Annotated in this window: 57 protein-coding genes and 2 tRNA genes (1 of these 59 running past the window's edge); 33 read left to right on the forward strand and 26 right to left on the reverse strand. The window is 68.3% G+C overall.

Features of this window, described 5'->3' with window-relative positions; translation table 11 throughout:
• The 3 genes from ACWJI3_RS05795 to ACWJI3_RS05805 form a co-directional block, all read right to left on the reverse strand.
• Positions 1 to 1,762: hypothetical protein (locus ACWJI3_RS05795; protein ID WP_480203165.1), on the reverse strand; the 1,762-nt coding region annotated here is incomplete at its 3' end.
• A gap of 799 nt (positions 1,763 to 2,561) precedes the next feature.
• Positions 2,562 to 4,049 carry a DUF4347 domain-containing protein gene (locus ACWJI3_RS05800; protein ID WP_480203368.1) on the reverse strand — a complete coding sequence of 496 codons (1,488 nt, stop codon included), beginning with the start codon at positions 4,047 to 4,049 and terminating at the stop codon, positions 2,562 to 2,564.
• A gap of 527 nt (positions 4,050 to 4,576) precedes the next feature.
• Positions 4,577 to 4,648 (reverse strand) — tRNA-Val (locus tag ACWJI3_RS05805).
• A 61-nt stretch (positions 4,649 to 4,709) separates the two neighbouring features.
• Here ACWJI3_RS05805 and ACWJI3_RS05810 point away from each other — a divergent pair.
• Together ACWJI3_RS05810 and mazG are read left to right on the forward strand one after the other, a co-directional pair.
• The gene (locus ACWJI3_RS05810; protein WP_255140902.1) at positions 4,710 to 5,243 is read left to right on the forward strand and encodes a metal-binding protein; all 534 of its coding nucleotides are present in this window, start codon (positions 4,710 to 4,712) and stop codon (positions 5,241 to 5,243) included.
• Between the two features lie 35 nt (positions 5,244 to 5,278).
• On the forward strand, positions 5,279 to 6,193 hold the full coding sequence (mazG, locus tag ACWJI3_RS05815) for a nucleoside triphosphate pyrophosphohydrolase (protein ID WP_480203166.1): 915 nt from the start codon (positions 5,279 to 5,281) through the stop codon (positions 6,191 to 6,193).
• 13 nt (positions 6,194 to 6,206) lie between these two features.
• On the opposite strand, the gene arfB is transcribed toward mazG, so the two are convergent.
• A complete protein-coding gene (gene arfB / locus ACWJI3_RS05820) occupies positions 6,207 to 6,644 on the reverse strand; it encodes an alternative ribosome rescue aminoacyl-tRNA hydrolase ArfB (RefSeq protein ID WP_255100325.1) in 438 nt (145 codons plus the stop codon).
• Between the two features lie 100 nt (positions 6,645 to 6,744).
• Between arfB and speE the strand changes: the two genes are divergently transcribed.
• A complete protein-coding gene (gene speE / locus ACWJI3_RS05825; protein WP_480203167.1) occupies positions 6,745 to 7,629 on the forward strand; it encodes a polyamine aminopropyltransferase in 885 nt (294 codons plus the stop codon).
• A 92-nt stretch (positions 7,630 to 7,721) separates the two neighbouring features.
• Positions 7,722 to 8,597: an agmatinase gene (gene speB, locus ACWJI3_RS05830; RefSeq protein WP_480203369.1), complete on the forward strand. Its 876-nt coding sequence runs from the start codon at positions 7,722 to 7,724 to the stop codon at positions 8,595 to 8,597.
• Here speB and ACWJI3_RS05835 read toward each other — a convergent pair.
• Positions 8,591 to 8,950, reverse strand: a complete 360-nt coding sequence (locus ACWJI3_RS05835) for a Crp/Fnr family transcriptional regulator (RefSeq protein WP_094514594.1) — start codon at positions 8,948 to 8,950, stop codon at positions 8,591 to 8,593. The two genes, speB and ACWJI3_RS05835, sit on opposite strands and share 7 nt — an antisense overlap.
• Positions 8,951 to 9,122: 172 nt before the next feature.
• On the reverse strand, positions 9,123 to 9,314 hold the full coding sequence (locus ACWJI3_RS05840) for a hypothetical protein (protein WP_233133118.1): 192 nt from the start codon (positions 9,312 to 9,314) through the stop codon (positions 9,123 to 9,125).
• A 203-nt stretch (positions 9,315 to 9,517) separates the two neighbouring features.
• Here ACWJI3_RS05840 and gcvT point away from each other — a divergent pair, with 203 nt between their 5' ends.
• The 10 genes from gcvT (at position 9,518) to ACWJI3_RS05890 (ending at position 21,627) form a co-directional block, all read left to right on the forward strand.
• Positions 9,518 to 10,672 (forward strand): glycine cleavage system aminomethyltransferase GcvT, encoded by a 1,155-nt coding sequence (gene gcvT / locus ACWJI3_RS05845; RefSeq protein WP_480203168.1) that lies wholly within the window; start codon positions 9,518 to 9,520, stop codon positions 10,670 to 10,672.
• 85 nt (positions 10,673 to 10,757) lie between these two features.
• On the forward strand, positions 10,758 to 12,581 hold the full coding sequence (gene aspS, locus ACWJI3_RS05850; RefSeq protein ID WP_255140906.1) for an aspartate--tRNA ligase: 1,824 nt from the start codon (positions 10,758 to 10,760) through the stop codon (positions 12,579 to 12,581).
• 103 nt (positions 12,582 to 12,684) lie between these two features.
• The gene (locus ACWJI3_RS05855) at positions 12,685 to 13,170 is read left to right on the forward strand and encodes a Dps family protein (protein ID WP_255100321.1); all 486 of its coding nucleotides are present in this window, start codon (positions 12,685 to 12,687) and stop codon (positions 13,168 to 13,170) included.
• Between the two features lie 118 nt (positions 13,171 to 13,288).
• Positions 13,289 to 14,986, forward strand: a complete 1,698-nt coding sequence (locus tag ACWJI3_RS05860; protein ID WP_255100319.1) for a CTP synthase — start codon at positions 13,289 to 13,291, stop codon at positions 14,984 to 14,986.
• Positions 14,987 to 15,034: 48 nt separating this feature from the next.
• A complete protein-coding gene (locus ACWJI3_RS05865) occupies positions 15,035 to 15,679 on the forward strand; it encodes a 7-carboxy-7-deazaguanine synthase QueE (RefSeq protein WP_480203370.1) in 645 nt (214 codons plus the stop codon).
• Positions 15,680 to 15,719: 40 nt separating this feature from the next.
• The gene (hisS, locus tag ACWJI3_RS05870; RefSeq protein WP_094514602.1) at positions 15,720 to 16,985 is read left to right on the forward strand and encodes a histidine--tRNA ligase; all 1,266 of its coding nucleotides are present in this window, start codon (positions 15,720 to 15,722) and stop codon (positions 16,983 to 16,985) included.
• Positions 16,986 to 17,212: 227 nt separating this feature from the next.
• On the forward strand, positions 17,213 to 18,589 hold the full coding sequence (locus ACWJI3_RS05875; RefSeq protein ID WP_399220124.1) for a nucleotide sugar dehydrogenase: 1,377 nt from the start codon (positions 17,213 to 17,215) through the stop codon (positions 18,587 to 18,589).
• A 3-nt stretch (positions 18,590 to 18,592) separates the two neighbouring features.
• Positions 18,593 to 19,549, forward strand: a complete 957-nt coding sequence (locus tag ACWJI3_RS05880; RefSeq protein WP_255100317.1) for a UDP-glucuronic acid decarboxylase family protein — start codon at positions 18,593 to 18,595, stop codon at positions 19,547 to 19,549.
• Positions 19,546 to 20,589, forward strand: a complete 1,044-nt coding sequence (gene galE, locus ACWJI3_RS05885; protein WP_094514458.1) for a UDP-glucose 4-epimerase GalE — start codon at positions 19,546 to 19,548, stop codon at positions 20,587 to 20,589. The genes ACWJI3_RS05880 and galE overlap by 4 nt, the downstream gene beginning before the upstream one ends.
• Before the next feature lie 3 nt (positions 20,590 to 20,592).
• Entirely contained in the window at positions 20,593 to 21,627 is a 1,035-nt protein-coding gene (locus tag ACWJI3_RS05890; RefSeq protein WP_480203169.1) for an NAD-dependent epimerase, read from the forward strand.
• Positions 21,628 to 21,684: 57 nt separating this feature from the next.
• On the opposite strand, the gene ACWJI3_RS05895 is transcribed toward ACWJI3_RS05890, so the two are convergent.
• The 6 genes from ACWJI3_RS05895 to ACWJI3_RS05920 all read right to left on the reverse strand — a co-directional run bounded on the left by ACWJI3_RS05895 (position 21,685) and on the right by ACWJI3_RS05920 (position 23,969).
• Positions 21,685 to 21,885, reverse strand: coding sequence for a photosystem II reaction center protein J (locus ACWJI3_RS05895; RefSeq protein WP_094514462.1), 201 nt, complete (start codon positions 21,883 to 21,885; stop codon positions 21,685 to 21,687).
• Positions 21,886 to 21,900: 15 nt separating this feature from the next.
• Positions 21,901 to 22,020, reverse strand: coding sequence for a photosystem II reaction center protein PsbL (psbL, locus tag ACWJI3_RS05900; protein ID WP_006173008.1), 120 nt, complete (start codon positions 22,018 to 22,020; stop codon positions 21,901 to 21,903).
• An 8-nt stretch (positions 22,021 to 22,028) separates the two neighbouring features.
• Complete coding sequence (gene psbF / locus ACWJI3_RS05905) at positions 22,029 to 22,166, reverse strand: cytochrome b559 subunit beta (protein WP_094514464.1); 138 nt, start codon at positions 22,164 to 22,166, stop codon at positions 22,029 to 22,031.
• A gap of 4 nt (positions 22,167 to 22,170) precedes the next feature.
• Positions 22,171 to 22,419, reverse strand: a complete 249-nt coding sequence (gene psbE, locus ACWJI3_RS05910) for a cytochrome b559 subunit alpha (RefSeq protein WP_094514466.1) — start codon at positions 22,417 to 22,419, stop codon at positions 22,171 to 22,173.
• A gap of 102 nt (positions 22,420 to 22,521) precedes the next feature.
• Positions 22,522 to 23,517, reverse strand: coding sequence for a photosynthesis system II assembly factor Ycf48 (locus tag ACWJI3_RS05915; protein ID WP_480203371.1), 996 nt, complete (start codon positions 23,515 to 23,517; stop codon positions 22,522 to 22,524).
• 5 nt (positions 23,518 to 23,522) lie between these two features.
• A complete protein-coding gene (locus tag ACWJI3_RS05920) occupies positions 23,523 to 23,969 on the reverse strand; it encodes a rubredoxin (RefSeq protein ID WP_480203170.1) in 447 nt (148 codons plus the stop codon).
• Between the two features lie 123 nt (positions 23,970 to 24,092).
• Here ACWJI3_RS05920 and ACWJI3_RS05925 point away from each other — a divergent pair, with 123 nt between their 5' ends.
• Genes ACWJI3_RS05925 through ACWJI3_RS05935 form a run of 3 tightly spaced genes read left to right on the forward strand, consistent with a single transcriptional unit; the run spans position 24,093 to position 25,810 of the window.
• Positions 24,093 to 24,455, forward strand: a complete 363-nt coding sequence (locus tag ACWJI3_RS05925) for an NAD(P)H-quinone oxidoreductase subunit 3 (protein ID WP_094514471.1) — start codon at positions 24,093 to 24,095, stop codon at positions 24,453 to 24,455.
• Positions 24,456 to 24,468: 13 nt separating this feature from the next.
• Positions 24,469 to 25,242: an NADH-quinone oxidoreductase subunit NuoB gene (gene nuoB / locus ACWJI3_RS05930; RefSeq protein ID WP_255140909.1), complete on the forward strand. Its 774-nt coding sequence runs from the start codon at positions 24,469 to 24,471 to the stop codon at positions 25,240 to 25,242.
• Positions 25,235 to 25,810, forward strand: coding sequence for an NAD(P)H-quinone oxidoreductase subunit J (locus ACWJI3_RS05935; RefSeq protein ID WP_480203171.1), 576 nt, complete (start codon positions 25,235 to 25,237; stop codon positions 25,808 to 25,810). The genes nuoB and ACWJI3_RS05935 overlap by 8 nt, the downstream gene beginning before the upstream one ends.
• A 17-nt stretch (positions 25,811 to 25,827) precedes the next feature.
• On the opposite strand, the gene ACWJI3_RS05940 is transcribed toward ACWJI3_RS05935, so the two are convergent.
• On the reverse strand, positions 25,828 to 27,198 hold the full coding sequence (locus ACWJI3_RS05940; protein WP_094514478.1) for a gluconeogenesis factor YvcK family protein: 1,371 nt from the start codon (positions 27,196 to 27,198) through the stop codon (positions 25,828 to 25,830).
• Positions 27,199 to 27,461: 263 nt separating this feature from the next.
• On the opposite strand from ACWJI3_RS05940, the gene ACWJI3_RS05945 reads away from it, so the two are divergent.
• Positions 27,462 to 28,205, forward strand: coding sequence for an ABC transporter ATP-binding protein (locus tag ACWJI3_RS05945; protein ID WP_233133129.1), 744 nt, complete (start codon positions 27,462 to 27,464; stop codon positions 28,203 to 28,205).
• A 6-nt stretch (positions 28,206 to 28,211) separates the two neighbouring features.
• On the forward strand, positions 28,212 to 29,273 hold the full coding sequence (locus tag ACWJI3_RS05950; RefSeq protein WP_480203172.1) for an MlaD family protein: 1,062 nt from the start codon (positions 28,212 to 28,214) through the stop codon (positions 29,271 to 29,273).
• A 48-nt stretch (positions 29,274 to 29,321) separates the two neighbouring features.
• Here ACWJI3_RS05950 and bchD read toward each other — a convergent pair whose 3' ends face one another.
• Positions 29,322 to 31,436 carry a magnesium chelatase ATPase subunit D gene (gene bchD / locus ACWJI3_RS05955; RefSeq protein WP_255140912.1) on the reverse strand — a complete coding sequence of 705 codons (2,115 nt, stop codon included), beginning with the start codon at positions 31,434 to 31,436 and terminating at the stop codon, positions 29,322 to 29,324.
• Positions 31,437 to 31,614: 178 nt separating this feature from the next.
• Here bchD and ACWJI3_RS05960 point away from each other — a divergent pair, with 178 nt between their 5' ends.
• From ACWJI3_RS05960 to ACWJI3_RS05975, 4 genes are read left to right on the forward strand one after another with little or no spacing between them, the layout of a single operon-like run.
• Entirely contained in the window at positions 31,615 to 32,055 is a 441-nt protein-coding gene (locus ACWJI3_RS05960) for a hypothetical protein (RefSeq protein ID WP_480203173.1), read from the forward strand.
• An 8-nt stretch (positions 32,056 to 32,063) separates the two neighbouring features.
• Positions 32,064 to 32,750 (forward strand): 2-amino-4-hydroxy-6-hydroxymethyldihydropteridine diphosphokinase, encoded by a 687-nt coding sequence (gene folK, locus ACWJI3_RS05965; protein ID WP_480203174.1) that lies wholly within the window; start codon positions 32,064 to 32,066, stop codon positions 32,748 to 32,750.
• Positions 32,728 to 33,288, forward strand: coding sequence for an NUDIX domain-containing protein (locus tag ACWJI3_RS05970; RefSeq protein WP_255100307.1), 561 nt, complete (start codon positions 32,728 to 32,730; stop codon positions 33,286 to 33,288). The genes folK and ACWJI3_RS05970 overlap by 23 nt, the downstream gene beginning before the upstream one ends.
• A 21-nt stretch (positions 33,289 to 33,309) precedes the next feature.
• Positions 33,310 to 34,809 carry an FAD-binding domain-containing protein gene (locus tag ACWJI3_RS05975; protein ID WP_480203175.1) on the forward strand — a complete coding sequence of 500 codons (1,500 nt, stop codon included), beginning with the start codon at positions 33,310 to 33,312 and terminating at the stop codon, positions 34,807 to 34,809.
• Between the two features lie 49 nt (positions 34,810 to 34,858).
• On the opposite strand, the gene ACWJI3_RS05980 is transcribed toward ACWJI3_RS05975, so the two are convergent.
• Together ACWJI3_RS05980 and ACWJI3_RS05985 are read right to left on the reverse strand one after the other, a co-directional pair.
• Positions 34,859 to 36,103 carry a DegT/DnrJ/EryC1/StrS family aminotransferase gene (locus ACWJI3_RS05980; RefSeq protein ID WP_480203176.1) on the reverse strand — a complete coding sequence of 415 codons (1,245 nt, stop codon included), beginning with the start codon at positions 36,101 to 36,103 and terminating at the stop codon, positions 34,859 to 34,861.
• 19 nt (positions 36,104 to 36,122) lie between these two features.
• Positions 36,123 to 36,968, reverse strand: a complete 846-nt coding sequence (locus tag ACWJI3_RS05985; RefSeq protein ID WP_480203177.1) for a thioredoxin family protein — start codon at positions 36,966 to 36,968, stop codon at positions 36,123 to 36,125.
• Here ACWJI3_RS05985 and ACWJI3_RS05990 point away from each other — a divergent pair.
• Positions 36,931 to 37,458, forward strand: a complete 528-nt coding sequence (locus ACWJI3_RS05990) for a hypothetical protein (RefSeq protein WP_233133121.1) — start codon at positions 36,931 to 36,933, stop codon at positions 37,456 to 37,458. The genes ACWJI3_RS05985 and ACWJI3_RS05990 overlap by 38 nt on opposite strands.
• A gap of 102 nt (positions 37,459 to 37,560) precedes the next feature.
• Here ACWJI3_RS05990 and ACWJI3_RS05995 read toward each other — a convergent pair whose 3' ends face one another.
• On the reverse strand, positions 37,561 to 39,018 hold the full coding sequence (locus ACWJI3_RS05995; RefSeq protein WP_480203178.1) for an FAD-binding domain-containing protein: 1,458 nt from the start codon (positions 39,016 to 39,018) through the stop codon (positions 37,561 to 37,563).
• Positions 39,019 to 39,086: 68 nt separating this feature from the next.
• On the opposite strand from ACWJI3_RS05995, the gene fabI reads away from it, so the two are divergent.
• Positions 39,087 to 39,869, forward strand: coding sequence for an enoyl-ACP reductase FabI (gene fabI / locus ACWJI3_RS06000; protein ID WP_259728705.1), 783 nt, complete (start codon positions 39,087 to 39,089; stop codon positions 39,867 to 39,869).
• A 13-nt stretch (positions 39,870 to 39,882) separates the two neighbouring features.
• Here fabI and ACWJI3_RS06005 read toward each other — a convergent pair whose 3' ends face one another.
• On the reverse strand, positions 39,883 to 40,503 hold the full coding sequence (locus ACWJI3_RS06005; RefSeq protein WP_094514519.1) for a carbonic anhydrase: 621 nt from the start codon (positions 40,501 to 40,503) through the stop codon (positions 39,883 to 39,885).
• Positions 40,504 to 40,588: 85 nt separating this feature from the next.
• On the opposite strand from ACWJI3_RS06005, the gene hisB reads away from it, so the two are divergent.
• Genes hisB through ACWJI3_RS06020 form a run of 3 tightly spaced genes read left to right on the forward strand, consistent with a single transcriptional unit; the run spans position 40,589 to position 43,460 of the window.
• On the forward strand, positions 40,589 to 41,233 hold the full coding sequence (gene hisB, locus ACWJI3_RS06010; RefSeq protein WP_480203179.1) for an imidazoleglycerol-phosphate dehydratase HisB: 645 nt from the start codon (positions 40,589 to 40,591) through the stop codon (positions 41,231 to 41,233).
• A 47-nt stretch (positions 41,234 to 41,280) separates the two neighbouring features.
• Positions 41,281 to 42,903, forward strand: coding sequence for a carotenoid oxygenase family protein (locus tag ACWJI3_RS06015; protein WP_480203180.1), 1,623 nt, complete (start codon positions 41,281 to 41,283; stop codon positions 42,901 to 42,903).
• A complete protein-coding gene (locus ACWJI3_RS06020; protein ID WP_480203181.1) occupies positions 42,900 to 43,460 on the forward strand; it encodes a DUF1499 domain-containing protein in 561 nt (186 codons plus the stop codon). The genes ACWJI3_RS06015 and ACWJI3_RS06020 overlap by 4 nt, the downstream gene beginning before the upstream one ends.
• Here the strand turns inward: ACWJI3_RS06020 and ACWJI3_RS06025 are convergent.
• The 6 genes from ACWJI3_RS06025 to ACWJI3_RS06050 all read right to left on the reverse strand — a co-directional run bounded on the left by ACWJI3_RS06025 (position 43,438) and on the right by ACWJI3_RS06050 (position 48,218).
• The gene (locus ACWJI3_RS06025; protein ID WP_094514532.1) at positions 43,438 to 43,602 is read right to left on the reverse strand and encodes a Nif11-like leader peptide family natural product precursor; all 165 of its coding nucleotides are present in this window, start codon (positions 43,600 to 43,602) and stop codon (positions 43,438 to 43,440) included. The genes ACWJI3_RS06020 and ACWJI3_RS06025 overlap by 23 nt on opposite strands.
• A 59-nt stretch (positions 43,603 to 43,661) precedes the next feature.
• Positions 43,662 to 44,288 carry a hypothetical protein gene (locus ACWJI3_RS06030; protein WP_480203182.1) on the reverse strand — a complete coding sequence of 209 codons (627 nt, stop codon included), beginning with the start codon at positions 44,286 to 44,288 and terminating at the stop codon, positions 43,662 to 43,664.
• A 296-nt stretch (positions 44,289 to 44,584) separates the two neighbouring features.
• Positions 44,585 to 45,070 carry a hypothetical protein gene (locus ACWJI3_RS06035; RefSeq protein ID WP_094514539.1) on the reverse strand — a complete coding sequence of 162 codons (486 nt, stop codon included), beginning with the start codon at positions 45,068 to 45,070 and terminating at the stop codon, positions 44,585 to 44,587.
• Between the two features lie 621 nt (positions 45,071 to 45,691).
• Positions 45,692 to 46,081: a YidH family protein gene (locus tag ACWJI3_RS06040; protein ID WP_255100300.1), complete on the reverse strand. Its 390-nt coding sequence runs from the start codon at positions 46,079 to 46,081 to the stop codon at positions 45,692 to 45,694.
• On the reverse strand, positions 46,081 to 46,734 hold the full coding sequence (gene rdgB / locus ACWJI3_RS06045) for an RdgB/HAM1 family non-canonical purine NTP pyrophosphatase (protein WP_480203183.1): 654 nt from the start codon (positions 46,732 to 46,734) through the stop codon (positions 46,081 to 46,083). Before rdgB ends, ACWJI3_RS06040 begins: the two co-directional genes overlap by 1 nt.
• Positions 46,731 to 48,218 carry a phosphoglucomutase/phosphomannomutase family protein gene (locus tag ACWJI3_RS06050; protein ID WP_480203184.1) on the reverse strand — a complete coding sequence of 496 codons (1,488 nt, stop codon included), beginning with the start codon at positions 48,216 to 48,218 and terminating at the stop codon, positions 46,731 to 46,733. Before ACWJI3_RS06050 ends, rdgB begins: the two co-directional genes overlap by 4 nt.
• Positions 48,219 to 48,321: 103 nt before the next feature.
• On the opposite strand from ACWJI3_RS06050, the gene ACWJI3_RS06055 reads away from it, so the two are divergent.
• On the forward strand, positions 48,322 to 49,839 hold the full coding sequence (locus ACWJI3_RS06055; RefSeq protein WP_480203185.1) for a TM0106 family RecB-like putative nuclease: 1,518 nt from the start codon (positions 48,322 to 48,324) through the stop codon (positions 49,837 to 49,839).
• Here the strand turns inward: ACWJI3_RS06055 and ygfZ are convergent.
• Both ygfZ and pyrE read right to left on the reverse strand, forming a co-directional pair.
• Positions 49,836 to 50,810, reverse strand: a complete 975-nt coding sequence (gene ygfZ / locus ACWJI3_RS06060) for a CAF17-like 4Fe-4S cluster assembly/insertion protein YgfZ (RefSeq protein WP_480203186.1) — start codon at positions 50,808 to 50,810, stop codon at positions 49,836 to 49,838. The genes ACWJI3_RS06055 and ygfZ overlap by 4 nt on opposite strands.
• A gap of 58 nt (positions 50,811 to 50,868) precedes the next feature.
• Positions 50,869 to 51,480, reverse strand: a complete 612-nt coding sequence (pyrE, locus tag ACWJI3_RS06065; RefSeq protein WP_480203372.1) for an orotate phosphoribosyltransferase — start codon at positions 51,478 to 51,480, stop codon at positions 50,869 to 50,871.
• Positions 51,481 to 51,731: 251 nt separating this feature from the next.
• Between pyrE and ACWJI3_RS06070 the strand changes: the two genes are divergently transcribed.
• From ACWJI3_RS06070 to ACWJI3_RS06085, 4 genes are all read left to right on the forward strand, one after another.
• Complete coding sequence (locus ACWJI3_RS06070; protein ID WP_233133122.1) at positions 51,732 to 52,217, forward strand: occludin/ELL family protein; 486 nt, start codon at positions 51,732 to 51,734, stop codon at positions 52,215 to 52,217.
• Positions 52,218 to 52,227: 10 nt separating this feature from the next.
• Positions 52,228 to 52,300, forward strand: a tRNA-Ile gene (locus ACWJI3_RS06075).
• Between the two features lie 164 nt (positions 52,301 to 52,464).
• Entirely contained in the window at positions 52,465 to 53,547 is a 1,083-nt protein-coding gene (locus ACWJI3_RS06080) for a class I fructose-bisphosphate aldolase (protein ID WP_480203187.1), read from the forward strand.
• Positions 53,548 to 53,879: 332 nt separating this feature from the next.
• Positions 53,880 to 53,910, forward strand: the beginning of a protein-coding gene (locus ACWJI3_RS06085) for a class I SAM-dependent methyltransferase (RefSeq protein WP_480203188.1). The gene runs 635 nt beyond the window's last position; only the first 31 of its 666 coding nucleotides appear in the window; the start codon lies at positions 53,880 to 53,882; its stop codon lies off the right edge, out of view.

Below are 53,910 nucleotides of genomic sequence, written 5' to 3' on the forward strand. Positions count from 1 at the left end.
CGGTAAAGACCGCGAAGGGCGAGTTTTCGTTGACGGAGATGTTGTCAACAGAGATAGCGCGATCGTCGTCTTTGAGAGCGTTTGGATCGATGTTACCGGTGTTGTTATCCGGGTAGATATTGCCGGTGCCGTCATCAAGGATGGTGGCGGTGCCAGTGGAGAGTGAGCCGCCGGTGGGTGTGACGGCGAGCTGGAAGGTTTCCGGACCCTCAAAGGTGTTGTCATCGTTGATGGCAACACGAACGAGAAGGGAGCCGTCGATCAGGTTAACGGTGCCGGAGGTGTAGTCGATCCATTCGGAGCCGTTGAAGTATTGGATCTGGGTATCGGTGTCGGTGCCAAGAGCGGCGTCATTGGTGGCACCGTTGGCATCATTTTGCAGAGCAAGGGTAACGGGCTGCTCGCCAGTGCCCGAGACGGTAAAGACCGCGAAGGGCGAGTTTTCGTTGACGGAGATGTTGTCAACAGAGATAGCGCGATCGTCGTCTTTGAGAGCGTTTGGATCGATGTTACCGGTGTTGTTATCCGGGTAGATATTGCCGGTGCCGTCATCAAGGATGGTGGCGGTGCCAGTGGAGAGTGAGCCGCCGGTGGGTGTGACGGCGAGCTGGAAGGTTTCCGGACCCTCAAAGGTGTTGTCATCGTTGATGGCAACACGAACGAGAAGGGAGCCGTCGATCAGGTTAACGGTGCCGGAGGTGTAGTCGATCCATTCGGAGCCGTTGAAGTATTGGATCTGGGTATCGGTGTCGGTGCCAAGAGCGGCGTCATTGGTGGCACCGTTGGCATCATTTTGCAGAGCAAGGGTAACGGGCTGCTCGCCAGTGCCCGAGACGGTAAAGACCGCGAAGGGCGAGTTTTCGTTGACGGAGATGTTGTCAACAGAGATGGCGCCGTCATTGTCTATGTTGGTGATGTCAATAACGGCCTTGCGGCCATTAAAGGCAACATCGGACGAGCTACTTGTAGCTGTGATCGTATACGTGATATTGCCGTCAAGGATGACGTCGTTGACGCCTGTGACGGTTACAACCTGGGGTGAGTTCCAGTTGGCTGTTGTAAAGGTCAGTGACGTGGTGCTCAGGCTGCCTTCGGTGGCGTCCAGGCCTGTGAGCGTGACGGTGACGGTTGCAGATGGTTGAGCTGAGAGCTGCAGACTAAACGTTGCTGATGTGCCGGATTCATTGGTTGTGAGCGGACCTCCCGTGAGCACGAGGTCTTTGCTCACCACGTTGGTGAATGCTGGACCTTGGCTGAAATCGAGCGCGTAGAACGCAGTGCCTGAGCCATTGCCGGCGCCTACGGTATAGGTGAGTTGCGACACCTCATCAAAACTGACACGCACGCGATAGTTGTCGCCAGTTGTTGTTCCTGGGAGCGCAGTGATATTGCCAGGGCTGCTGCTTGGGTTTGGTGCAAAGCTTGTGGTCGCGCCATTCACTGAAACGGCCAATGCCGTCGAGCTGCTGAGCTCGATGCCGCCGACATCGGTAAACGAAGTGAACTGATTGCCGCCGTTACCGCTGGAGCTGCTGCTTGTACTGTCAAGGTCATACGAATTAGTAAAGACATTTCTAAGGGTGACGGCCGTGCCACTCGGATTTGTGCCGGCGCTATAACTCCCGCCTTCAATGAATCCCACCGTGAACGAGGCTGAACCCCCGCTGGAGTTCCAGTTGAAGTTTGGCTGAAGGAATCTGGCTGGCGTTCCGCCGAGAGCAGATGTGCTGTAGGGGTTCGAGGTGCTGTCGAACGCAGTCATCGTGCCCGACGTAATCGAGTTGAATGTGACGATTGCGTCGACGACCTGCCCGTCGATCGTGATTACATTTCTGTACAACCATGTTTCACCGGCTGTGTTGGCGGATCCTGCGATACGTCGATCGCCGGTGGCGCTTGTATCGTTGACGCTGAAATCAAGAGGTTGCCCTGCAACGTCGATGAACGAGGCGGCGAGGGAAATAGACTGACTCTCAGTCGCAGAGACGGAGAAGGCGGCAAAGGGTGCGTCTTCGTCGACCGAGATAGAATTAACAGAAACAACGCGATCAACATCTTTGGCCGCGTTGTTTCTGGTTGTGCCGTCTGGATTAAAGATGGTACCGGCCCCGTCGCCGACAATGGTGGCGGTGCCTGAGGTGGCACTGCCGCCAGTGGGAGTGGCGGAGAGCGTGAAGGTTGCAGAACCCTCAAAGGTGGCGTCGTTGAGGATGGGAACGCGGACTAGGAGAGTGCCTTCGTTGCCATTGAGAGCGACAGAGCCAGTGGAGTAGGCCGTCCAGGTGTTGCCGTTATCAGCGGAGACTTCCAGTGTGTTGGTGACATTGCTGTCAGCGCCGGAGGCCGCGGAGCCGCCGTTGGCAAGGGAGAGGGAAACGTCCTGCCCGAATGCGCCATCAACGGTGAAGACGACGAAGGGAGAGGCCTCGTTGACGGTGGGGCTGGTGACGGTGACGACGTTGTCATCGTCCGTGTTGGTGATGTCAATGAGAGCCTTGCGGCCATTGAAGGCAAGATCGGACGAGCTGCTCTTTGCTGTGATCGTATAGGTGATGTTGCCGTCATGGATGATGTCGTCGACGCCAGTGACGGTTACAATACTGGGGTGAGTTCCAGTTGGCAGTTGTAAATTTCAGGGTAGTGGTGCTCAGGCTGCCTTCGGTGGCGTCTAGGCCTGTGAGCGTGACGGTGACGGTTGCAGATGGTTGAGCTGAAAGCTGCAGACTCAACGTTGCCGATGTGCCGGATTCATTGGTTGTGAGAGGGCCTCCCGTGAGCACGAGATCTTTGCTCACCACGTTGGTGAACCTTGGGCCTTGGCTGAAATCGAGCGCGTAGAACGCAGCGCCTGAACCATTGCCGGCACCTACGGTGTAGGTTAATTCCGACACCTCATCAAAATTGACACGTACACGATAGTTGTCGCCAGCCGTTGTTCCTGGGAGCGCAGTGATAATCCCAGGGATGTTGGCTGGTTTTGGGGCAAAGCTTGTGGTCGCGCCATTCACTGAAGCGACCAATTCCGTTGAGCTGCTGAGCTCGAGGCCGTCGACATCGGCAAATGATATGAAGCGATTGCCGCTGCTGCCTGTTGGGCTGTTGCTTGAGCTGCCAAGGCCATATGAATTGACAATGACATTCCTAAGGGTGACGGCTGTGCCTTTCGGACTTGTGCCGTCGCTGTAGCTACCGCCTTGAATGAATCTCACCCTGAACGTAGCTGAACCCCCGCTAGAGTTCCAGTTGAAGTTTGGCTGAAGGAATCTGGCTGGCGTTCCGCCGAGGACGGATGTGCTGTATGGGTTCGATTTGCTGTCGAACGCAGTCATGGTGCCCGATGTAATCGAGTTGAATGTGACGATTGCGTCGACGACCTGCCCGTCCACCGTGATTACATTTCTGTACAACCATGTTTCGCCGGCTGTGTTGGCGGATCCTGCGATGCGGTGATCACCGGTGGCGCTTGGATCGTTGACGCTGAAGTCAAGAGGCTGCCCTGCTACGTCGATGAACCCGCCGAGGCTCCATGGCCACGTCCCTAACCGACTTGGATTGAAGATGGGTGGCAGCGAGTCTGTCCCGTCGTTTGCTGCGCTGACCGACCAGGACTCAAGGTTCATGCCTTTAATTCGCCGCGAGGTTGCTGCGACCTTGGCTCCTGTGAGTTCCTGCACCAGCGCCACGAAGCCACGGTCAGCGCCCACCTCGCAGCTCCACAAGGCGATGGTGCCTATCTGCCACTGGTTCAACAGATCAGCATTGGCCATCAGGCTGGCCGCATCAATCCAATGGCCGCCGATCTGGATGGCGCCGGGCCGGCCGTGGCCCACCACGTGCAGGGTGCCCACCGGCTGAGACTTAAGCCGGCGATGGCGAAGCTCTTCGCTGATGGTTCGCAGCGGGTTGTGGCAATGTCCCAGCGCCACCAGATCGTGCAGGGCGCTCGGAAGCAGCTCGCCGATTCGGGGGCATAGACCATCCGCCACGATCAGGGATTTGGTGGCGACGGCTGACTGCACCAACGAACGGGTCTGCATCTGGATGGGCACTGCCAAAACAGCCTCACCATACATGCAGTCAATTCTCACCAAGCTGTCAGATCTAAGCCATCTTCCGTTAAGCGAGGAAATGGCGAGACAACGTGATCCCGATGCGATTGGGATGATGCAGAGCGGATGTGCGGCCAACACCGCAGGCAGGCGCTCAGAAAGGCCTCATTGTTCGGCCAGCGGCGCACGATCGCGGTGGTCTCCAGCTGGGCGAGACCGGATCACTAGGTCCTGCGCTGCATCTGCTCCCCTGCCAGCCGTTCGTGCAGCTGCTCGATCAGTCGCTGCAGGCGCTCGGGCTGCAGATGGCCAAGGTTTTCACCCTCGGGAGTGGCCTTCGAAGCTGCCAGGTCCAGCTGGCAGCTCTTTCGGCATCGATCAGCAGGCAGGCCTCAGGCACCACTGACAGCGCCCGGCAGTGTGGCCAGGTTGACAGCTCGCCGGGTTGCCACCGACCTGCCAGGGGGCGCCCACGACCGGCCATGTCTTCGCTGGCTCTCTCCTCTCTGGGATTGGCTTTTCTGGGATGGGCGATGCCGGTTTCGAACCAGCGACATCCTGCTTGTAAGGCAGGCGCTCTACCGCTGAGCTAATCGCCCCAGGTGTGCATTCTGGCCGTGTCACCCCCCATGCTGGCAACCATCCGGCGCCCGCACCTCGATGGCCAGTGGCCGCAGCCACGACCGCGCCATCTGTTGGCTATGCGTGCCCTTCGGGCTGCTGTGGTGGCCGTGGCTCGGTCTGGCCGGGGTGGTGAGCGGCTGCAGCAGCTTCCTGGTGGGGGGCTTGTGGCTGTCCCCCGACCTCGACACCGTCTCGCGGCCGCTGCGCCGCTGGGGGCCGCTGGCGGTGCTCTGGTATCCCTATCGCCGCTGCCTGCGGCACCGCTCGATCGCCTCCCACGGTCCGCTGCTGGGCACCGCCCTGCGCCTGGCCTACCTGGCGGTGTGGCTGCTGGTGCTCAGCCTGCTGCTGCAGCCCTTTGGCGCCCCCTCCCCGCGCACACTCGCCGCTGGACTGCAGACGTTGTGGAGCGTCCACGGCCCGCTGGTGCTGGTGGGCCTGGCCGGGCTGGAAGCCAGCAGCTGGCTGCATCTGCTCCAGGACGGCGACCCCGATGTGCGGCTGCCGCGCCGCTGGCGCCCCCGGCGCCGGCGCCCGCGCGGCGTCAGCGCCCGGTCCGTGAGACGGTGAGGGGCAAGGGCGCTGCGCCCCCCTCATGCCTCGCCATGCCAGCTGAATCCGATCCCAGCGCATCGCGTGAAGTCGCGGCTCTGATCGCCGTGGTGGAGCGCCTGCGCGATCCCGTGCAGGGCTGCCCCTGGGACCTGGAGCAGACCCACAGCTCCTTGATCCCCTACGTGCTGGAGGAGGCCCACGAGGTGGCCGACGCCATCCGCCACGGCGACGACGCCCACCTGCAGGAGGAACTGGGCGACCTGCTGCTGCAGGTGCTGCTGCATGCGCAGATCGCCAGCGAGACCGGGCGCTTCGATCTGGCCGCGATCGCTCGCGGCCTGCGCCACAAGCTGGTGCGCCGCCACCCCCATGTGTTCGCCGCCGCGGCTGAGGCCAACCGGGGCCTGGCCGGCGACAGTGCCGCCGTGCGCCGCAGCTGGGAGGCGATCAAGGGCGAGGAGCAGGAGCTCGAGCACCACCGGCAACAGGAGCAGGTCGCTGCCGCCAGCAGTGAGCCCAACACTGGTGAGCCGTTCACCGGCCAGCCCGGCTCGGCGCCGCTCAGTGCCCGCCTGGCCCGCAAGCTGCGTGGTCAGCCGGCGCTGGCCGGCGCCATGACCCTCTCGCGCAAGGCCGCCGCCGCCGGCTTCGAGTGGGAAAGCATGGCGGGCGTGTGGGCCAAGGTGGAAGAGGAACTGGCCGAGTTGCGCGAGGCGGTGGCCAGCGGCGATCGCGCCCATGCCGAATCGGAGCTGGGCGATGTGATCTTCACGCTGGTGAATGTGGCCCGCTGGTGCGGGCTCGATCCCGACGAGGGCCTGGCGGGCACCAACCGCCGCTTCCTCGACCGTTTCTCCCGCGTGGAAGCGGCCCTGGGCGGGGACCTCAGTGGCCAGAGCATCGAACGGCTGGAGGGGCTGTGGCAGCAGGCCAAGGCGCAGATCCGCGCCGCCCAGGACAGCTGAAGCCGCTGGCGTCTCAGTCGTCGCTGAGCCCCTGGCGGGAACGGCGCTGGCCCTTGATGGCGCTGCGCAGCCGCTTGGCCGTGAGCCGTCGCTCCACGGCCCCGCGGCCCGGCCGGGTGGGGCGACGGGGCGGCGGCGGTGGGGCGATCGCCTCCGCCAGCAGCCTCACCAGCCGGCGTTCGGCGGCCTGGCGGTTCAGCCACTGCGAGCGGTGTTCGGAGGCGGCAATCACCAGCACCCCATCCACCAGGCGCCCCTCCAGCCGGCGCAGGGCCCGCTGGCGCAGCACGGGCGTCAGCGCGCTCGACGCGGCCAGGGCGAACACCAGCTCCACCCGCGAATCGGTGGTGTTCACGCTCTGCCCCCCGGGGCCGCCCGAGCGCGAGAAGCGCCAGCTCAGTTCAGCGGCCGGAATCCGCACCGACGCTGTCACGGTCAGATCAGAAGCCATGGCCCCAGGCTGCCAGAACCCGGCAGGGGGCGCCGGGCGGGCAGGTGCGCCGCGACACCGCCACGGAACGCTTAGCTGGGAAGCAATGCTCCGCTGTGCGATGCCCGATCCCGTCGTCTTCGATCCCACGCCCAGTTCCGCCGGCCCCGGCTGGGTGGATGAGATCCACCAGGGCGTCCGCTACGGCCTGGAGGCCGAGGTGCTGGTGGAGCGCTCCAGTGCGTTTCAGCGCATCACCGTGATCGACAGCCGCACCTACGGCAAGGCCCTGCTGCTCGACGGCTGCTGGATGACGGCCGAGCGGCAGGAACGGCACTACCACGAACCGCTTGTGCACCCCGCCCTCTGCGCCGCTGAGCGGATCGAGCGGGTGCTGGTGATCGGTGGCGGCGATGGCGGCACGGCCCGCGAATGCCTGCGCCACCCGGGCGTGGTGCAGCTCGACATGGTCGAGATCGACGGGGAGGTGGTGGAGCTCTGCCGGCAGCATCTGCCTGGGTTGGGGGGCGGCGCCTGGAGCGACCCCCGCTTCCGGCTCACCATCGGCGACGGCATCGCCTGGGTGGCTGCTGCCGCCACTGCCAGCTACGACGTGGTGATCGTGGATGGCTCCGACCCGGCCGGCCCTGCCGAGGGTCTGTTCAACCGCGCCTTCTTCGAGCACTGCCGCCGCCTGCTGCGGCCCGGTGGCGTGTTCGCCACCCAGAGCGAATCGCCCGAGGCCTTCCGCGCCGTGCACGTGGCCACGGTGCGGCTGCTGCGGGAGGTGTTCGGCCATGCCGATCCTCTCTATGGCTGGGTGCCCATGTACCCCAGCGGCTGGTGGAGCTGGACCTTCGCTGCCACCGACGGGCCCCGCTACCGCCGGGCCCTGCCGGAGCGCGCCGCGTCCGTGGCCGAGGGCTGCTCGATCTGGAGCCCCCGCTGGCAGGCCGGTGCCTTCGAGGCGGTACCCGCCGCGATCGAACGGGAGCTGCAGGCATGAGCAACGCCTCTCCCATCGAGCTGTCCGCCGCCGACCCTTCCAGCGGCGAGCCTTCCGCTGCCGAGCTCTTCGCCACCGAGGGGGCGATCTTCATGGCGGCCCGGCGGGATCCGGCCGGCTGCCGCGTCGGCCTGTTCGGCGTGCCCTACGACGGCACCACCTCCTTCCGCCCCGGCACCCGCTTCGGGCCGGCGGCGATCCGGGAGGTGAGCAGCGGGCTGGAAGCCTATGACCCGCAGCTGGATCTGGATCTGGAGGATCTGGCCTTCGCCGATCTCGGCGCCGTGGACATTCCCTTCGGAGCGCCCGAGCCGGTGGTGGCGGCCGTGCGCCAGGCCACCGAGGCGGTGCTGGCGCACGGACTGCGCCCGCTGATGCTGGGCGGCGAGCATTCGATCAGCAGCGGCGCGGTGGCGGCGGTGGCCAGCCGCCATCCGGATCTGGTGATGGTGCAGCTCGATGCCCACGCCGATCTGCGTGACAGCTGGCTGGGCACGCGCCACAGCCATGCCTGCGCCATGCGCCGCTGTCTGGAGGTGCTTCCCAGCGGCGTGCTGCGCCAGATCGCCATCCGCAGCGGCACACGCGAGGAGTTCAGCGAGCTGCGCCGCACCGGCCGCCTGGTGGGCCGCGCCGGCGGTTGCGGCCTGGCACCGGAGCTGTTGCAAGCGGATCTGGCCGCGGCGCTGCAGCCGCTGCGCGGCCGGCCGCTTTATCTCACCGTCGACCTTGACTGGTTCGATCCGGCCGTGATGGCGGGCACCGGCACACCGGAACCGGGCGGCTTCCTCTGGGGCCACTTCGCCGCCCTGCTGGAGGAGCTGCGCCACCACGATCTGGTGGCGGCCGATGTGGTGGAACTGGCGCCGATGCTTGACCCCAGCGGCTGCAGCGCCGTGCTGGCCGCAAAGGTGACCCGCAGCCTGCTGCTGCTGCTGGGGCGCGAACGCCCCAGTGCGGGTCAGTAGCAATAGGAGCCGCTGGTGCGTTGCTCGCGCAATCGCTCGTGCTGCTGACCGATCAACACCACCGCCAGGGTGGGGTGGTTGTGGAGCAGGTTGAGGAAGCGCAGGCGACCGAGCCGCACCAGCTCCACCGGGGTGCGTGCCAGGGCCTCGTTGCGGAAGAAGCCACCCCGCCAGACGATGTCCTGGTAACTGAACAGTTCGCCGGGGCGGTAACAGAGCCGCTCGCCGCTGGGATCGATCAACTCAACGATCCCTTTGCGGACGGCGTAGATGGCACTGGCGGTGTCACCGCGTTTGAAAATCGAAGATCCGGTGGGGAGCGTGAGGATGTCTCCGTCCACCTGTCGGGCCATCAGGTCAACCGGGGTCGTGCTGGCAAGAGTGAGCAATCATCTACCTCCTGAAATCGGGGGAAAGAGCCACCCTGCCAGCAGCGGCGCAGGCCGTTGCTGGCAGGAGTGACAGCCCAAGATCGTAACGTCAACTCACACGCAATCAAGCTTGAAGCGGCCGGAATGTGCTCGGCTACACCGAAGCGGGGAGCAGGTCGGTGAGGGCCAGTTGGCGGATGGTCGGTGCCGCCCCGGGGTGTGGATGGCTGTAGGGAAGAATTTCTGACACGGGCAGCCGCGGGCTGCGTGCCGTCCAGTGGTGGCACCAGAGATCAGAGGCCAGCTCCTGATGGATCTCCAGGCGGCGCAGATGGCACCAGCCCATGGCCTCAGCGCTGGGGGGGCTGCAGTGACGACAGCTGCGGCAGGAGGAACGCTGGCCCATTGCTGGCCGATTTTTGGTTCCTCAAGGTAATGACTGCTGCAGCGCATTAACAGAGAAAGAACCGAACCAGCGGGAAGTCTTCGGATTTGCAGACGCGTCTCCATAGGATCGCGCCACTTCTTTCCCTGGCGAGGCGACAGCCCATGGCCGATCCCTCCGTGCCCGCCGCTCCCCTCAGGCACACGCCCCTGGCCGACGCCTGCCGCGGGGCCGGTGGGCGCATGGTGCCCTTCGCCGGCTGGGAGATGGCGGTGCAGTTCTCGGGGCTGGTGGCGGAGCACCAGGCCGTGCGCCAGCACTGTGGTGTCTTCGACATCTCCCACATGGGGGTGCTGACCCTGCGGGGGGACGGCGTCAAGGACGCCCTCCAGGCGCTGGTGCCCAGCGACCTGCACCGCATCGGCCCTGGCGAGGCCTGCTACACGGTGCTGCTCAATGCGGCCGGCGGCATCCGCGACGACCTGATCGTCTACGACTGCGGGCGCCAGCCCGGGCCGGAGGGCGACGCCGATGTGCTGGTGCTGGTGATCAACGCCGCCTGCGCCGAGGCAGACACCGCCTGGCTGCGTTCCCAGCTGGAACCACACGGGATCGTCGTGGCCGACCGCAAGGGGGAGGGGGTGCTGCTGGCCCTGCAGGGCCCGGAGGCCGAGGCCCGGCTGGCCGCCCTCAGCGGCGCCGATCTGACCGGCCTGCCCCGTTTCGGTCACCGCACGTTGCCGTTGGCGGGCAGTGCGGTGGGGGCAGCACATGGCGCCATGGCGTTCGTGGGCCGCACCGGCTACACCGGCGAAGACGGTTTCGAGCTGCTGCTGGCGGCCGGCCCCGGCCAGGCCCTGTGGCAGCAACTGCTGGCCGAAGGGGTGACCCCCTGCGGGCTCGGTGCCCGTGACACCCTGCGCCTGGAGGCGGCCATGCACCTCTACGGCAACGACATGGACGCCACCACCTCCCCCCTGGAGGCCTCGCTGGGCTGGCTGGTGCACCTGGAGATGCCGGCGACGTTCATCGGCCGCGATGTGCTCGAACGCCAGACCGCCACAGGGGTGAGCCGCCGCCTGGTGGGCCTGAAGCTGCAGGGCCGGGCGATCGCCCGCCATGGCTACCCGGTGCTGCGCGACGGCCAGGTGGTGGGCGAGGTCACCAGCGGCACCTGGTCGCCCACGCTTGCCGAAGCGATCGCCCTGGCCTATGTACCCGCCGACGCGGCCCGGCCCGGCACGGCGCTGACGGTGGAGATCCGCGGCCGCCAGGAGCCGGCGGTGGTGGTGCGACGTCCGTTCTACCGGCGTCCCTGAGCCGCCCGGGCCCTGGCGCGCGAGCCGCTGGGGGCCTGGCGCCTGAGGCCCTGTGGGAAACTCGCCCTTCCCCTCGATTTCCCCCATGCGCAGCCACGGATGCGGCGACCTGCGCAGCGATGCCACGGGCCAGGCCGTGTCGCTGTGCGGCTGGGTGGACCGGCGGCGTGATCACGGCGGTGTGATCTTCATCGATCTGCGCGACCGCAGCGGCACCGTGCAGATCACGGTGGATCCCGATCTTTCCCCCGCCGCGTTCGCCGTGGCCGAGCGGCTGCGCAACGAAACCGTGCTGAAGGTGTCGGGCACAGTGCGCGATCGTCCCGCCGACTCCCGCAACGAGCGGCTCGCCACCGGCGCCGTCGAGGTGCTGGCCAGCGCGATCGAGGTGCTCAACGAGGTGCGGGGCAATCTGCCCTTCCCGGTGTCGGTGCACGACGACACGCCGGTGCGGGAGGAACTGCGCCTGCGCCACCGCTATCTGGATCTGCGCCGCGAGCGCATGAACGGCAACCTGCGGCTGCGCGCCCAGACCATCCAGGCGGCCCGCCGCTTCCTCGAGGCCGAGGGCTTCATCGAGGTGGAAACGCCCGTGCTCACCCGCTCCACCCCCGAGGGTGCCCGTGACTACCTGGTGCCGAGCCGGGTGTGCGGCGGGGAGTGGTTCGCCCTGCCCCAGTCGCCCCAGCTGTTCAAGCAGCTGCTGATGGTGGGTGGCATCGAGCGCTACTACCAGGTGGCCCGCTGCTTCCGCGACGAAGACCTGCGCGCCGACCGCCAGCCGGAGTTCACCCAGCTGGACATGGAGATGAGCTTCATGGAGCAGGAGCAGATCCTGCAGCTCAACGAACGGCTGATCGCCACGATCTGGCGCGCCGTCAAGGGCATCGAGCTGCCCAGCCCCTTCCCCCGGCTCACCTGGCAGGAGGCGATGGACCGCTACGGCACCGACCGGCCCGACACCCGCTATGGCCTGGAGCTCACCAACGTGAGCGACATCGTGGCCACCAGCGGCTTCAAGGTGTTCTCCGGCGCCGTGGCCGCCGGTGGAGCGGTGAAATGCATCGCGATCCCCGGCGGCAACGACGCGATCAGCAACGTCCGCATCAAGCCCGGCGGCGACGTGTTCTCTGAAGCCACCACCGCCGGCGCCGGGGGCCTGGCCTTCATCCGCGTGCGGGAGGGGGGCGAGATCGACAGCATCGGCGCCATCAAGGACAACCTGAGTGCCGAGGGCAAGGCCGAGCTGCTGCGCCGCACCGGCGCCGAGCCTGGCACCCTGCTGCTGTTCGGTGCCGGCGACACCGCCACGGTGAACAAAGCGCTCGATCGGGTGCGCCAGTTCCTGGCCCGTGAGCTGGGTCTGGTGCCCGCCAGCGGCGCCGGCGGCGCCTGGAACTTCCTCTGGGTGGTGGATTTCCCGATGTTCGAGTTCAACGCCGAGGAGAACCGGCTTGAGGCTCTGCACCATCCCTTCTGCGCGCCCAATGCCACCGATCTCGGCGCCGATCCGGCCGGCTGGCCCACGGCCCTGCCCACCGCCCGCGCCCAGGCCTACGACCTGGTGCTCAACGGCCTGGAACTGGGGGGTGGTTCGCTGCGCATCCACGACGCCGCCCTGCAGAAACAGGTGCTGCAGACGATCGGCCTGCCGCTGGAAGAGGCCGAGCGGCAGTTCGGCTTCCTGATCGAAGCGCTCGACATGGGCGCCCCGCCCCACGGCGGCATCGCCTTCGGTCTCGATCGCATGGTGATGCTGCTGGCGGGTGAGGAGTCGATCCGCGACACGATCGCCTTCCCCAAGACGCAGCAGGCCCGTTGCCTGCTCACCCAGGCCCCGGCCGATGTGTCCATGAAGCAGCTGGACGAGCTGCATGTGGCCAGCACCTGGGTGGCGGAGGAGGGCTGAGCCCGCAGCGGCCGCCAATGTTTCCCACGGGCTGTGGCGTTGTTGCCGCAGGCCGTATCCCCACGGCTAGAACGAGGTTCCCACCTCTCCCCCGAACGCCCCCATGGCCGTCACCGCTCCTCCGATCGACATCGGCATTCCTGAGAGCCAGCGGCTGCAGATCGCCGCTGGCCTCGGCAACGTGCTGGCCGATTCCTACGTGCTCTACGCCAAGACCCACGGCTTCCACTGGAACGTCACCGGGCCGATGTTCAACACGCTCCATCTGATGTTCATGGACCAGTACACGGAGTTGTGGACGGCCCTCGACCTGATCGCCGAGCGGATCCGTGCCCTCGGTTGCCCGGCCCCCTACGGCGGCACTACCTATGCGGGCCTCTCCTCGATCCCCGAAACCGAAGGTGTGCCCGCCGCCCTCGCCATGGTGCGCGAGCTGGTGGAGGGCCACGAAGCGGTGGCTCGCACGATCCGCTCGGTGTTCACCGTGGCTGATGAGGCCAACGACCAACCCACCGCCGACCTGCTGACCCAGCGCCTGCAGATCCACGAGAAAACCGCGTGGATGCTGCGCAGCCTGCTGGAGGGCTGAGTCTCGCGGTGGTGGCGCAGGCCGTGTTGCCCGCGCAGCGGGCCTGGTGGCGGCGGCTTCAGTGCGGGCGGAGGACGCTCGATAGATTGATGTGTCCGCCAGTGCCTGCTCCACCCCCATGGCGAAGTTCGTGTTCGTGACCGGCGGGGTGGTGTCGAGCATCGGCAAGGGCATCGTGGCGGCCAGCCTCGGGCGACTGCTCAAATCCCGTGGCTACAGCGTTTCGATCCTCAAGCTCGACCCCTACCTGAACGTGGATCCGGGCACGATGAGCCCGTACCAGCACGGCGAAGTGTTCGTCACCCAGGACGGCGCTGAGACCGACCTTGACCTGGGCCACTACGAGCGCTTCACCGACACCGCCATGTCACGCCTCAACAGCGTGACCACCGGCTCCATCTACCAGGCGGTGATCAACAAGGAGCGCCGCGGCGACTACGAAGGCGGCACCGTCCAGGTGATTCCGCACATCACCCGGGAGATCCGCGAACGCATCCACCGGCTGGCCGCCGACAGCGGCGTGGATGTGGTGATCACAGAGATCGGCGGCACCGTGGGCGACATCGAATCGCTGCCCTTCCTGGAGGCCATCCGTGAGTTCCGCGGGGATGTGGGCCGCCACGACCTGGCCTACGTGCACGTCACCCTGCTGCCCTACATCGGCACCTCCGGCGAACTCAAGACCAAGCCCACCCAGCACTCGGTCAAGGAGTTGCGCTCGATCGGCATCCAGCCCGATCTGCTGGTGTGCCGCAGCGACCGGCCGATCACCGAGGAGCTCAAGGCCAAGATCGGCGGCTTCTGCGGTGTGTCCACCCACGCGGTGATCGAAGCCCTTGATGCCGACAGCATCTACGCGGTGCCGCTGGCGATGGAGCGCGAGGGGCTCTGCCGCGAAGTGCTCGATGTGCTCGGCCTCGACGACCACAGCAGCGACATGGCCCGCTGGGAGGAGCTGGTGCGCAAGCTGCGCAACCCCGGCCCGCCGGTGAAGGTGGCCCTGGTGGGCAAGTATGTGCAGCTCAACGATGCCTACCTCTCGGTGGTGGAGGCGCTGCGTCACGCCTGCCTGGAGCAGGACGCCTCCCTCGATCTGCACTGGGTGAGCGCCGAGCAGATCGAAACCGAAGGGGCCGATGCGCTGCTGCAGGGCATGGATGCGGTGGTGGTGCCCGGCGGCTTCGGTAACCGCGGCGTCGATGGCAAGGTGGCGGCGATCCGCTGGGCGCGGGAGCAGCGCGTGCCGTTCCTCGGGCTGTGCCTGGGCATGCAGTGCGCCGTGATCGAGTGGGCGCGCCACCTGGCGGGCCTGGAAGGGGCCACCAGCGCCGAGATCGATGCCGATGCAGCCCATCCCGTCATCCACCTGCTGCCCGAACAGCAGGACGTGGTCGACCTGGGCGGCACCATGCGCCTCGGCGTCTATCCATGCCGCCTGCAGCCCGGCACCATGGCCGAACGGCTCTATGGCGAAGCGGTGGTGTACGAGCGGCACCGCCACCGCTACGAGTTCAACAACGCCTACCGCAACCTGTTCCTCGACTCCAACTTCCGCATCAGCGGCACCTCGCCTGATGGCCGCCTCGTGGAGCTGATCGAGCTGGAAGGCCACCCGTTCTTCACCGCCTGCCAGTTCCACCCCGAGTTCCTCTCCCGGCCCGGCCGCCCCCATCCGCTCTTCCGTGGCCTCGTGGAAGCGGCCCAGTTGCGCCATGCCGCCGGCAGCGCCAGTGAGGCCGCGGCCAGCGAGGCGGCTCTTGCCGCCCTGGAGCGTTCCCAGCCCGACCCAGTTGCCGGTCTGCCCGTTTCCCCTTGAGTCTTTTCTCCTGAGCCTTTCCCGTTGAGCCTTGCCCTGCCCGTGGCCATGACTCCGCCGGCGTCCGCTGCCCTGCCGGTGGTGGAAACCTTCCACTCGATCCAGGGGGAAGGAAGCCACGCTGGTCGCAGTGCGTTCTTCCTGCGGCTGGCGGGCTGCACGGTGGGTTGTCCCTGGTGTGACACCAAGGGCTCCTGGCCGCAGCAGGCCCATCCGCTGCAGCCCCTGGCGGCGCTGGCGGCGGAGCTGACGGCGGCGGCGGCGGCCGGAGCGGCCTTTGTGGTGATCACCGGCGGAGAACCGCTGCACCACGACCTCACGGCCCTGTGCGCCCAGCTGCGCGGCGCCGTGGATCCGCCGCTGCCCCTGCACCTGGAAACCAGCGGTGTCGATCGCCTCAGCGGCCGTTTCGACTGGATCACCCTCTCGCCCAAACGCCACCGGCCGCCGCTGCAGGAGCTGCTCAGCTGCTGCGACGAGCTCAAGGTGGTGGTGCACGAGCCCGCCGACCTCGCCTTCGCCACCGCCATGGCCGCGGCGGCCCGGCAGGAGCGGCACACGGCTCCGCCCCAGCTGCTGCTGCAACCCGGTTGGCAGAGCAGCCAGGGGCGGGCGCTGGCCTTGGAGTTCGTGCGCGCCAGTCCCGACTGGCGGCTCAGCCTGCAGAGCCACAAGTGGCTGGGGGTGCGCTGAGCGGCGATCCCGCAAACTGTCCCCAGACCTGGACATGGGCGTGGAGAAACTGCAGAGCCTGCGCGGCATGGTGGATCTGCTGCCGGCGCAGCTGCCGGTCTGGCAGCACGTGGAGGCGGTGGCCCGCGATCACTTCCGCCGTGCCGGGCTGAGTGAGATCCGCACGCCGCTGCTGGAGGTCACCGAGCTGTTTGCCCGGGGCATCGGCGAGGCCACCGATGTGGTGGGCAAGGAGATGTACAGCTTCGAAGACCGGGGTCAGCGCCGCTGCACGCTGCGGCCGGAAGGCACCGCTTCGGTGGTGCGGGCGGTGCTGGAGCACGGCCTGCTCAGCCAGGGCCCGCAGCGGCTCTGGTACGGCGGCCCGATGTTCCGCTACGAACGGCCCCAGGCCGGGCGTCAGCGCCAGTTCCACCAGATCGGCCTGGAGTTTCTCGGTGCTACCGATCCCCGCAGCGATGCCGAAGCGATCGCGATCGCCTGGGATTTGCTCACCGCCCTGGGCGTCAGCGGCCTGGCGCTGGAGCTCAACTCCCTGGGCGATGCCAGCGACCGGGCGGCGTACCGGCAGGCGCTGGTGGGCTGGCTGGAGCAGCGGCGCGAGCAGCTCGACCCGGAGGCGTGCGAGCGCATCGCCACCAACCCGCTGCGCATCCTCGACAGCAAGAACCCGGCCACCCAGGCCGTCCTGGCGGACGCGCCGCTGCTGATCGACCACCTCAGCGCGGCGAGCCGCCAGCGCTTCGAGCAGGTGCGCGAGCTGCTCGATCGCCTCGCGATTCCTTACCAGCTCAACCCCCGCCTGGTGCGCGGGCTCGACTACTACGCCCACACGGCGTTCGAGATCACCAGCGATCAGCTGGGTGCCCAGGCCACCGTCTGTGGCGGCGGCCGCTACGACGGGCTGGTGGAGCAGCTGGGCGGGCCGGCCACAGCGGCGATCGGCTGGGCGATCGGCATGGAGCGGCTGGTCGTGCTGCTGGAGCGTGCCGGTGCGACCGGCGCCGCGGCGCCGGTGCCGGCGGTGTACGTGGTGAGCCGCGGGCCCCTGGCGGAAGCGATGGCGCTCGATCTCGCCACGCAGCTGCGGCGCCGGGGCCAGGCGGCGGAGCTGGATCTCTCCGGTGCCGCCTTCGCGCGGCAGCTCAAGCGCGCCGACCGCTCCGGCGCCCCCTGGGCGGTGGTGATCGGCGAAAGCGAAGCGGAACAGGGCCTGGTGCTGCTCAAGAATCTGCTGGGCGGCGGTGCCGAGCAGCGGCTCAGCCCGTCGGCCGTTCTTGCCCAGCTCGCCGGATCCGCCGGCTGACTGGATCAGCCGGTTCACCAGTGCCCGCCGGCCCGGATCACCCCGTCGACCTGAACACCAGAGCGACCGGATCAGCAAGTTGACTCCGCAACGGCAAGAGGCCCGGCCAGCGGGGATAATTTCCGGAACAGGATGAATGGATTCAGGGTGAGCCGTTGGACGTAGTGCATCCGCCCGAGGTTCGCTCCATCTGCTGCATCGGTGCCGGCTATGTCGGCGGGCCGACGATGGCGGTGATTGCCGATCGCTGCCCGCACCTCCAGGTCACCCTGGTGGACCTCAACGCCGCCAGGATCGCCGCCTGGAACGACCCGGATCTCGCCAACCTGCCGGTCTATGAGCCGGGACTGGCGGAGGTGGTGGGCCGCTGCCGCGGTCGCAATCTGCACTTCACCACCGAGGTGGATGACGCCATCGCCAGCGCCGACATGGTGTTCCTCTCGGTGAACACCCCCACCAAGACCCGCGGTCTGGGAGCGGGGCAGGCCTCCGACCTGCGCTGGATCGAAGCTTCGGCCCGCCAGGTGGCGGCGCAGGCCACGGGCCACACGATCGTGGTGGAGAAAAGCACCCTGCCGGTGCGCACGGCCGAAACGATCAAGCAGATCCTGATGGGATCCCAGAGCCTGGCCGGCGGTGCCAGTCCGGGCGGCGAGTCCGGCGTGGAGGCGAAAACCTTCTCGGTGCTCTCCAATCCGGAATTCCTGGCAGAGGGCACCGCCATTCGCGATCTTGAGCATCCCGACCGGGTGCTGATCGGTGGCGAAGACCCTGCGGCGATCGCCGCGCTGTCGGCCATCTATGGCCATTGGGTGGACCCGGAGCGCATCCTGCACACCAACCTGTGGAGCAGCGAGCTCTCCAAGCTCACCGCCAACGCCTTCCTGGCCCAGCGCATCTCTTCGATCAACGCCGTGGGTGCGCTGTGCGAGGCCACTGGCGCTGACATCACCGAAGTGGCGCGGGCAATCGGCAGCGACTCGCGCATCGGCATGAAGTTTCTCGCCGCGGGCCCCGGCTTCGGCGGCAGTTGCTTCCAGAAGGACATTCTCAACCTCGTCTACCTCTGCCGCCATTACGGCCTCGACGACGCTGCCAGCTACTGGGAGCAGGTGGTGGTTTTCAACAGCTGGCAGCAGCAGCGCATTGCCCGACTTGTGGTGAGCCGGCTGTTCGGCACCGTGAGCGGCAAGCGCCTGGCGGTGCTGGGTTTCGCCTTCAAGGCCGACACCAACGACACCCGCGAGTCACCGGCCATTGCGATCTGCCGTGGTCTGCTTGAGGAAGGGGCTCACCTGGTGATTCACGACCCCAAGGTGGCCACCACCCAGATCAGCGCCGATCTGGGCCGCCCACCCGATACCTGTGAGCGTGACTTTGTCGATGACGGCAAGTGGCAGCGGGCGGAAACCCCGCTGGAGGCCGTGACGGGCGCCGATGCGGTGATCGTGCTCACCGAATGGGGCGCTTACCGCACGCTTGACTGGCAGGCGATCGCCGCCGCAATGCGACGGCCGGCCTGGCTGTTCGACGTGCGTGACATCACCGACACCGCAGCGGCACGTCAGGCTGGTCTGCAAGTGTGGTCCGTGGGCAAGGGCTGAGTAGTGACGGCACCTGTGGCTTCAAGGCGCAACCTGGTGACCGGTGGCGCCGGCTTTCTCGGTTCCACCCTGGTGGACCGGTTGATGGAGGCTGGCGAGGAGGTGATCTGCCTCGACAACTACTTCACTGGCACCAAGGTCAACGTCGCCCGCTGGATCGGGCATCCCAGCTTCGAGCTGATTCGCCATGACGTGACCGAGCCGATCCTGCTGGAGGTTGACCGGATCTGGCACCTGGCTTGCCCCGCTTCGCCGCGGTACTACCAGGCCAACCCGATCAAGACCGCCAAGACGAGTTTTCTCGGCACCTACAACATGCTGGGTCTGGCCCGCCGGGTCGGAGCCCGCTTGCTGATGGCCAGCACCAGCGAGGTGTATGGCGATCCGGAAGTGCATCCACAGCCCGAGAGTTATCGCGGTTGCGTGAACACCACCGGCATCCGTTCCTGTTACGACGAAGGCAAGCGCATTGCCGAGGCGCTCTGCTTCGATTACCACCGAATGCATGGCACGGAGATTCGCGTGGCGCGCATCTTCAACACCTACGGACCGCGCATGTTTTCTGATGATGGCCGTGTGGTGAGTAACTTCGTGGTCCAGGCCTTGCGCGGTCAACCCCTTACCCTGTACGGCGACGGAAGCCAGACCCGCAGCTTCTGCTATGTCGATGATCTTGTGGAAGGATTGATTCGCTTAATGAACGCGAACCATAATGGACCGATCAACATCGGCAATCCAGGTGAATTCACCATCCGCCAGCTGGCTGATCTGGTGCGCGCTCGCATCAACCCATCGCTGCCCTTTGTCTATCTGCCGCTGCCGCAGGATGACCCGCTCCAACGCCAGCCGGTGATCGACCTGGCCCGTCGCGAACTGGGCTGGGAACCCAAGGTGTCCTTGGAAGAGGGGTTGGACCCCACGATCGCCTACTTTCGCCGCAGCCTGGGGCTCGATTCATGACCCTGCTTGTGACTGGAGGGGCTGGCTACATCGGCAGCCATACGGTGCGTGCCCTGCAGCAGGCGGGCCACCGGCCTGTGGTGCTCGACAACCTCGTGTATGGGCACCGTTCCATCGTGGAAGAAGTGCTGCGAGTGCCGCTGGTGCAGGGCCAGGTAGGTGATCGTGCCTTGATTGAGGCCTTGCTCAGCGGCCGCCATCCCGCCTGCGGCGGTGTGCCAGTGCGTGCTGTGCTGCATTTCGCCGCCTATGCCTATGTGGGCGAATCGGTTCTGGATCCTGCCAAGTATTACCGCAACAATCTCGGCGACACCCTCACCTTGCTCGAAGCGCTCGTGGAGCCGGTGCGCACCGGCCAAGGGCCCGCCATCCCGATCGTGTTCTCCTCCACCTGCGCAACGTATGGCAGCCCGGAGACGGTGCCGATCACGGAGGACACCCCCCAGCGGCCGATCAATTCCTATGGACGCAGCAAGTGGATGGTGGAGCAGATGCTGGCAGATTTCGCGGCCGCCTATGGGCTGCCCAGCGTGATCTTCCGCTATTTCAATGCGGCCGGCGCTGATCCGCACGGTGACCTCGGCGAAGACCACGACCCCGAAACCCACCTGATCCCGCTGGTGCTCGATGCGATTTCCGGCCGGCGCGAGAGCATCAAGATCTTCGGCACCGATTACCCCACCCCCGATGGCACCTGCCTGCGGGATTACATCCACGTCAGTGATCTGGCCGACGCCCATGTGCTGGGCCTTGAGCATCTTCTGGCCGGCGGGGCGCACCAGCCGGTTGAGCCGTTGATCTTCAACCTCGGCACGGGCACGGCCTTTTCGGTCCAGGAGGTGCTCACCGCGGCCCAGGAGGTCACGCAACGCCCGCTCACCGCCGTGGTGGCGCCGCGCCGGCCTGGAGATCCGCCGACCCTGGTGGCCAGCGCGCAGAAGGCCCGGCAGGTGCTCGGCTGGGAGCCCCGTTACCCGGATCTGCGCGAGATCATCGCCCACGCCTGGGCGTGGCACCAGCGCACCGGACCCACCCCCTGAACCATGGCGTCACCCGTGTTGCCTCCAGCTGGACCCATCCTCGTGACTGGCGCTGCCGGGTTCATTGGCGCGGCGCTCTGCGAGCGCCTGCTGGCCCGTGGCGAACGGGTGATCGGCCTCGACAACCTCAACAGCTACTACGACCCGGCCCTCAAGCAGGCACGGCTGGCCCGGCTTGAGCGCAGCGATGGCTTCCGTTTTCACCGCCTGGATCTGGAGAATGGGGAGGCCATGGCGGCGCTGTTCGCGGCCGAGCGCCCCGCACGGGTGGTGCATCTGGCCGCCCAGGCGGGGGTGCGCTACTCGCTGGAGAACCCCGCCGCCTACATCCAGAGCAACCTGGTGGGGTTCGGCCACATCCTGGAGGGGTGCCGCCATCACGGCGCCGGCCACCTTGTGTATGCCTCCAGCAGCTCCGTGTATGGCGGCAACCGCCGCATGCCCTTCTGCGAGCAGGACGCGGTCAACCATCCGGTGAGCCTGTACGCGGCCACCAAGAAGGCCAACGAGCTCATGGCGCACACCTACAGCCACCTCTATGGGCTGCCCGCCACCGGTCTGCGCTTTTTCACCGTCTATGGCCCCTGGGGCCGGCCGGACATGGCCCCGATGCTGTTCGCCCGCGCCATCCTGGCCGGCGAGCCGATCCGGGTGTTCAACCACGGCCGCATGCAGCGGGATTTCACCTACATCGACGACATCGTTGAGGGGGTGGTGCGCTGCCTCGATAAACCGGCCACCGCCGATCCGCTCTTCGACCCACTGGCCCCCAATCCCGCCACCGCGGCGGTGCCCCACCGGGTGTTCAACATCGGCAACAGCCAGCCCACGCCTCTGCTCGAGTTCATCGGGGTGATGGAGGCGGCACTCGGCACCCCGGCGATCCAGAGCCTGGAGCCGATGCAGCCTGGAGACGTGGAGGCCACCGCTGCCGACACCGCCGCCCTCGAGGCTTGGGTGGGCTTTGCGCCCCACACCCCGATCACAGAGGGTGTGGCCCGCTTCGCCCACTGGTACCGCAGCTACTACCAGGCCTGAGCAGAACAAAAAAAGCGGGCCCTCGGGCCCGCGAAGCTTGAAGCCGAGCAGGGGGAATCAGGCCGAACCCACACCCACATAGGAGCCGTAGAAGAACAGGCCGACCACGAAGATCACGGCGATACCGCCGGCGGTGGCCACCAACCAGAGGGGAAGAACCCCTTCGGTCCAGCGGCTCTTCCAGGCCACGGCCGGTCGGCCGTCAGGCAGGCGATCGGGAATGCGACCGTCAGGTAGTGCGGATTTCTTGCCGCTCATGGCTGAATCTCCCGATCAGTTGAAGAAGTAGCTGGTGAACAGAACGCCGATGACGAACACAAACAGCAGGCCCAGATAAAGGCTGGTGCGGTTGAGTTCGACCGGCAGATTGTTCGGGTTGGGATTGCGCTGCATGGCGGAAATCAGCGGCGGACGAATTGCATGGCCGCCAGGGCTCCCAGGAAGAAAACCGTGGGGATGCCCAGCGCATGAACCGACAACCACCGCACCGTGAAGATGGGGTAGTTGCGTGGCGTGGTGGAGACAGAAGACTGGGTCATGGCGTTACTTGAGGCGCAGGTCAAGCTGGCTCTTGCCCTCGTAACGCTGGCTCACCACCGGTGCCTTGGCTTCCTGGGGTTGGAAGTAGGCATCGGGGCGAGGCGTTCCGAAGGCGTCGTACGCCAAGCCAGTGGAGACGAAGAGGAATCCGGCCAGGAAGATCGCCGGCAAGGTGACGGCGTGGATGACCCAGTAGCGGATGCTCGTAATGATCTCGAAGAACGGGCGTTCCCCGGTGGAGCCGGCAGCCATAGCAGCGGGCAAATCAGCTACGGAATCTTAAGGGTCGGGCTGTGACCGGCGAGAGGCGGAGCGGCGGTTGGTTACACAGGGATGCAGTTGGGCCGGCTGGCCCTAGCCCACCCAGCGCAGCAGGTTGCCCCGTTCGCCCAGCACGAAGCCCTTGCCGTCGCTGGTGAAGCTGATCCGGGTGAAGTTCGTGGGCTGGACGGCGCCCACCGGATCGCGCTCCCAGTGGCTGCCGCCGTCGTGGCTTACCAGCAGGGTGCCGCTGCCGCCGCCGGTCCACACGTCACCATTCGGCCTCCAGGCCATGTCGAGGTAGCCGAAGCCGTTGGTGATCGGGATCACCGGCTTGCTCCAGGCCTCCGGATCGGTGGCATCGTCGTTGAAGCGCAGCTGGGCGCCCCGGGTGACCATCCAGAGGTGGCCGTCGGGTTGGAAGCCCATGCTCTGAAGGCGCTGGCTGCTCACCCGCTGGTGGGGCTGCCAGACCGCCTGGCCCGGCTCCCAGGTGGCGAAGAAGTTGCCGAGGCTGGACACGCTCACGTAGCGGCCGTCGGAGGAGCGGCGCAGGTCGCGCACGGCGCCGGCCGCATCGCTCACTTCCGCCTGCCAGGTGACGCCCGCATCGCCGGTGCTGTAGATCGCCCCCACGGTGGTGGCCAGCTCCGCACTGCCCCGACCGGTGGCGGTGACGGTATAGGGATCGCCAGGCAGCTTGGTGTCGAGCAGCAGGCGTTCCCAGCTCCTGCCGGCATCAGCGGTATGCAACAGCAGGCCCGGTTGGCCCACGATCCAGCCCTCTGCTCCGCTGAAGTCGATGCTGATCAGACGGAAGTTCTCCCCATCGGGCAGATCAAGGGAGCGCTCCTCCCAGCTGGCCCCGCCGTTGTCGGTTTCGAGGATCAGCCGGTTGCTGCCCACCAGGAAGCCGTGCTTGGCATCGGTGAAGGCCACATCGAGAGGGTTGGCGCTGGTGGACAGCGCCACGGGCTGCCAGGGGCTGGTGGCGGCCACGGGCAGGCCGGTGGTGACGCAGCCGCCGAGGCCGAAGCTGAGGCCGAGCGTGATCAGCACGGCCAGCAGGGGAGAGAACAGGCGCTTCACGGGGGTCAACGCAGGGAATAGAGGGACAGGAAGAAGGCGAAGGCCAGGGCGAAGCCGCCGAAGATGAGCACGTTTTTCTGGCCGGGGGTGAGGGTGTTCACCCCGAAGCCGTAGCTGAGGTTCTCCTCGAAGCCGCTCGGCTTGTTGCGGGGGCCGATGTCCTTGAAGGCCCCCACCCGGCTGCGGCAGACCGGACAGCGGAAGCCCACCGGATCAAGGCTGCTGAAGGGCGTGCCGGCGGGAATCGCCAGCTTGCGCACCCCCTCGCCCGGGTCGTAGACGAAGCCGCAGCTGCGGCACTCGAACCGGTGGGTGTCGGGATCGGTGCCGGCGCTCTCGGGCGCCGCCTCGCCCACCGGCTGGTCGCCGGCTGGCGGCGTGTCCTGCGCAGCTGCTGGTCCAACGTCCTGATCTGGTCGAACGTCCTGATCAGTGTCCTGGCCATTGACCATGGCGTTGGGCCCCGCTGCCGTGAAAGGAAACTCTATCCAGGCCCTTGTCGCAGCAGCACCTTTGGCGGCAGCGACCGTTTGACGGGCGCGGATGCCAGACTCTGCGCCGGGTTCAGCCTCGCGATGTTCGTCTTACCTGGCTACGACGCCTTCCTGGGCTTTCTGCTGATCTCAGCAGCGGTTCCGGTCCTGGCCCTGGTCACCAACAAACTGGTGTCGCCGAAATCGCGTGACGGCGAACGCCGACTCACCTATGAATCCGGCATGGAGCCGATCGGCGGTGCCTGGATTCAGTTCAACATCCGTTATTACATGTTCGCGTTGGTCTTCGTGATCTTCGACGTGGAAACGGTGTTTCTGTACCCCTGGGCCGTGGCGTTCAGCCGGCTCGGCCTGCTCGCCTTCATCGAGGCCCTGATCTTCATCACCATCCTGGTGGTTGCCCTCGCCTACGCCTGGCGCAAGGGCGCCCTCGAGTGGAGCTGACGCCCTTTCCACCATGACCCTCACTCCCACCTCCGCCTCCAGCACCCCTTCGATCGACGCCCTGCGCGATCTGCGGGCGTCCAGTTGCAACCCGGTCGGTGCTCCGCAGATCACCTCGGATCTTTCCGAGAACGTGATCCTCACCAGCCTCGACGACCTGCACAACTGGGCACGGCTCAGCAGCCTCTGGCCCCTGCTCTACGGCACGGCCTGCTGCTTCATCGAGTTCGCGGCACTGCTCGGCTCCCGCTTCGACTTCGACCGCTTCGGTCTGGTGCCCCGCTCCAGCCCCCGCCAGGCTGATCTGCTGATCACGGCCGGCACCGTGACCATGAAGATGGCCCCGGCCTTGGTGCGGCTCTATGAGCAGATGCCCGAGCCCAAGTACGTGATCGCCATGGGCGCCTGCACGATCACCGGCGGCATGTTCAGCGCCGACTCCACCACGGCAGTGCGCGGCGTCGACAAGCTGATTCCGGTGGACCTCTACATCCCCGGCTGCCCGCCCCGGCCCGAGGCGATCTTCGATGCCGTGATCAAGCTGCGCAAGAAGGTGGGCAACGAAGCTCTGGCCGAGCGGGGCAACAACCTCCCCACCCACCGCTACCTCACCATCGGCCACGCCATGAAAGCGGTGGCCCCGATCGTCACCGGGGCCTATCTCAAGGCCGAAACCCAGGTGGCCGCTCTCGCCGATCCCACCGCTCTCCCCCTCGACACCTCCACTCCATCCGAGGCTGTTGCGGCCGAACCGATCCCCACAGCCAGCGCCTCCAGCGATGCCTGATCCCACCCCCGCCCTCGAGGGCGCCCCATCCGGCGCCAGCGACTCCGCCACCACCCTCGCCGCACCGGTGATCGGCCCGGTGAGCCAGTGGCTCAGCCAGCAGGGCTTCGACCACCAGCCGCTGGAGTCTGATCACTGCGGCATTGAAATGCTGGCCGTGGAGCCCCTGTTCCTGCCGGCGGTGGCCGCGGCGCTCAAGGCCTATGGCTTCGATTACCTCCAGTGCCAGGGCGGCTATGACGAAGGTCCGGGCGCCCGGCTGGTGAGCTTCTATCACCTGGTGAAACTCGGCGCTGGCGCCGATCCCTGCCCCGCCCCTGACAGCAAGCCGCAGGAAGTGCGGGTCAAGGTGTTCCTCGCCCGCGACGGCGACCTCACCATTCCCAGCCTCTACCGCCTCTTCCGCGGTGCCGACTGGCAGGAGCGCGAAACCTACGACATGTACGGCATCGTGTTCGAAGGCCATCCCCATCCCAAGCGGCTGCTGATGCCCGAAGACTGGAAGGGCTTCCCGCTGCGCAAGGACTACGTGCAGCCGGACTTCTACGAGATGCAGGACGCTTACTGAATCCGGCAGGCCCGCTTTCAGACTGTTTCCAGCACCGGTCGGCCGCCTTTGTGCCGGCGGTAGAAGCGCATCACCGCCAGGGCGAGGCTGCGTGGGTCATGGCGCAGGGTGCCGGTGGGACGGGCCCCCTGCAGCGCCGTGACCATCACCTCGTAACCCTTGGCGCGCAGGCTGCGCACATCACACTGCACGGGCTCGGCGCCGCGGGCGCGGTAGTGATCCACTAGGGCCACATCGTGGATCGGTTCCTGGGCCAGCACGGCGGTGAACAGGCGCCGGGTCACCCCCAGGCTGGCCAGCTGGGCCTCGATCGCCCGCACGTGGCCCTCCACATCCAGCCGGTCGGTTTCGCCGGGCTGGGTCATCAGGTTGCAGATGTAGAGGCGTGGCGCCTTGCTGCGGCTGATCGCCTGCACCAGCTCCGGCACCAGCAGATTCGGCAGCAGCGAGGTGTAGAGGCTGCCGGGCCCAAGCACGATCAGCTCAGCGTTGGCGATCGCCTCCAGGGCGCGCGGCAGCGCAGGTGGCCGCTCGGGGGTGCAGCCCAGCCGCACGATCGGGCTGGGGGAATGGCCGATGCGGGATTCTCCCTCGATGCGGTCGCCGTTCTCGAGCTCCGCCCAGAGGCGCACATCGGCGTTGGTGGCCGGCACCACCTGGCCCTGCACCGCCAGCACGCGGCTGCTGGCGGTGATCGCCGATTCGAGGCTGCCGGTGATGGCCGTGAGCGCCGTGAGGAAGAGGTTGCCGAAGCTGTGCCCCTCCAGCCCACTGCCCGATCGGAAGCGGTACTGGAACAGACGGGTCAGCAGTGGTTCCTCGCGGGCCAGGGCCGCCAGGCAGTTGCGGATGTCGCCGGGGGGTTGCACTCCGAACTCACGGCGCAGCACCCCGCTGCTGCCGCCGTCATCGGCCACCGTGACGATCGCGGTGATGTTGCTGCTGTAGCGCTTCAGGCCGCTCAGCAGGGTGGCCAGGCCCGTGCCACCGCCGATCGCCACCACGTTGGGGCCGCGGTTCAGCCGGCGCTGGGCCAGCAGCGCCTCCACCAGCAAGGTGTCTTTTTCAGGGGCGAGCGCCTGCTGGATCGAGCCGAAGCTGCGGCTCTGGCCCCACACCACCAAGGCGGCGCCACCCAGCAGCACGAGCGGGCCGGTCACGCCGCGCGGCAGCACCCGCGTCATGTTCGAGAGCACCCAGTTGAGCGACTCCAGTGACCAGTAGATCGGCTTGAGATCGGCCAGGATCGCGGCTCCCAGCAGGGCCAGCAGCAGGCCCAGGCCGGAGGTAAGCATCCAGCGCTTCACCACCAGCCCCGGCTGCAGCCAGCGCACCGCCCGCCGCGAGCGGCTCATCAGGTCTTTCTGGCGCAGATCCCCGCGACCCATCCAGCCAGGGCGCCGGGCTGACCGTGTGCTGAGGCGTCGTGGCGGGAGAGGGCGCTGGGAAGTCAAGCCGAAGGGGCGTTACGCCACAGCACGGAGCTGTAGGAACTGTAAGGATGAAAGGTGTCGGCGAACCAGAACCCAGCGAGGCTCCTCCTCACGCCTGCAGGCCCTCACCACCGTCGTCCGTGTCGTCAACCCTTTCGTCCAACACCACTGGCCTTCTGCCGTCGGCTGTGCCGGTGGTGGAACTTCACGACATTTCCATGCGCTGGGGTTCGCGCACCGTGCTGGAGGGCATCCACCTCACCCTGCTGGAGGGGGAACGGCTGGCGGTGGTGGGGCCTTCAGGCACCGGCAAATCCACCGTGCTGCGCATTCTGGCGGGCCTGTTGTTGCCCACCAGCGGAACCTTCCGCCTGCATGGCGTTCCACAGCGATACCTGCGCCTGGATCAGCGCCGCCCCGCTGATGTGCGCCTGGTCTTCCAGAACCCTGCCTTGCTGGCCTCGCTCACGGTGGCGGAGAACGTGGGCTTTCTGCTCTACCGCCACAGCAAATTGCCGGAGCCAGAAATCCGTCAGCGGGTGCAGCGGGCACTGGAGGCGGTGGGCCTCTACGGCATCGAAGACCAGCTGCCGGGTGAACTCAGCGGCGGCATGCAGAAACGAGTGAGCTTTGCGCGCGCCCTGATCGATGATCCCAGCAAGGCCTCCGGCCAGCATCCCTTGCTCCTGTTTGATGAGCCCACCGCGGGGCTGGATCCGGTGGCCTGCACCCGCATCGAGGATTTGATCGTGAAGGCGAATCAGGTGGCGGCCGGTTGTTCGGTGGTGGTGAGCCACGTGATGAGCACGATCGTGCGCTCGGCCCAGCGGGTGGCCATGCTCTACGACGGGCAGATCCAATGGTGCGGATCCACCGAAGACTTCGGCCGCACCGACAATCCTTATGTCGTGCAGTTCCGTACCGGTAGCCTGAACGGCCCGATGCAGCCGGCGGAGCTTTGACACCCTATGCGTCGTAGCGTCCGCGAGGCCTTGGTGGGTTTCACCCTGCTGGGAGCTGTGATCGGTGGGCTCAGCCTTTGGTTCTGGCTGCGGGGTGTTTCGCTGGGCCGCAGCAATTGGACGCTGACGGTGCGTTTCGCCGATGCCGCCGGCCTGGCCGACCGCTCCGCGGTTGTGTTCCGTGGGGTGCAGGTGGGCAATGTGAGGCGGATCTCGCCCACCTCATCGGCCGTGGTAGCCGAACTGGAGATCACTGATCCAAGTCTGCAGCTGGCGCGGCCGGTGGTGGCCCAGGTGCAGTCGGCCTCGCTGCTGGGCGGTGACGCCCAGGTGGCGTTGATCAGCTCCGGGCCGCCGCTGCCCGCCTCGGCTCCGCGGCCAGGCGACAAGGTCTGCAACAACACCCGCATGGTCTGCAACGGCTCCTCGCTCGAAGGGGTCAGCTCCGCCAGCTTGAGCAGCGTCACCGAGTTGATGCAGAGCCTGCTGCTCGAGGCCGAAAAGCAGAACCTGGTGCCCGAGATCGCCAGCACTACCAAGAGCTTTGATGCCACCTCCAAGGAGGCGACCCGCTTCCTCAAAGAATCCCAGAAGATCGCCGTTCAATTGGACGTGCTGATCCGCCAGCTCAACGTGGTGGCCGGTAAGGCCGACCCCATGCTTGCGTCGCTCACCACGGCCAGCGCCGATGCCGCGGCCGCCAGCCGCCACGTGCGCAACCTCACGGCCGCCCTCGACAACCCCCGCACTCTGGCCGAGCTCAAGGCCACGGTGAGCAACGCCGAGAGGCTCACAGCACGGATCGATGCGGTGGGCGGCGATGTGAGCAAGCTCACCGGTGACCCCCGCTTCATGGATGGGGTACGCAGTCTGGCCATCGGCCTGGGCCAGTTGTTCGATGAGCTTTATCCCGCCCAGACGGGCCTGGCCAAAGACAAAGCAGCCAAGGACAAGCCAGAGAAGGTCAGCACGGAGAAGCCAGGCAGCGGCTCGATCGGTGGTGCCAGGCAGGGTGCCGCGGGTGGCACCCGGCTACCGGCAGAGGCTCCCCGCCGGCTCGATCCCTGAGCCGTTGGCCTTCAGCCGTTGCTGGCGAGCAGCGGCGCCGCCCCGCACTCAGGGGGCGTTCAGTGCCTCCAGGGCGATGGCCGCAATCGCCTGGTCGCTGGCCTTGGGCAGTTGCACGTAGCGGCCGCCGGCCGCCTCCGCCAGCTCCTTGCCCATGCCGCTGCCGATGAACTTGCGCTCGGTGTCGATCACCAGCAGCTTGATGCCGAGGGCGCGGTAGCGGGACGCCACCCCCTTCACCTCCTCGCGCAGGTCCACCGGCTCCTCCCCTTCCAGCTGGGGCTGACCCAGGGAGCGGCTCAGCGGTACGTTGCCGCGGCCGTCGGTGATCGCCACCACCACCACCTGGCCCAGATCGCCCTTGGACAGTGCATTGGCGCCCACCCGCGCCGCCTGGGACAGGCCATGGGCGAGCGGTGAGCCGCCGCCGCAGGGCATCTGCTCCAGCCGACGGCGTGCGGCGGTGATGGAGCGGGTGGGCGGCAGCAGCACCTCCGCCTGCTCGCCACGGAATGGGATCAGAGCCACTTCGTCGCGGTTTTCGTAGGCCTCGGTGAGCAGCCGGATCACGGCGCCCTTGGCGCTCTGCATGCGGTTGAGCGCCATCGAGCCGCTGGCGTCCACCAGAAAAATCACCAGGGCGCCCGCCTTGCGCTGCAGTTGCTTGGCGCGCAGGTCGCCGTCTTCGACGATCACGCGGCGGTGCGGTTCCCGCTCACGGCGGCTCTTCTGATGCGGTGCCGCCGCCCGCAGGGTGGCATCCACGGCAATACGTCGCACGGGCCCGCGCGGCAGCATCGGCTTCACGTAGCGGCCGCGCGACTCGCTCTGCACCAGGGAGCGCTTGCCGCTGCCGCCCCCACGGGAGCGGGCGGCGGCGAACAGCAGCAGGTCGGGGTCGATGGCGGTGGCCTCCGGATCGAGCAGGAATTCCTCCGGAATCGACGGCGGCGCCTGGTCGTCGGGGCTGTCGTCGTCGTCTTCGGGCGGGTCCTCTTCCGGGGCGTCGTCGTCGCTGGCCTCGGGGGGTTCAGGCGGTTCCGGCTCCTGGGGCTGCTGCTCCGCCTGGGGCGGCGGCGGCGGCTCCAGCGGCTGGTCGGGATCGGGCGGCGGCAGCTGCAGGGCCCGCGGGGCGATCACCAGACGCACCGCCACCTGCAGGTCGTCGGCCTCCACCCGGTCGCGGCCGCTCAGCGCCGCATGGGCCCGGGCGACCCGCACCGCGTACAACTCGGCCCGGTGCCCCTCCACACCGCCACGGATCGCCTCGGTGACCAGATAGCGGACCTGCTCGCGCTCGATCACCACATCCTTCAACCACTGGCGGGCCAGCAGCAGCTGGGTGGCCAGGGCGTCGGTCTCCTCCTGCCAGCGGGAGCGGAACGCCTCGCTGGATTCGCCGTGGTCGAGGGCTGAGCGGGTGATCGTCACCCGTTCCTCCGTGCTCACCAGCTGATTGGCCGACAGGGCGATGGCGAAGCGGTCGAGCAGGTGATCGCGCACCGCCCCCTCCTCGGGGTTGTAGGTGGCGATCAGCAGGGTGCGGCAGGGGTGCACAAGGCTCAACCCCTCGCGCTCGATCCGGTTGATGCCGGAGCCCACCGCCGCCAGCAGCAGGTTGGTGATGCCGTCATCGAGCAGGTTCAGTTCGTCGATGTAAAGCACGCCGCGGTGGGCCTCCGCCAGCAGCCCCGGCTGGAACACCGGCGTGCCACTGCTCAGGGAGGCGGCCACGTCCACCGCCCCCAGCAGCCGGTCTTCGGTGACGCCGAGGGGGACCTGCACGAAGGGGGCGGGAATCACCCGGGTGGGAAGCAGGGTGGTGGGATCGGCGCCGCTGGGATCGCCCCCGCGCGCTGTAATGCGCTGATGGATAGCGGTATCCCAGTCGTCGGGCCGCTGGGGATCCACGTTGCGGCTGCTCACCCCCTCGCCCAGATCGAGCACGTCGATCGGCGGCAGGAGCGCATGCAGCCCGCGGGCCAGGACCGACTTGCCGGTGCCGCGGCCCCCGGCGATCACCACCCCACCGAGCCCCGGGTCCACCGCCGCCAGCAGCAGGGCCAGCTTCAAAGTGCCATGCCCGGTGATCGCGGCGAGCGGAAAGGCGCGTGCGGCGGCGCCGGCGGCGGCCGGAGTGGCAGCGGACCCGCTGACGACCATGGGGCAGAGGCTGGAGAAGGGGGTTCAGTCTCGCTGACGGTGCTGCGCCACCCATGGCTGCGGCTGGGGGTGCTGGGGCGAACAGCCTTGTGGCCGGCAGAACCTACACTTTTGCAACGAGGCCGGGCGATGTTTCCGCACGCCTGGCATTTCTTTCTGCTATCGCTGCGGCCCCGTCATGGTGTTGTTTTCCCGGGTCGATCGTCCTGGCCGCACCAGTGAATCCAAGGCGTCGCGCCGGAACGCCGCCGAGGCGGGCGCCGCTGCGGCGCGCGGTTTCGGTGGTGGCACCGGCGCTGGTGCCAGCGCCAAGGCTTCCCGCAGCAGCAACAAGCGGCGCAAGGGGCTCAGCCGCGCCGACTGGGGCCCGCTCGGCAAGCACCCGGATGTGGACGCGATCGTGGCCCGCCAGCGTCTGCATCTGCCCCTGTCCGGCCGCCTCAGCGTGGAGGAGGTGAACCGGGCCTGGAAGCTGGCTGCAGCCGAGCACCACCCCGATCGCGGCGGCGCCCACGACACCATGCAGCTGGTGAACGGCGCCCGGGATCTGCTGCTCGGCCGCGACGGCGACACTCCGCTGGAGCGGCCGGAGGAGCGCCGCCGCTCGGACTTCTACTGATCCCCCGCGTGCCGTGCGGCCCGTTCGAGCGCACGCTCGCGATCGCGCTCGGGGCCAATCTCGACGACCCCGGCGCCACCCTGGCGGCGGTGCGACCCCTGCTGGCCGCCGAACTGGTGGCCTGGGCCGGTACCTCCCCGCTGGGGGCGCCGGAGGCCGGGCTGCAACTGCTCTGGTCGCCGCTCTTTCGCACTGCGCCGGTGGGGGGACCGCCTGGTCAGCCGCCCTATCTCAATGCTGTGCTGCTGGTTCACCACAGCCCTCTGCCCGCCACAGCGCCCGCCGCTCACGCGACCTGGCCCGCTGCCGAGGAGCTGTTGCGGCGGTTGCAGCGTCTGGAAGCCGCCTTCGGCCGTGAGCGCTCGGTGCACTGGGGGCCGCGCACCCTCGACCTCGACCTGCTCTGGTGCGGCCGCCAGGTCTGCTGCACCGCCACGCTCACCTTGCCCCACCCGCGCCTACGCGAGCGGGCCTTCGTGCTGGCCCCGCTGGCGGCCCTCGATCCGCTGCTGATCCCGCCTGGCGGGGCGGTCACGGCGGCGGAGCTGCTGGCTGCTGCCCTGCTCTGTGGCGCCGAGCCCCCGCCGCTGGCGCTGGCGGGGGTACCGGGCTGGCCCGACACCGCGCCCGTGGCGGCAGACGGTCACACTGGAAGCCCGAAGCGCGCCGTGCATGGCCCCCTTGCCGCCCCCTGAGCCCTCCACTCATCTGGCCACGGTGGGGGCTCTCGATGCCCGCAAGATCCGCTTTGAGCTCAACCGCGTGGTGCTGCCCAAAGGCGTGGAAGGCACCTACGGGATCATCCGCCACCCTGGCGCGTCCCTGGCGGTGCCCGTGCTTGACGACGGCCGGGTGGTGATCCTGCGCCAGTACCGCTTCGCGGTGGAACGGCGCATCCTTGAATTCCCCGCCGGCACTCTGGAAGATGGCGAGGACCCGTTGGCTTCGATGCAGCGGGAACTGGCGGAGGAAGCGGGCTACAGCGCCAGCCGCTGGGATTCGCTGGGCCTGATGTTGCCCTGCCCCGGCTATTCCGATGAGGTGATCCACCTGTTCCTGGCCCGCGCCCTCACGCTCCTGCAGCAGCAGCCCGCTGGCGATGACGACGAAGACATGGAGGTGCTGCTGATGGAGCCGCAGGCCCTCGATGCGGCCCTGGCCAGCGGCGATGAGGCCCTGGATGGCAAGAGCGTGACCGCCTGGTTCCGCGCCCGTCAGCTGCTGGGTTGCTGAAGCGGTGCAGGAACGGTTGCGATGACCCCGCCCCGCTGGCTCTTCTGGCACCGCCGTGACCTGCGGCTGGCCGACAATCTCGGCCTGGCGGCCGCCGCTCGCGCCACGCCCGCCGTGACCGGCGTGTTCGTGCTCGATCCGGCCCTGCTGGAGGCGAGCGACCTGGCCCCGGCGCGGCTGTGGTTTCTGCTGGCAAGCCTGCGGGAGCTGGAGCAGCGCTGGCGTGAGGCCGGCAGCCAGCTGCTGCTGCTTCGGGGGGATCCAGCCGAGCTGCTGCCCCAGCTGGCGCTAGCGATCGGCGCGGCGGTGGTCGCCTGGAACCGCGATGTGGAACCCTTCGGCCGCGAGCGCGACCGCCGCGTCGCCGCCGCGCTGCAGCAGGACGGGCTGAAGGTGCTGGCGGGCTGGGATCAGCTGCTGGTTCCCCCCGACAGCCTCTTCACCGGCGGTGGCGCTCCCTATCGGGTGTACGGGCCGTTCTTCCGTGCCTGGCGGCGCCGGCTGGAGCCGGCCGGGCCGACGGCCGCCGGTGCTGGCGGGCTGGAGCTGGCGCCGGTAGCGGCTCCCAGCGGCCTGCTGGCTCTTGATCCCACCGCCCTGCCCGCCCGCGGCCAGGCCCTCTGGGCGCACCTGCCGCTCCTGGACGCCGTGCCTGCGACCGGCGACAGCGCCGCTGCCCTTGGCCATGCCGGCTTCGCCGGCGCCGATCTCTGCCCCTGCCGCCCGGGAGAAGCCGCTGCCGCCGATCAGCTGGCCCTTTTCGCCGATGGCGCCCTGCTGCGGTACGAACCCGGCCGCAACCTGCCAGGCGAAGCGGGCACCTCCTGCCTGAGTGCGGCCCTCAAGTTCGGCACGCTCAGCCCGCGGCAGGCCTGGGCGGCGGCCCAGCAGCAGCGGCCCCGCGCCCGCAGCGACGAGGACCTGCAGGCGATCACGGTGTGGGAGCAGGAACTGGCCTGGCGCGAGTTCTACCAACAGGCCCTCTTTCACTTTCCCGAGCTGGCTGACGGGCCCTATCGCCCCCAGTGGCGCCGCTTTCCCTGGGAGAACGACACGGGCCGTTTCGAGGCCTGGTGCGCGGGCCTCACCGGCGTGCCGATCGTGGATGCGGCGATGCGGCAGCTGAACACCAGCGGCTGGATGCACAACCGCTGCCGCATGATCGTGGCCTCCTTTCTGGTGAAGGATCTGATCTGCGACTGGCGCTGGGGCGAACGCCAGTTCATGCGCCTGCTGGTGGATGGGGATCTGGCTGCCAACAACGGGGGCTGGCAGTGGAGCGCCAGCAGCGGCATGGATCCCAAACCCCTGCGCATCTTCAATCCCTTCACCCAGGCGGCCCGCTTCGATCCCGAGGCTCAGTACATCCGCCGTTGGCTGCCGGAACTGGCGCACGTGGCCACTGCCGATCTGATCAGCGGGGCGATCGCGCCCCTGGAACGGCGGGGTTACCCCGCACCGATCGTGGACCACAAGCAGCAGCAGGCGCGCTTCAAGGGGCTCTACGCAGGGCTGGCCTGAGCCGGCCGAGCCTGGCGTTGGTGGGGAGGATCTGGCCGGCGGCCGTGGCTCAGACCCGCACCTGGGCGCGGGACTCCGCAGGGGCAGAGGGGGGCGCTGCGGCCGCTGAGCTGCTTGCGAGCTGGCGCAAGGCAGTGATCACAGCTTGTTGCTGCTCGGAAGTCAGTTCGGGGAAGATCGGCAGGCTGAGCACCTGGGAGGTGAGCCGCTCGGTGGCCGGCAGGCTGCCGGGGCCATAGCCCAGCTGGGCGTAGGCCGGCTGGCGGTGAATCGGAATCGGGTAGTAGATGATCGTGTTGACGCCGGCGGCGGCCAGCTCCTGCTTGAGCCAGTCGCGGCAGCAGCTTTCGGGCAGGCCGTAAGTGGCGCTGGTGCTGGAGGGGGCGCAGCTGCCGCCGCAGGTGTTCGCGCCCGCTGGGCAGAACGGGACGCGCACCACGAACTGGTTCCAGCTGTGGCCGTCGGGCCCCGCCTCGGGCAGGGCGATTCCAGCAAGGCCCGCCAGCTCACGCTGGTAGGTGGCGGCGAGCTGGCGGCGCCGCTCGATCCAGCGCTCCAGATGGGGGAGCTTCACGGCCAGCACCGTGGCCTGAAGAGCATCAAGCCGGCTGTTGTAGCCCAGCGACGTGTGCAGATAGCGCTCCGGCATGCCATGCACGGCCAGCTCGCGGATGCGCTGGGCCAGCTCTGGGTCGCTGCAGAGCACAGCGCCGCCATCGCCGGCACCGCCGAGGTTCTTGGTGGGGAAGAAGCTGAAGCAGCCCGCATCCCCCCAGCTGCCCACCGGCTGCCCCGCCCAGCTGGCGCCGGTGGCCTGGGCGCAGTCTTCGATCACCTTCAGGCCATGCACTGAGGCGATCGCGGTGATCCGCTCCATGTCGACTGGACGGCCGAACAGGTGCACCGGCATCAGGGCGCGGGTGGCGGGCGTGATCGCCGCCTCGATCCGATCGAGATCGATCAGATAGGAGCTTTCCTCCACATCCACGAACACCGGCGTGGCCCCCACGCTGCTGATCGCTTCGGCCGTGGCGAAGAAGCTGAACGAACTGGTGATGACCTCATCACCCGGACCGATCCCCAGGCCTCTCAGGGCCAGCACCAAGGCGTCGGTGCCGCTGTTGCAGCCGATGGCATGGGGGCTGGCGCAGACAGCGGCGAACTGTTGCTCGAAGGCCGCAATCCGGGCCCCCCCGATGTACTGGCCGCTGCGCAACACCTGCAGAACGGCGTCTTCGAGGCCTTCACCAAGCTGATGAAGTTGCTCGGTGAGATCGAAGGGGGGCACCTGCATGCGGGCAACCTTAATCCCCTCAGCCTTCGGTTCCAGGGGGCGCTTGGCCAGGGTGCCACTTGATGTTGCAGCCGATGGCGGGCCGCTGATCGGGGTCCGGGGCCTGGCCGCTGAGCACCGCATCGAGCGCCTCTCGCAGGGCGCTGCCATCTGCGGCCTGGCCCGTTCCGGGGCGGCTGGCATCGAGCTGGCCGCGGTAGGCAAGCCGGTGGTCTGCACCGTAGAGATAGAGGTCTGGAGTGCAGGCGGCGTGGAAGGCCCGGGCCACGTTCTGGTCGCTGTCCAGCAGGTAGGGGAAGCGCCAGCCGTGCCGCCGGCGTTGGTCGTTCAGCCCCTCAGGGCCGTCCCCGGGGTGGGTGCGGACGCTGTTGCTGGCGATCGCCAGGATCACCACCCGGTCGTGGTAGTCGTGCTCAATCCGCGTGAGCTCCGGTTCGATGTGCTTCACGAACGGGCAGTGGGCGCAGAGGAACAGCACCAGCAGCGGCTGGGGCGGCAGGGCGGTGCTGTCATGGAGGCGGCCATCGAGATCGGCGAGCCGAAACGGGGGCAGGGCCGTGCCCAGCGGCAGCATGGTGGAGGGGGTGAGGGCCATGGCGCCAGGCTCCGCGGCGGGACTTCCGCTGTGATTGTGGCGTCCGCGCCGGCGCCGCCACTGGGGCAGGATCGGCGCCCCCCGGTTCGCCTGCGAGAGCCCCTTGAAGTCTTCCTGGCGTTTGTCTTCATGGCGCCGCCTTGTGGCGTTGCCGGCGCGGCTGCGAACGGCGCGCTGGTCGCCAAGGCGGCCCTTGCTGCGGCCGTTGGCGCTGGTGGTGGTGACGCTGCTGGTGACGTCTTCCCTGCTGGCGAGTTGTGTTCCCGCCACCAACAGGGCCAGCTGGCGAATCTTCCCCCTGCAGCGCCGTCAGCCCCACGACGGCCTGGCGGTGGTCAACCAGCCCGACGGCTTCGGTGTGCACCTGTGGCTCGAAACCGACACCCGCCAGCGGGGGGTCTGCCGGCCGCGCTGGTTGCCGGATCCGCCCCGTCTGTTCAACGGCAACGGCAGTGCGCCGTTCAGCTCTGGCCTGGCGACCCGCCAGGAGTTTTTTGAGGTGGTGGCCCGCGGCGATGTGCGCCGGGCGCTGCAGCGCGAACTGGAGGCGCTCTGCCAGGCGCGCGCCCCGCGCAGCCGCTGGGAGTGGACCGATCCGCCCCGCCGTGCGGATCAGGTGAAGCAGGAGAGCTTCCCGATGCTGCAGGAGGAGGATCTGCTGCCCGATCCCAACGAGGTGCGGGCCCGTGAGGAGGCGCTGGAGCAGGGAGCTGGAGCTGAGGCCCCGGCACCGTCTGCAGCACCGGAGGCTGCGCCCTAGTCCCTGGCTCCCGGCGCGCTCAGCCCTTTCCCTCGTCGGCCTTGAAACGGGACAGGGCCAGAACCCCCCCCGCCGCCCAGGCCTGCAGTGGTGCAGGCGTGCTCAAGCGGCGGTGAGGCGTGGCCCCTCGAAACCGGCCCAGACCGCCCGCTCGGCCCGCTTCCAGTAGCGGCTGAAGCGCCGCAGATCCACGGGGCCCTCCAGCTGCACGAACGGTTCGGGCTCCAGCACCACCAGCGGCAGGGCGGCGCCGATCGTCGCGGAAAGGTCTGCAAAGCGGGGATCCACCGCCCGGCTGGTCACCACCCCGTCGGCGCCATGGTGAGCGGCGAAAGCGAGCAACTCCTCCGCCACAGCTCCGGCCCGGAGCACCACCGGCAGATCCAGCAGGCATTCGTAGAGGAAGCCGAGCCGCTTGAGGCTGATCGCCGGGCCCTGGCCGGCGCTTCCCTCGATAAGGGCCCGGTCGAACACGAACAGGGCCGGTCGACCGGGATGGGCGCGCCAGGCGGGGTTGGCCTGCCCCAACGCCTCGCCGTGGATCCAGAGCACCGGCCGCTGCAAGGGGCCGGTTGGAGCGACGGTGGCCTGCTCGGGTGGGCCAGCGGCTGACCTGCCGGCGGTAGGGGCTGGCGGCAGGGTCTGGTCCTGCAGCGGCGGCTCCGGCAGGCTGAGCGGCCCCTCGCTGCGGAACAGCCGCTCGCCCAGCTGTTCGTAGCTGGCCTCGAACGGGCAGCCACCCGGCCGGCCGGCGCCGCCCGCTTGCGCCTTCGGGCAGGCGCGGCAGAAGCGGCCGCCGCTGAAGCGCTCCAGGTTGGCGCGGTTGAACAGGTAGGGCTTGGCACTGAAGGTGCCGGCCACCCATTGCCAGCTGAGGTTGTTGCTGGCCGGATCGCCGTCGAGCAGGTGGCGCAGGAACCAGCGGGCGCCGGTCTGCCAGCGCACCCGCCGCCAGTGCACCAGGTAGGCCGCCAGCCACATCCGGGCATGGTTGTGCAGCCAGCCCTCGTGCACCAGCTGGTGGCGAAAGGCATCGATGCAGGCCAGGCCGGTGCTGCCGCCGGCGATGTCGTCGGGCAGGTCTGCGCGGTAGGCCGTGGGCGGCAGGCCGCTGGCGCCCTGCTCGCGGTCGTCCCAGATGCCCTCGCCCAGCTGCTGCCAGACGCGCTGCCAGTAGTCACGCCAGCCGAGCTCGTTGATCAGCTTCTCCCCGGCGCTGCGGCCCAGCCCCCGGGTGGCCAGGGCCGCGAATACCGCCTGCCGCACCTCCGCCAGGGTGAGCACCCCGTGGCGGATGTAGGGGGAGAGGCGGGTCACGGCGCCATCGAGATGGTTGCGGCTGGTGGCGTAGGCCACCGGGTCGAGCGCTGCCAGCGCAGCCAGCGCCGCTGCCCGGCCACCGCGCATCGGGCTCAGCGGTGGGGCGTCTTCGGCATCCGGGGCGCCCGGTTGCTGGCCGAAACGGGCCTGCAGCTCGACGGCCAGCTCGTGCCGATCGGCGAAGCTGCGGGGCAGATCGCCGGCGGCAGGCGGCCAGGCGAGGGGGACAGCGGGCTCCATGGCACCGATCGTGGCGCGGGCAGGGCGCCAGCGCTGCGGGAGAATCGCTGCCAGCTCGCTCCCCGGACATGCTTCTCGATCTGCGCGGCAAGAAGGCCCTGGTCACCGGCATCGCCAACAACCGCTCGATCGCCTGGGGCATCGCTCAGCAGCTGGCCGCGGCGGGCTGCGAGCTGGCGGTCACCTACCTGCCCGACGACAAGGGCCGCTTCGAGGGCAAGGTGCGTGAGCTCACGGCCCCGCTGGCCCCCAGCCTGGTGCTGCCGCTCAACGTGCAGATCCCCGAGCAGATCGAGGCCGCCTTCGCCGCGATCCAGGAGCAGTGGGGCAGCCTCGATGTGCTGATCCACTGCCTGGCCTTCGCCGGCAAGGAGGAGCTGGTGGGCGACTACAGCGCCATCACCCCCGAAGGGTTCGGCCGGGCGCTGGAGGTGAGCGCCTATTCGCTGGCGCCGCTCTGCCGCTATGCCAAGCCCCTGTTCAATCCTGGCGCCAGCGTGATCACGCTCAGCTACCTGGGCGCCGAGCGGGCGATTCCCAACTACAACGTGATGGGGGTGGCCAAGGCGGCCCTTGAGGCCTCGGTGCGCTACCTGGCCGCCGAACTGGGCCCCGACAACCAGGTGCGGGTGAACGCCATCAGCGCCGGCCCGATCCGCACCCTGGCCAGCTCCGCCATCGGCGGCATCCTCGACATGATCCACAACGTGGAGGAGAAGGCCCCGCTGCGGCGCACCGTTACCCAGGACGAAGTGGGCGCCACCGCTGCCTTTCTGGCCAGCCCGCTGGCCTCGGGCATCACCGGCCAGGTGATCTATGTGGACGGCGGCTACTGCATCACGGGGATGTGAGCGCCCTCCCGCTTCACGGTGCACCCATCAGCTCGTCCGAGCGCATCGGCATCACCGATCCCATCCAGTCGATCGTGGTGGTGTGCAGGTTGTAGAAGGCGGCTTCCACCTGCAGGCGGCCGCTGCGCATCAGATCGGTGAGCAGCACGCTGGAGTCGACCAGGTTGCGGGCTGCGTTGAGGGTGTGGTGGCGGGCGGCCTGATCCAGGTCGTCATGGCCGCCGAGGTGGAGCAGCTCCATGCGCAGCTGCCCCACCACCTGGGCCAGGCTCGGGGTGAGGATCAGCGCCGGGTTGAAGGCCGCTTCCATGGCGCCACAGCGCTCATGGCCCAGCACCACGATCACGGGCACGCCCAGGTGGGCCACGGCGTACTCCAGCGAGGCGATGGCCGCGGTGGTGGAGAGGGTGCCGGCGTTGCGCACCACGAACAGGTCGCCGAAGCCCGTGTCGAACAGCAGCTCCACCGGCACCCGGGAATCGGCGCAGCCCAGCACCGCCGCAGCCGGATGCTGGCCCGATTCCACTTCGAGCATGCGCTCGCGGCTGCTGTGGGGATGGAGCGATTCACCGTCAAGGAAGCGCCGGTGGCCCTCTCGCAGTTCGGCGAGCACCGTCAGGGGACAGTTTTTCACGCAGGGGCCGGATCGGTGCTGGCGATTGTGGACCGAGTCAGGCCTTCGGGTTCGGCATGATTGGTACTGTCCCGCCCCACAGCCCGTGTCCCTCCATCCGGACCTCGATCCCGGCAGTCCGGGAGGCCGTAGCGGCTGTGTCCACCGGGTCACCGGGGAAACCGATGTGCGGGTGCGCCTGGATCTCGATGGCAGTGGCGCCTGCCAGGTGAGCACCGGGGTGCCGTTCCTGGATCACATGCTGCATCAGCTGGCCAGCCATGGCCTGCTCGACCTGGAGATCAGCGCCCACGGCGACACCCACATCGACGACCACCACACCAACGAGGACGTGGGCATCGCCGTGGGCCAGGCCATGGCGCAGGCCCTGGGCTCCCGCCGCGGCATCCATCGCTTCGGCCATTTCGTGGCGCCGCTCGATGAAGCGCTGGTGCAGGTGGCGCTTGATTGCTCCGGTCGCCCCCACCTCAGCTACGGGCTCACGATTCCGGCCCAGCGGATCGGCACCTACGACACCGAGCTGGTGCGGGAGTTCTTCGTGGCGGTGGTGAACAACTCGGGCCTCACCCTGCACATCCGCCAGCTCGATGGCCTGAACTCCCATCACATCGTGGAGGCCTGCTTCAAGGCGTTCGCCCGGGCGCTGCGGCTGGCGGTGGAGATCGACCCGCGCCGGGCCGGTGCCGTACCCAGCAGCAAGGGGGTGCTGGAGCAGGCGGGCGCCGCTTAACACTCCTTTACGTGATGATGGGAGGAACGCCGTCCGCTCGCCCGTTCATGACCCTGGCCGCCAGCCGCCCCGACCATCCGGACGCACCGGAGTCCGCCGCGAGCTCCACCACCTACGCCCGCGCCGACTGGGCCAGTGCGTTCCGCAACGTGGGCAGCGAACTCACGGCGGCGCCGCTCACCGCCAGCAAGGGCTCCATCCCCAGTGAGCTCAGCGGCACCCTCTACCGCAACGGGCCGGGTCGGCTGGAGCGCGGCGGCCAGTGGGTGCACCACCCCTTTGATGGCGACGGCATGATCACCGCCGTGCGCTTCGACGGTGGCGGCGCCAGTCTCACCAACCGTTTCGTGCGCACCGAGGGCTGGCTGGCGGAGGAGGAGAAGGGCAGCTTCGTGTACCGCGGCGTGTTCGGTACCCAGAAGCCCGGCGGTCCCCTCGCCAATGCCTTCGATCTGCGGCTCAAGAACATCGCCAACACCCACGTGGTGCGGTTGGGCGACCGCCTGCTGGCGCTCTGGGAGGCGAGCCTGCCCCACGGCCTCGATCCCGACACGCTGGAGACCACCGGCCTTGAGCGGCTGGATGGCGTGCTTGCCGCCGGGGAGGCCTTCAGCGCCCACCCCCGCTTCGATCCCGGTCACCGGGGCGGCCCGCGCATGGTCACCTTCGGCGTGAAGGCGGGGCCCCGCAGCACGATCCGGCTGATGGAGTTCGACGCCTCCACCAGCCAGGCCAGCAACGGCGAGGCCATCACCAGCCAGGACCCAAGCAGCCACGGCACCAGCGGCGATCACAGCAGCGGTCACCAGGGCAGCGTCACGCGCGGCAGTGGCCGCCTGCTGGCCGATCAGACCCGCAGCTTCAAAGGGTTCGCCTTTCTGCACGATTTCGCGATCACCCCCAACTGGGCCGTGTTCCTGCAGAACGCCATGGCCTTCAACCCGCTGGGCTTCGTGTTCGGCCTGAAGGGGGCCGCCCAGTGCCTGGCCTCCAAGCCCGGCGAGCAGGGTCAGTTCTGGCTGATTCCCCGCTCCGGAGAAGGCGAGCCCCTGCAGGTGCAGGCGCCGGCTGGCTTCGTGTTCCACCACCTCAACGCCTTCGAAGACCCCGGCGCCGGCGCCGCCGGCCAGGTGGTGGTGGATTCGATCTACTACGACGACTTCCCCACGATCGGCCCGGACACCGACTTCCGTGCTGTCGACTTCAGCACCCTGCCGGTGGGCCAGCTGCACCGCTGCCGCATCGATCTGGTCACCGGCACGGTGAGCAGCGAGCGGCTGGAGGAGCGCTGCTGCGAATTCGCGATGGTGAACCCCGCCCGCGTGGGGCTGGATGCCCGCTACGCCTGGATGGCGGTCACCCACCGGGAGCGGGGCAACGACCCGCTGCAGGCGATCGAGAAGCTTGACCTCCACTCCGGCGAACGCTGGGTGTGGAGTGCGGCGCCGCGCGGCTTCGTCAGCGAGCCGCTGATGGTGCCCCGGCCGGCCGTTGGCGCCGGGTCCGCTCCGGCGGAAGACGACGGCTGGATCCTCTGCGTGGTCTGGAACGGTGCCCGCTCGGCCAGTGACCTGGTGATCCTGCGGGCCGACGACCTCACCGAGCAGGCGGTGATTCCCCTGCCCCTGGCCATCCCCCACGGGCTGCATGGCAGCTGGAGTGCGGCATGAACCTGCACCCGCACGCCACTGGCTCCGCCTCCAGCGCTGCTTCAGGCCTGGCGCCGCAGCTCTTTTTGCGTCTGGGCCGGGTGCTGGTGACGGCCGGCCTGTGGCTGCTGGCCGTCACAGCTCCGCTCGCTTTTCAGCCGGCGGCCGCTGCTGCTGCGCTGTTCCACCTGGTGGGGCCGGTGCCTGAGGAGCTCGGCCTGCACGACGGGCGCCTTTCCACCTGCGCGGCGCCAAGCCATTGCGTCCGCCAGGACTGGCCTCTCGCCGATCCGCTGGACGGTCTGCGCCAGCTGCTGCCGGTGCTGAAGGCCACGCCGGGGATCAGGGTGGAGCGCTTCGAGGAGGAGCCGGAGGCGGCCTATCTCCACGCCACCGCGGAAAGCCGCCTGTTCGGCTTCATCGACGACCTCGAACTGGCGGCCGATGCCCGCAGTGGCGTGCTGCAGGTGCGCTCGGCCTCACGCCTCGGGGATTCAGACCTGGGGGTGAACCGAGCTCGGCTGGAGAGCCTGAAGCAGGCCCTCGATGCCGGGATCAGCCCCGCTGCTGCCGGCTGAGGGTGGCGGCGGAGAACACATGACCAAGCTCGGCGGCAATCAGCACCACCGCAGCGGGATCGGCGGCCCCGTCCACCCTGGCCTTGAGCGCGGGATCGCCTTCCACCTGCAGCAGGAACGCGTTCAGTTGGGCTTTGGACATGGTCGTTGACGGCGGAGGCCTGACTCCGTCCTACTCGGGGGCGCTGAGCGCCCCGGGCCTCAAACGTTGCCGAAGGCCACCTGGCAGGCGGCATTGAGCAGTTCCGCCTCCGCGGCGGACTGGGGCTGGCGGCCATCCAGCAGGCCGGCGTTGCAGTCGGCCGTGAGCTGGTAGGTGCCGCCGTCGGCGGTAACGGCGAAACTCACCACCGAGCTGCTGGTTGGCACCACCGAAGCGAAGATCAGCTGGTAGCTGCTGTTCGGCACCAGGATGTAGGTCTGGTTGGCGCTGATGGCTGAATTGACGGCGTTGTTGATGATTGAAGCAGTGGCGAGGGTGGCGATGCCCCAGGTGGCGGCGCGGGCGCCCCACCAGCCCCATGTTGGCGTGCTCCAACCGCCATACCAGCCGTAGTTCCACGGCCGCGCCACGCCCCAGCCTGGCCGCGCCCAGCCGGCATTGACGTTCACGTTGTTGATGTTGACGCGCCGATCCCAGTTGACGTTGGCGGTGCGATTCACGTTGACGTTTCTGTTGATATCACGATTCACGTCCCGATTCACGTTCCAGTTGTTGTCCAGATTGCGATTCGTACTACGGTTGGTGTCGCGGTTCAGGTTGCGGTTGCCGGCCACGGTGTTGCCGCTGGGCCGGTTGAGCGAGGGGTTTAGGCCGGGTTGACGCACTTGGTTGCTCCAGCCGCCGCTGGGCCTGGAGGCTCCACGGCTGAGACCGCTACTGGCGTTGCCAAAGCCTGTGTTGCCCCTGCTGCCGCCCTGGGCTCCAAGGCTGGCCCGTGAGGCACCACCCCCACCACCTCCACCACCACGGGAGCCGCCGCCACGGGAGCCACCACCACCTCCCCGAGCGATCAGTTGTGTGGGAGGGGAGGCAGTTGCCGTTGAGGAATCAAAAGCGAAGCCTGCACCAGCGGGAAGTGTGACCATGCCAGCCAACACAAGGGCGAATCCGGAGAGTTGGTTCATTTCAGGACCAGATCACATCCGTCGTCGTAGCAGCTCGCGTTGGTGCGCCCGCTGCTGTCGAAGTGCACGCGAACCAGATCCCGCCCAGTCATCAGATCGGGCCGGTTCTCTTGCACGCTGTTGAGGTAGTTGGGATTGACGACGCAGAGATCCCGGCCGTTGAAGCACACCGTGTTGGCTGAAAACCGTGCCGACGCGCTTTGCAGGGTCTCCCACTTCTTGCGCTCGGCGTTGTAGAGCTCCATTTTCAGAGGGGAGTCGGTCACACGGATCGTTTTGGTCACTGCGCCGATGCGGTGTCGATACAACGTGACGCTGCCGAAATCCTCGGCTTCAACTGTGCAGGCCTGGGGATCCGCTCCCGCCAGGCTGCATCTGGTGGAAAGCTTGTAGAGCAACTCTGCACAGGCCGGTGCCGCAAGCAGGGCGAGTGCGCAGCTCGCCAGAGCTCCGCTGAACAGGACGATCGCTTTCTGGGGCATTGGAGTGGAAGGCTTCACCCTGCGGACAACCGCAGGGTGGAGATAGGTGTTGTCTCACTGTGGCTGGGACGACTACATCGCCGCCACGGAGCGAATGGGTCCGCAACATTCTGACTCACATCCAGCGGCGCCGATCTTCGGAACCCAGGCGAGGACGTGGGTTGGTGGACACGGTGGGGCCCTGAAGGTACGTGAAACCTGTTGGCATGATCCGCTTGAGCCCCGGTCTCTCGCTGAATCCAACTTGGAGTCAGCTCCCTGCCTGATGATGGTGTTGAGGGTATGGGTGAGTGCCGATCTCCACAGCGTCCGGGTTGTGCGCATCGCCCAAAGAATCGTATTTGCAGCGCGGGCTTTCAACTACTCCGGCGACGTCCCCTCCTTTGGCAGGAGAACGTTGTTCTCGTGAAGAAAGGCCAGGGGCACCGCCTCGCCCCCAGCCTGCTGGAAAGGGTGGCGCGCGACACCTTCAATGGGCAGATGTCTTCGCCGCCCCGATGGGCGCATCTCGATCGCCTTCACCACCCCACATGCATCCTGACCTGTGCCATCCGATTCAGGCCCGCAGCCGCTGCCGTTTTCGCCAGCGCACAAAGGGCAGCGCCAGCGCCACGGCCGGATTCACATCGGCCTCGCACCGGTGATCAACAGGATCAGGGCGACGCTGCCGATCAGGGTAAGGGCCATGGCGGTGGCGATGCCGATCGAGGTCTGATCGACATAGACGAAGTCGTCACGCTGGAGTCGCTTGAGCGTGCGCAGGTGTTCCCGTGCGGCGGCGGCCATGGCCAGGATGCCGGTGAGCACGAAGCCGATCGCCACCAGTCGCACGCCGAGGCCGGCATGGACGGGCCGCTCGAAGCGATTGGTGTTGATGGCGCCGATGATCTTGTCGAGGCCGAAGCCGAAGCTGATCAGCGCCAGGCAGGTGCGGATCCAGGCCATCAAGGTGCGCTCTGCCGCCGCCCGGTTGCGTTCCTTGGCCAGCTCGTTGGTGAGATTGACCGCCATCAGGGCTGCAGCAGCGGCCCGAGCTGCGGCAGCAGCGCCGCCAGGGCCCGGCCGCGGTGGCCGAGGCGGCGCTTCAGATCGAGGTCCATCTCCGCGAAGGTGAGGCCGGCCTCCGGCACCAGGAACACCGGGTCGTAGCCGAAGCCGCCGCTGCCGCGCGGCGCCGTGAGGATCTCCCCAGGGCAGATCCCTTCCACCGTGAGCACGGTGTGGCCGCTGGGATCTGCCAGGGCCAGGGCGGCGGTGAAGCAGGCGCGGCGGTTGGCGGTGGGCTCCTGGGCTGCAGCTTGTTCGCCCAGTTCCCGCAGCAGCCGGGCGATGCGCTCGCTGTCGCTGGTGGCGTAGCGGGCCGAATGGATGCCGGGGGCACCGCCGAGTGCCTCCACACTCAGGCCCGAGTCGTCGGCGAGTGCCCAGCAGCCGGTGGCCAATGCCACGGCTTCAGCCTTGAGCCGGGCATTGGCGGCAAAGCTCTCGCCTGTTTCCTCCACCTCGAAGCCACTGGGCTGGGGGCGCACATCAAGCGGTGGCAGGCCGGCGGCGCGGGCCGCCTCGCCGTTGAGGGCGGCGTTGAATTCCCGCAGCTTGCCGGCATTGCCGCTGGCCAGCACCAGCACGGTGGAGGGTGAGCCGGGCGGGGTGGTGGGGGTCATGCCGCCTCCGCGTACTGGCGCGCCCAGGCGAGCACCGCGGCCACCCGCTCGGGGCTGGGGCCTTCGCAGTAGAGACGCAGCAGCGGTTCGGTGCCGGAGAAGCGCAGCATCAGCCAGTGGCTGGCGCCGAGCCGCAGCTTGACGCCATCGGTGCGGATCACCTCCAGCACCGGCGCGCCGGCCACCTCCGTGGGGGCGGCATCGGCCAGCTGCCGTTCCAGCCGCTGACGGGTGGCCATGTCCCGCAGCCGCAGGTCGAGGCGGTCATAGGTGCCGGCGCCGCCATGGGCCTCGCGCAGCTGATCGAGCCGCTCGCCCAGCGGCAGCCCCCCTTCCACCACCGCTTCCACCACCAGCAGGGCCACGAACAGGGCATCCCGCTCCGGCAGGTGCATGCCCAGCCCCACCCCACCGGATTCCTCCCCGCCGATCAGCACATCGCCGCTCAACATCTCGGCGGCGATGTACTTGAAGCCCACCGGCTTCTCGATCACGCGCCGGCCGAGGCCTTCGGCCACCTGCTGCATCAGGTCGGAGCCGCTCACGGTTTTGACCACGGCGCCGGGCAGGCCGCGGGCGCGGGCCAGGTGATCGATCAGCAGTGGCATCAGCAGCTGGGTGCTGCAGTAGCGGCCCCGCTCGTCGATGGCGGCGATGCGGTCGCCGTCGCCATCGAACACGATGCCCAGCGCCGGCTGGCCGGCGGCGGTGCTGGCGCGCACCGCTGCGATCAGTTCGCCCAGATAAGGCTCCAGCGGTTCGGGGGGATGGCCGCCGAACAGCGGATCGCGGTTCGAGCGGATCTCCTGGATGCCGCCGGTTTCAGCCGGGTGGGGTGCAGCGGCAGGCGGCTGGCCCAGCAGCGCCGGCAGGCCACCGGCGGCCGAGCCGTGCATGGGATCCACGATCACCGCCATGCCCAGCCGTGCCAGGCCCTGGCGCAGGGCGCCGGTGTCGACCAGCCGGCGCAGCCCCGCCAGGTAGCCGGCCCAGCCATCGAAGCGGGGGGTGTCGCCGGCGATCGGCACGGTGATGCCGCCGGCCTCCAGGCGCTTCTCCACCCGGGCGGTGAAGTCGCCTTCCACCGAGCCGCCGAAGTGGCCCTTGATCTTGAGCCCGAGCCATTCCGGTGGGTTGTGGCTGGCGGTGATCACCAGGGCGCCCAGGGCGCCGCGCTCCACCACCGCCCAGCTGCAGGCGGGGGTGGGCACGGGCGTGTCGGTGAGCAGGGGCTCCAGGTCGGCGCCCCGCACGGCGGCGGCGATCGCCTCGGCCAGTTCGGGCGCGAGGAAGCGGCGGTCGTAGCCGATCACCACCTCCCGGCTGTGCAGGCCCGGCGGGGCGGAATGCTCCAGCTCGCGGGCGGCGGCGGCTGCCACCGGCAACAGCCGCTCCACCGTGATGTCGACGCCAAGGATGCCGCGCCAGCCATCGGTGCCGAACCGGATCGGGCTGGGCTCCAGGGGCAGGGGGGCGGACGCCATGGGGGGGAGGGGAAGTGCCAGGGTCGTAGCAGCGTGACGCATCCTGCGGGGCAGAGCGCGTGCCGGCCTCTGGGCAGGCCACCGTTCCCTTTAGCTTGGCCGCATGCCTTCCGCCCACCCCGATCGGGTGCTCACCGACCGGTTGCTGCGCAGCTGGGTCCGCTGCCGTCGCCGCGCCTGGCTCGACCGCCATGGCCCCCAGGAGCGACGACTCTGGACGGCCCACCGCACCCTGCAGCTGGACGATCAGCAGCGCTGCTTTGTGCAGTTGCTGGGCCGCAAGCCCCAGCGGGGTGAGGCGGGTTGCGCCGACGCCGCGCCCGCCGTGGTGGGGCTGCGGCTGGCCGGCGAGGGCCCGGGCGGGCTGGCGCTGCAGGCCCACCCGCCCCTGCTGCTGCGCACCACCGGCAGCAGCCGCTGGGGCGCCCATGCCTATCTGCCGGTGATGGCGCGCCACGGCCGGCGGCTCACGCGGGAACACCGCCTGCTGATGACGCTCTGGGGCCGGCTGCTGGGGGAGCACCAGGACGCCAGCGTGGGAGAGGGCCTGGTGCTGGCCCACGGCGCCCGCGGGCTGGAGCAGGAACACCTGGCGCTGGGCCCTGGACTGCAGCGCCAGCTCGACGACAGCCTGCCGAAACTGGCGGACGATCTGCAACGGTCTCAGCCGCCACCGCTGGTCAACGACCGCAAGAAGTGCGTGCTCTGCTCCTGGCGGGGCCTGTGCGACCAGGAGGCGGCCCAGCAGGGCCACCTCAGCGAAGTGAGCGGCATCGGCGGCAAACGCCGCGAGCTGCTGCTGGATCTGCATGTGGGCGGGGTGGCGGATCTGGCGGCGGCCGACCCCGGTGCCCTGGCCGATGCGCTGGAGGTGCACGGCGAGCAGCACCGTGAGGTGGCTGAGCGGCTGGTGGCCCAGGCGCGGGTGCAGCGCGACGGCGCTCCGCAACGGATCGCGCCTCTCCCCGGCCAGCCCCTGCTGGCGCTGCCGGAGCTGGCCGCGGCCCCCGGCGTGCTCGTCTACGACATCGAATCCGACCCGGACGCCCGCGACGACTTTCTGCACGGCTTTCTGCGGATCGAGCGGCAGGCCGATGGCCGCTGGCCCACGGCCGCCGCCGCTGGCAGCCGTTACCAGCCGCTGCTGGCCCTGCATGAGCATGGCGAAGCCTTGCTGTGGCAGCGCCTGCGGCGGGCGCTGGCGCGCAGCCCGGGGTGGCCCCTGCTCCACTACGGCGAAACCGAGGCGGTGGCGCTGGTGCGGCTTGCCCAGCGCCAGGGCGCCAGCGAACGGGAGGTGGCGGCGCTGCGGGCGCGGTTGGTGGACCTGCACGTGCGCCTGCGGCGCCACTGGTTGCTGCCGGTGAGCAGCTACGGGCTCAAGGGGGTGGCTGGCTGGCTCGGCTTCCGTTGGAGCCAGAAGGGGGTGGATGGGGCCCGCTGCCTGCTGTGGTGGCGCCAGTGGCGCGGCGATGGCACCGCTGCGGGTCGCGGCAGCCACCACAACCTGCGCTGGATCCTCCGCTACAACCACGACGACGTCCGGGCCACCTGGGCGGTGGCCCGCTGGTTGCTGGAGCAGGACCAATCGCACCAGGACCCGCCGGCACCACTGGCTTAGAGCTTGCCCGCCCCGCCGCCGGCGCCCACCGGCGGGGTTACGAACGCCTCCGGGATGGAGAGCGCCAGTACCAGCCCGCCCTCGGCCTGCAGGCACGCCTCCGCCAGTGCCTGCCGCCGCACCAGGGCCAGCCCCAGCCAGCAGGCCGGCTGCTGAGCAGTGGCGGGCAGCTCCAGACAGGAGGTGATGCGCCCGGCCCGGTCGCCCGCAGAGGTGTGCAGGCTGCCGCCCGGCAGCGGCAGCGGGCCACCGGCGGGAGGCGTGCACACCCAGCGGCGCAGTTGCTGCTTGACGCCGTCGTAGGTGGCCAGCTTGGCCAGGGTTTCCTGGCCCACGTAGCAGCCCTTCGAGAGGCTCACCCGCCCTGCCAGGCCCAGCTCGAACGGGTTCACCTCCTCGTTGATCTCGGCAGGCGCGGCGGGGTGGCCGCCCTGCAGCCGCCAGCGCTCGGCCTCGGCGGCAGAGAGGGCCGGCAGCGCCTGGAGCGCCTCTGGCTCCGGCGTCTCGGCCGGCAGCACCATCCGGCCGCCCGGCAGCAGAAAGCCCTCGGCGCCGTCGGCCGCGCCGAGGGGTTGCCATTGCCCGGGGGGCGCCAGCAAGGGGCCGGGAGCCTCAAACAGCGTGAACAACCTGACCGGCTGGGGCGCCCCCAGCACCACCTGATCGGCCGGAAACAGCACCCGATCGAGTGCCTGATGCACGGCGCCGCCATCACCGGCGCTCACCAGCAGCCAGGCGCCTGCGCCATCCACCAGCACCTCGGCCAGCGCGCGCAGACGGCCGGTGGGGCTGATGCAGCAGGTGGCCAGGCACTGGCCGCTCCGGGCCCGCTCCAGGTCCTGGCTGGTCTGGCCGTGCAGGAAGCGCAGGGTGTCGGCCCCTTCCAGGCGGATCAGCACCGCCGGCTGCTGCAGACGGCTGGGGCGGGGCGGCTGCCAGGCCCATGGGTCGGGCTGGGGATGGGGCGTCACGGTGGGGGAGCATCCGGCGCCCTTACCCTTGCAAATCACCGCCGGGATCGGGGCGGGATCAGTTGCTGGCGGTTGGGGAGTGGTTGCTTGCGGCTGCTTCGTTGTTGCTGGCGGCCGCGGCGATCTCCTCCAGCAGGAACAGGCTGCGCAGTTCCAGCCCGGCTGCGGTCATCGCCTCGAGGCCGCCTTCCTGCCGATCCACGATCGTGACCACCCGCTGCACCACATAGCCGGCCTCCCGCAGTTGCCGCACCGCCTTGAGCGACGACCCGCCGGTGGTGACCACGTCTTCCAGCACGGTGATCGTGCTGCCGGCGGCGGGGAGGGGGCCTTCCAGCCAGGCACCGGTGCCGTGGCCTTTTGCCTCCTTGCGCACGATCAAGGCATCCAGCGGCCGTCCCACCAGCGCCGCCGCCAACGCGACGCCGCTCACCAACGGATCGGCGCCGAGGGTGAGCCCGGCGACGGCCAGCGCGCCGTCTTCCACCTGCTCCAGCATCAGCTCCGCCAGCAGGGCCAGCCCGTAACCGCTGAGGCTCACCGGTTTGCAGTTCACGTAATGGTCGCTGCTGCGCCCGGAGGCCAGGGTGAAACGGCCATGGCGATAGGCGCGGTCGGCCAGCAGCGGCAGCAGGGCGCGGCGCCGTTCCGCCGGATCAGCGGGGGGCAGCGGGGTGGCCGGAGCGGCGGCAAGGGAGTCGGGAACGGCGGACACTGGCAACTTTCCGGCTTGCTGACTTAGTTTGCGCTCAAATAGCCAGCTCCTGCCTGCAACGGGCACGGGCGTCTCTGGTGCTTCCGATGACCCGCCCCACCCCTTCTGCTGTGGCTCCCACCCGCTCCGTTGCATCCCTGGCGTGGCCTTCCATGATGCGGCCGGGTCTCGTTGCATGGCTGGTGGCGGCTGGTGGCCTGGCGGTCATGACCACAGCCCCTGCGTTGGCCGACCCGGTGGTCTGCACCACAACGGTGGAGGCCGGTGCCTCCGGTTCGGGCCCAGGCCGCGCGGCGCCGGTGGAGGTCACCCGCTGCGGCGTGGTGGAAGCCACCGACACCCTCTTCATGCGGCGCGCCTTCAGTTGGCGCTCACCGTTTGCGGCGGGGGTGAACATCCTTCATCAGGCCACCGATATCCTCGGCATCGCGATGGGTGGGCCGGAAGGCAACCGCGTGATGGGGCTGGGCTTTCCTGATCAGGCGATCATCTGGGATGGGAGCGCCATCAACAACACCGTCAACGCGGCGATGGAAGAACTCAGCTCGCCGATTCCGTTTCGCACAGCTGACCTGCCCAGCCAGTTCACCGGCAGTCTGCAGGGTTCGGGTGAATCGATGGCACCGCATCAGCTGGATGATGGCGCAGTACCCCCGTCGATGTGGTCACGGCCGATCCGCGGCTTGTGGTGAGCGGCACGCTGGGGGTCTAGCAATCTGGTGAATGCAGCGGACTCATAATCCGCCTAAGCCGGGTTCGATCCCCGGGACCCCCATCAAACAATTGTCGTCGGCTCATTGCGGCGCAAGCGGTGCGGCTTTCCGGAAGCAGACTCCAGCTGGATTCATTCCACACCGCGCCGTTGACACCGCCCTCTGCCCCACTTAAGGAGAGGTCGGAGCCGATCGGTTCTGCTGTTTGTTTCCCGCACCGGAATCGATGAGCCTCGAGAGCTTTCGCGATGAACTGGCCAGCACAGCCTGCACGCTGGCGGCCCGGGGCAAGGGACTGCTGGCCGCCGATGAATCCACCGGCACGATCGGCAAACGCTTCGAGGCCATCGGTGTGGACAACACCGAGGCGAACCGCCGCGCTTACCGCAGCCTGCTGGCCACCACACCTGAGCTCAACGAGCACATCAGCGGCGTGATCCTGTTTGAGGAAACCTTGTTTCAAGACAGCGTGAATGCGCTGGGCGAACCAGGTGCGCCGCTCGTGGACTTGTTCCGCAGCAGCGGCATCGTTCCCGGCATCAAGGTGGACCAGGGTCTGGAGCCGCTGGCGGGCGGACTGGAGGGAGAGAGCTGGTGCACCGGCCTGAAGGGACTGCAGGAGCGGGCAACGCACGCCTATGCGCGCGGCGCCCGTTTCGCCAAGTGGCGGGCGGTGCTGAAGATTTCCGCCGAGGGATCCCCCTCGGATCTGTGCGTGCGCGAGAACGCCTGGGGCCTGGCCCGCTATGCGCGCACGGTGCAGGAGGCGGGGCTGGTGCCGATCGTGGAGCCGGAAATCCTGATGGATGGAGACCACGACATCGAAACCACTGCCGCCGTGCAGGAGTGGGTGCTGCGCACGGTGTACAGCGCCCTCAGCCACTGCGGTGTGTTCCTGGAGGGCAGCCTGCTCAAGCCGTCGCTCACCCTGCCGGGCACGGCCTGCGCCACCCCGCCCAGCCCCGACCTGGTGGCTGAGTACACCTTGCGCACGCTGGAGCGCACGGTGCCGGTGAGTGTGCCGGCTGTGCTGTTCCTCTCCGGTGGCCTGAGCGAAGAGGAGGCGAGTGTGTATCTCAACGGCATCAATCAAGCCACCACGCCAGCGCCGTGGCACCTGGGCTTTTCCTACGGCCGTGCGCTGCAGCAGTCGTGCCTGAAGCACTGGGCTGGCCACGATCTGGCCTCTGGCCAGCAGGCGCTGTTGGCGCGTGCCCGGGCCAATGGCCTGGCGTCTCAGGGCCTCTATGCGCCCGGCTCAGAACCCTCCGATGGTGCGCCGTTGTTTGAGGCGAATTACAGCTATTAGGGGTGGGTTTTGATACGACGTTGGTGCGTTCCGGGCTGTGGGGTTGAATGCCTGACGATCTGAGCGGTTGACTGCTCGAGGACCTGAGACCTTGGACGCTGGTCATGGATAAGGTCGTCGTCAGTTCCTGTATTGATTGACACCCATCTGCCGAATGGGTGGCAGATGGATGTTCTGCTCTTCCTTGATGGCCATGTAGGCAGGATGTAGATGGCAATGGCGTTTGGCTGTCGTGAGTGGCAGAAGGCAGTGGGAGCGCCCAGATCCCTCTTGGCTGTGATGGCAAACGTCTGGAGAGAGTCTAAGATTGAACACTATCAGTTGATCTCGTTGTGGCCTCAGTTGATTGCGGCGGATTCCTGC

It is taken from the genome of Marcopretia estuarina LEGE 06307, from assembly GCF_056633115.1.

What these genes read in the sequence shown, in the direction of transcription:
- ACWJI3_RS05995 (WP_480203178.1), bottom strand. Translation starts at nt 39,018, where the DNA reads ATGGAGCCCGCTGTCCCCCTCGCCTGGCCGCCTGCCGCCGGCGATCTG.
- ACWJI3_RS05860 (WP_255100319.1), top strand. Translation starts at nt 13,289, where the DNA reads ATGGCGAAGTTCGTGTTCGTGACCGGCGGGGTGGTGTCGAGCATCGGC.
- ACWJI3_RS06070 (WP_233133122.1), top strand. Translation starts at nt 51,732, where the DNA reads ATGACCACAGCCCCTGCGTTGGCCGACCCGGTGGTCTGCACCACAACG.
- galE (WP_094514458.1), top strand. Translation starts at nt 19,546, where the DNA reads ATGACCCTGCTTGTGACTGGAGGGGCTGGCTACATCGGCAGCCATACG.
- ACWJI3_RS05950 (WP_480203172.1), top strand. Translation starts at nt 28,212, where the DNA reads ATGCGTCGTAGCGTCCGCGAGGCCTTGGTGGGTTTCACCCTGCTGGGA.
- rdgB (WP_480203183.1), bottom strand. Translation starts at nt 46,734, where the DNA reads ATGACCCCCACCACCCCGCCCGGCTCACCCTCCACCGTGCTGGTGCTG.
- nuoB (WP_255140909.1), top strand. Translation starts at nt 24,469, where the DNA reads ATGACCCTCACTCCCACCTCCGCCTCCAGCACCCCTTCGATCGACGCC.
- ACWJI3_RS05920 (WP_480203170.1), bottom strand. Translation starts at nt 23,969, where the DNA reads ATGGTCAATGGCCAGGACACTGATCAGGACGTTCGACCAGATCAGGAC.
- arfB (WP_255100325.1), bottom strand. Translation starts at nt 6,644, where the DNA reads ATGGCTTCTGATCTGACCGTGACAGCGTCGGTGCGGATTCCGGCCGCT.
- ACWJI3_RS05975 (WP_480203175.1), top strand. Translation starts at nt 33,310, where the DNA reads ATGACCCCGCCCCGCTGGCTCTTCTGGCACCGCCGTGACCTGCGGCTG.
- ACWJI3_RS05925 (WP_094514471.1), top strand. Translation starts at nt 24,093, where the DNA reads ATGTTCGTCTTACCTGGCTACGACGCCTTCCTGGGCTTTCTGCTGATC.
- ACWJI3_RS05895 (WP_094514462.1), bottom strand. Translation starts at nt 21,885, where the DNA reads ATGAGCGGCAAGAAATCCGCACTACCTGACGGTCGCATTCCCGATCGC.
- ACWJI3_RS05840 (WP_233133118.1), bottom strand. Translation starts at nt 9,314, where the DNA reads ATGGGCTGGTGCCATCTGCGCCGCCTGGAGATCCATCAGGAGCTGGCC.
- ACWJI3_RS06040 (WP_255100300.1), bottom strand. Translation starts at nt 46,081, where the DNA reads ATGGCGGTCAATCTCACCAACGAGCTGGCCAAGGAACGCAACCGGGCG.
- ACWJI3_RS06020 (WP_480203181.1), top strand. Translation starts at nt 42,900, where the DNA reads ATGAACCTGCACCCGCACGCCACTGGCTCCGCCTCCAGCGCTGCTTCA.
- speB (WP_480203369.1), top strand. Translation starts at nt 7,722, where the DNA reads ATGGCGGCCCGGCGGGATCCGGCCGGCTGCCGCGTCGGCCTGTTCGGC.
- ACWJI3_RS05970 (WP_255100307.1), top strand. Translation starts at nt 32,728, where the DNA reads ATGGCCCCCTTGCCGCCCCCTGAGCCCTCCACTCATCTGGCCACGGTG.
- ACWJI3_RS05960 (WP_480203173.1), top strand. Translation starts at nt 31,615, where the DNA reads ATGGTGTTGTTTTCCCGGGTCGATCGTCCTGGCCGCACCAGTGAATCC.
- mazG (WP_480203166.1), top strand. Translation starts at nt 5,279, where the DNA reads ATGCCAGCTGAATCCGATCCCAGCGCATCGCGTGAAGTCGCGGCTCTG.
- psbF (WP_094514464.1), bottom strand. Translation starts at nt 22,166, where the DNA reads ATGACCCAGTCTTCTGTCTCCACCACGCCACGCAACTACCCCATCTTC.
- ACWJI3_RS05875 (WP_399220124.1), top strand. Translation starts at nt 17,213, where the DNA reads ATGGCGGTGATTGCCGATCGCTGCCCGCACCTCCAGGTCACCCTGGTG.
- ACWJI3_RS05935 (WP_480203171.1), top strand. Translation starts at nt 25,235, where the DNA reads ATGCCTGATCCCACCCCCGCCCTCGAGGGCGCCCCATCCGGCGCCAGC.
- fabI (WP_259728705.1), top strand. Translation starts at nt 39,087, where the DNA reads ATGCTTCTCGATCTGCGCGGCAAGAAGGCCCTGGTCACCGGCATCGCC.
- bchD (WP_255140912.1), bottom strand. Translation starts at nt 31,436, where the DNA reads ATGGTCGTCAGCGGGTCCGCTGCCACTCCGGCCGCCGCCGGCGCCGCC.
- ACWJI3_RS05980 (WP_480203176.1), bottom strand. Translation starts at nt 36,103, where the DNA reads ATGCAGGTGCCCCCCTTCGATCTCACCGAGCAACTTCATCAGCTTGGT.
- ACWJI3_RS06025 (WP_094514532.1), bottom strand. Translation starts at nt 43,602, where the DNA reads ATGTCCAAAGCCCAACTGAACGCGTTCCTGCTGCAGGTGGAAGGCGAT.
- ACWJI3_RS06050 (WP_480203184.1), bottom strand. Translation starts at nt 48,218, where the DNA reads ATGGCGTCCGCCCCCCTGCCCCTGGAGCCCAGCCCGATCCGGTTCGGC.
- ACWJI3_RS05940 (WP_094514478.1), bottom strand. Translation starts at nt 27,198, where the DNA reads ATGGGTCGCGGGGATCTGCGCCAGAAAGACCTGATGAGCCGCTCGCGG.
- ACWJI3_RS06035 (WP_094514539.1), bottom strand. Translation starts at nt 45,070, where the DNA reads ATGCCCCAGAAAGCGATCGTCCTGTTCAGCGGAGCTCTGGCGAGCTGC.
- psbE (WP_094514466.1), bottom strand. Translation starts at nt 22,419, where the DNA reads ATGGCTGCCGGCTCCACCGGGGAACGCCCGTTCTTCGAGATCATTACG.
- ACWJI3_RS05810 (WP_255140902.1), top strand. Translation starts at nt 4,710, where the DNA reads ATGGCCAGTGGCCGCAGCCACGACCGCGCCATCTGTTGGCTATGCGTG.
- ACWJI3_RS05865 (WP_480203370.1), top strand. Translation starts at nt 15,035, where the DNA reads ATGACTCCGCCGGCGTCCGCTGCCCTGCCGGTGGTGGAAACCTTCCAC.
- ACWJI3_RS05890 (WP_480203169.1), top strand. Translation starts at nt 20,593, where the DNA reads ATGGCGTCACCCGTGTTGCCTCCAGCTGGACCCATCCTCGTGACTGGC.
- ACWJI3_RS06015 (WP_480203180.1), top strand. Translation starts at nt 41,281, where the DNA reads ATGACCCTGGCCGCCAGCCGCCCCGACCATCCGGACGCACCGGAGTCC.
- ACWJI3_RS05835 (WP_094514594.1), bottom strand. Translation starts at nt 8,950, where the DNA reads ATGGCCCGACAGGTGGACGGAGACATCCTCACGCTCCCCACCGGATCT.
- ACWJI3_RS06080 (WP_480203187.1), top strand. Translation starts at nt 52,465, where the DNA reads ATGAGCCTCGAGAGCTTTCGCGATGAACTGGCCAGCACAGCCTGCACG.
- ACWJI3_RS06055 (WP_480203185.1), top strand. Translation starts at nt 48,322, where the DNA reads ATGCCTTCCGCCCACCCCGATCGGGTGCTCACCGACCGGTTGCTGCGC.
- ACWJI3_RS05855 (WP_255100321.1), top strand. Translation starts at nt 12,685, where the DNA reads ATGGCCGTCACCGCTCCTCCGATCGACATCGGCATTCCTGAGAGCCAG.
- speE (WP_480203167.1), top strand. Translation starts at nt 6,745, where the DNA reads ATGCCCGATCCCGTCGTCTTCGATCCCACGCCCAGTTCCGCCGGCCCC.
- gcvT (WP_480203168.1), top strand. Translation starts at nt 9,518, where the DNA reads ATGGCCGATCCCTCCGTGCCCGCCGCTCCCCTCAGGCACACGCCCCTG.
- ACWJI3_RS05945 (WP_233133129.1), top strand. Translation starts at nt 27,462, where the DNA reads ATGCGCTGGGGTTCGCGCACCGTGCTGGAGGGCATCCACCTCACCCTG.
- psbL (WP_006173008.1), bottom strand. Translation starts at nt 22,020, where the DNA reads ATGCAGCGCAATCCCAACCCGAACAATCTGCCGGTCGAACTCAACCGC.
- aspS (WP_255140906.1), top strand. Translation starts at nt 10,758, where the DNA reads ATGCGCAGCCACGGATGCGGCGACCTGCGCAGCGATGCCACGGGCCAG.